The organism is Pseudoalteromonas sp. PAST1, assembly GCF_021532515.1.
GTDB lineage: Bacteria > Pseudomonadota > Gammaproteobacteria > Enterobacterales > Alteromonadaceae > Pseudoalteromonas > Pseudoalteromonas simplex.
This window is the reverse complement of record NZ_JAKGBH010000006.1, coordinates 1-56,215: the sequence shown is the minus strand read 5'-3', so window position 1 is coordinate 56,215 and position 56,215 is coordinate 1. Positions and strand designations below refer to the sequence as shown.

The window sequence follows — 56,215 nt, the reverse complement described above, 5'->3', positions numbered from 1 at the left end:
TGAAGAATTTAACGCTGCGGTTAAAAAGCACGACGAAATAATCGAATGCCATCTCGTGTCGGGTAATTTCGACTTTCTATTAAAAACACGTGTAAATGATATGTCGGAATATCGAAATGTACTGGGTGATATTCTACTAAAACTACCAAATGTCAGTGAAAGCCGAACTTATGTGGTAATGGAAGAAGTAAAAGGTGAAGAAGGGGTCATTATTCGCCCATATATTGCCTAAACTGTTAAAATATACATTGAGTAACAAAAACTTGTTCATTATCAGTCCATCAAGGCTAAGATAAAGTGCATCAAACGGCATTTCCTGCTAAGGTATTTCACTGCTAATCGATCAGTAAAGAATAATAAGGAATAGGGAGCTATGCGCCTAAATGGTGTTCAAAGACTGTTAGAAACGGGGCTAATCATCAGCACCTTTGCTGCAGTATTTATTTTATGTGCATTAATCAGTTTTGATCCTGCGGACCCTTCATGGTCGCAAACCGGTGAATTTGTTAATGTTAAGAATATTACCGGCACAGCGGGAGCTTGGGTTGCAGATATCCTATTACTCACTTTTGGCTGGCTTGCTTATTTAGTGCCTGTTGCTATTCAATTGTTCGGTTATTTATTGTTTAAACAGCCACACCGTATTTTCCAGCTTGATTACACCACGCTTGCCTTACGTGTTATTGGTTTTGCGTTGTTTATTACTTCAGCTACAGCTATCAGCAGCATTAATTTTGATGATATTTATAACTTCTCATCTGGTGGGGTAGTGGGGGATGTTATTGCGACAGCAATGATGCCTACCTTTAATTTTACCGGCACCTCAATTTTACTACTGTGTTTTTTCTTTGCTGGTTTAACCCTATTAACCGGTATTTCGTGGGTGCAATTTGTCGATTTTGTCGGCAAGTGGGTAATGAAAGCATTTTACTTTTTACGTGAGCAATTTTCTGCTTGGTTACATCGTGAAAAAGAAGCTGTTAAAAATATTGCCACGACAGAGCCAGACGCTAACTTTGTTGAGCCAGAAAACGAACCAGCAATTAGCTTTAATGACGATGATGTAGAAGCACCAAAGCCTACCAAGCCTAAGCAAAAGCCTGCTGAAAAAGCCGATGATGACTTTAAAGGCTTTGATGAGCTAGACGATATTCTTGACCAAGAAATTGGCTTTAGTGCCCTTGATGATGAATCATTCGATACCGTATCGGCACTGAATGCGCTTGATCAGAGCCCAGTTGTTGAGCCAGAAAAACCTGTTACAACGGTTGTTTCGCCTGCGCGCCCTATGCCTAAACCAAAACCTGCGTACCAGCCACCGCCAACGGCAAAAGAAAAGTTTGAAGCACTGCTTGAAGAGCAGCCGCCTGCAAACCCGTTACCATCACTTGATTTACTAGACCGCCCAGATAAAGCGAAAAACCCATTATCTCAAGAAGAGCTTGATGGAATCTCGCGTTTAGTTGAAACCAAATTACTTGATTTTAACATTCAAGCTGCGGTTGTGGGTGTGTACCCAGGTCCGGTTGTAACACGCTTTGAGCTTGATTTAGCGCCGGGTATTAAAGTAGCTAAAATCACTGGCTTAGCGAAAGATTTAGCACGTTCGCTGTCTGCTGTAAGCGTACGTGTGGTAGAAGTTATTCCGGGTAAAACTTATGTTGGTTTAGAGCTGCCTAACAAACACCGTGAAATTGTGCGCTTAAGTGAAGTTATTAACGCGCCTAAGTTCGAATCAAACCCATCACCACTGACTATGGTGTTAGGTAAAGACATTGCTGGCGAGCCGGTATGTGCTGACCTTGGCAAAATGCCACATTTACTTGTTGCGGGTACCACAGGTTCAGGTAAGTCAGTGGGCGTTAATGTAATGATATTAAGCTTACTGTACAAATCGGGCCCTGATGATGTTCGTATGATCATGATCGACCCGAAAATGCTTGAACTTTCTGTGTACGAAGGCATCCCACATTTATTATGTGAAGTTGTTACCGACATGAAAGAAGCAGCCAATGCATTGCGTTGGTGTGTAGGCGAAATGGAACGTCGTTATAAGCTGATGTCGGCACTTGGGGTGCGTAACTTAAAAGGTTACAACCAAAAAGTATTGGATGCCAAAGAAGCGGGTCAACCGATTCTAGATCCACTGTTTAAAGACACTGACGGCATGGCCGATGGCCCTGAAGAGCTAGATAAACTGCCAAGTATTGTGGTGGTTATTGACGAATTTGCCGACATGATGATGATCGTGGGTAAAAAAGTGGAAGAGCTGATTGCACGTATCGCGCAAAAAGCCCGTGCTGCAGGCATTCACTTAGTGCTAGCAACACAGCGCCCATCGGTTGACGTAATTACCGGTTTGATTAAAGCGAATATTCCAACCCGTATGGCGTTCCAAGTTTCAAGTAAAATTGACTCGCGTACCATTTTAGATCAACAAGGTGCTGAAAACTTACTTGGTATGGGTGACATGCTTTACTTACCGCCGGGTACCAGTGTACCAGTGCGTGTGCATGGCGCGTTTGTTGACGACCACGAAGTACATGCGGTTGTAGACGATTGGAAAAAACGTGGTAAACCAAATTATATTGATGAAATTTTAAGTGGCGATGCCACAGAAGAAATTTTACTACCAGGAGAAACCAGTGAAGACGGTGATGAAGAGTCAGATCCGCTTTACGATGAAGCAGTATCATTTGTAATTGAAACCGGCAAAGTGTCGGTATCGAGTGTACAGCGTAAGCTTCGTGTAGGTTATAACCGCGCAGCACGCTTAGTTGAACAAATGGAAACATCAGGCATTGTTAGCGCACCAGGACATAACGGTGCCCGCGAAGTCTTAGTGCCAAATGGTGGAGCAAATTAATGAAAAAAATTAAATACCTAGCCCTAATTATGGGTTGTTTATTAAGCGGTCAAAGTTTTGCAGACGACAGCGAAGCGTTGCAACAGCAACTGGCTGCGATTAAAAGTTTTAAAGCAGAGTTTTCACAGCAGGTTACCGATTCGCAAGGCGAAGCTATCATGCAAGGTGAGGGGAATATTGCCCTTCAGCAGCCTATGATGATCCGTTGGCAACAGCAAAGCCCAGACGATACCTTGTTTGTATCAAATGGCGATAAAACGTATTACTTCGACAGCTTTGCTGAGCAAGTAACGATTATGAATACCCACAGCCTGATTGATTCAACACCGTTTGTATTGCTGACCTCAAAAGATCCAGAGCAGTGGGCTAAATACCAAGTTGTGGCAACTGATGCAGGTTTTAGCGTCACGCCAAACAAAGGCGTTGAGAGCCAAGTTGAAAAGTTAGACATTAGCTTTAACGCTAAAGAACAAGGTCTAGCATCACTGACAGTATTAGATACCTCTGGTCAGCAGTCTTTATTTACCTTTAAAGATGCCAAAGTAAACCAAGCACTGGCAGCTAAAACCTTTGAATTTACAATTCCTGAGGGCGTTGAAGTTGACGACCAAAGCCAAGGTGATTAAGGCTTGAGTAACCTCGGATTTAATTTTGGTCCTGATGTGCGCCCACTTGCGGCGCGCATGCGACCTGAAACACTTAATGACTACATAGGTCAGCAGCACCTTTTAAGCCCCGATAAACCTCTTTACCAAGCGATTCTTGCAGGTCGATGCCACAGTCTTATTTTGTGGGGGCCGCCAGGCGTTGGTAAAACCACCTTAGCGCAGATTATTGCAAACCATGCCGATGCCAGCCTTATTCAAATGTCGGCGGTTACAGCAGGTGTTAAAGATATTCGTGAGGCTGTAAGTGAAGCAAAAGCAAACCTTGCCGGGCGAGGGCAACGCACCTTATTGTTTGTTGACGAAGTGCACCGCTTTAATAAATCTCAGCAAGATGCATTCTTACCACATATCGAAGACGGTACTTTTATTTTTGTTGGCGCGACCACCGAAAACCCATCATTTGCACTTAATAACGCGATACTGTCTCGTGCTCGTGTATATGTTTTAAAAGGACTTGAGCAAACTGATTTATTTAACGTAATTGAGCGCGCCTTACGTGAAGACGTAGAGCTTAGCCAAAAACACATAGACATTGCCGATAACGCTAAACAAGCGCTTTGCCAAGCAAGTGATGGCGATGCGCGTAAAGTGCTGAACCTTTTAGAACAAGCGGTTGATTTAACTACGGAGCAGCAGGGCAAATACTTTGTTGATCAACATGTTTTAAGCCAAGTTTTACCAACTCACTTAGCCAAGTACGACAAAGGCGGTGATGAGTTTTATGACTTGATTTCAGCGTTTCATAAGTCAGTGCGAGGTAGTTCACCTGATGGCGCTTTATATTGGTATTGCCGTATTTTAGCTGGGGGTGGCGACCCACTTTATGTGGCTCGGCGTTTATTAGCGATTGCTACAGAAGATATTGGCAATGCTGACCCGCGAGCAATGGAAGTGGCACTCAATGCGTGGGATATTTTTCAACGTGTAGGCCCAAGTGAAGGTGAGCGTGCTATTGCACAAGCCACCATATACTTAGCCAGTGCCCCGAAAAGTAACGCTGTGTATATGGCGTTTAATCAAGCAATGCAAGATGCTAAAAATGAGCCGAGCCACCCGGTGCCAGAGCATCTACGCAATGCACCAACCAGCTTAATGAAAGACTTAGGTTATGGCGCTGAATATCGTTATGCACACAATGAGGAAGGTGCATTTGCTGCAGGCGAAAAGTATTTCCCTGAGGCAATTAATGATCGCCAGTATTACTTCCCAACCGACCGCGGGCTTGAACAAAAAATAAAACAAAAGCTGGACTATTTAACTCAGCGTAACGAGCAAAGTGATATTAAACGCTATGAATAGCTTGAAACTTTACATGATGATTGCAATGGGTGGCGCTTCAGGGGCATGTTTACGCTATTTTCTTAGCGAAACCATGCTAAAACTGCTCGGTAGGGGATTCCCTTTTGGCACGTTGACAGTTAATATTCTTGGTTCATTGTTAATGGGCATTTTATACGGCTTGATTGAAAAAGAAATAATCGCTGTTAGCCCCGCTAAAACCTTAATTGGTATTGGCTTTTTAGGTGCATTGACCACCTTTTCAACATTCTCAATGGATTCGTTGTTGCTCTTGCAACAAGGTCACTTTTTTAAAATGGCCCTCAATATCACCTTAAACGTGGTGGTGTGTATATTTATGGCTTGGCTGGGCCTTCAGCTGGTAATGCAAAAAGGTTAAAAATCGAACATGTTAGATTCTAAATATTTACGTCAAGATATCGAACAAGCGGCTGCACGTTTAGCATCACGCGGTTACGAACTTGATACTGCAGCGGTAACTGCACTTGAAGAAAAACGCAAAACATTACAAGTAAAAACGCAAGAACTTCAAAGCGAGCGTAATGCAAGTTCCAAAGCTATCGGCCAAGCAAAAGCGAAAGGCGAGCACGAAAAAGCACAACAGCTGCTTGATTCAGTAAGTAATCTTGGCGATCAACTAGACAGCGTAAAAGCAGAGCAAGACGCAGTACTTGAAGAGCTTAAGCAAATTGCACTTGCTATTCCAAACTTACCTGATGAGTCTGTTCCTGTAGGTGAAGACGAAGATCAAAACGTTGAAATCTCAACCTGGGGTACGCCTAAGTCATACGACTTTGAAGTAAAAGATCACGTTGATGTTGGTCAAGACGTAAACGGCCTAGACTTTGAAATGGGCGTTAAAATCAGTGGCGCACGTTTTACTGTTATGCGCGGTCAAGTTGCACGTATGCACCGTGCTCTTACGCAGTTCATGCTTGATACGCACACAGAGCAAAACGGCTATACAGAAATGTATGTGCCTTACCTTGTTAATAGCGCAAGCTTATACGGCACAAGCCAATTACCTAAGTTTGCTGGTGACTTATTCCACACATTAGGTTTAGTGGATGACGACGGTCAGCAACAACCTGGTTTTAGCTTAATTCCTACAGCTGAAGTACCGCTTACGAACAGTGCTCGCGACGAAATTTACGACGAAAGCGACTTACCAATTCGTTTAACCGCACATACACCTTGTTTCCGCAGTGAAGCCGGTAGCTATGGCCGTGATACACGTGGTCTTATTCGTCAGCACCAATTCGACAAAGTTGAATTAGTACAACTAGTAAAACCAGAAGATTCAATGCAAGCGCTAGAAGAGCTAACAGGCCATGCTGAGCAAATCTTACAAGCATTAGAACTTCCATACCGTAAAGTGATTTTATGTACGGGTGATATGGGCTTTGGTGCAGCAAAAACTTACGATTTAGAAGTATGGTTACCTGCACAAAACACTTATCGTGAAATCTCATCATGTTCTAACATGGTTGATTTCCAAGCACGTCGTATGCAAGCGCGTTTCCGTCGTCAAGGCGAGAAAAAGCCAGAGCTACTTCATACACTAAATGGTTCAGGTTTAGCGGTTGGTCGTACACTGGTAGCAATCTTAGAGAACTACCAACAAGCAGACGGCTCGATTGTTGTACCAGAAGTATTACGCCCTTACATGGGTGGCTTAGAAGTTATTAAATAACGTTTAAGTTAATAACGTTTTAAAAACCGTATTTTGATCAGAAAATACGGTTTTTTTATGCCTAGCATTAATAATAATTGCGGTACACAGTATTTTTAGTAGACTAAAAAAAGTACTACAAGTTTAAAAACTAAACTACATAGTATTTTATTAAAATACACGAAGGACTGCTGTTATGAAAAGACTACTCGCCGTAGCATCCGCTGCTTTATATTTAGCAAGCTCTGTCGCTTTTGCTAAAGACAAACCCAATATTCTAATTATATTCCCCGATGATGTTGGCTGGCAAAATGTAAGTGCTTATGGACTTGGTACCATGGGTTATAAAACGCCAAACATCGATAAACTCGCCCACGAAGGCGCAATGTTTACCGATCATTACGCGCAACCATCGTGTACTGCAGGGCGCGCTGCACTTATTACAGGCCAATATCCAATTCGTAGTGGCATGACTACAGTGGGACGACCTGGCGCAGAGCTTGGTTTAAAAGCTGGTTCTTATACGCTTGCAGAGGTATTAAAAGAGCAGGGTTATGCAACAGGGCAATTTGGTAAAAACCACTTAGGTGATCGCAACGAGCACTTACCAACCGTGCATGGCTTTGATGAGTTTTTCGGGAATTTATATCACTTAAATACTCAAGAAGAGTTTGAGCAACGAGACTACCCGAAAGATCCTGAATTCTTCAAAAAATATGGTACGCGAGGCGTTTTACATACTTACGCCACAAATGTAGATGACAAAACAGTTGATCCACGCTTTGGTAAAGTAGGTAAGCAAAAAATTAAAGATACTGGTCAGCTTTCTCGTGAGCGTATGAAAACCGTTGATAAAGAGTTTATGGACGCAAGCATAGACTTTATTAAACGAGCGAAAAAAGCAGACAAACCTTTCTTTGTTTGGTTTAACCCAAGCCGAATGCATATGTACACGCGTTTAAGTGATGAGAGCCGTTATTTAGCAGAAGAATACACCACAGAGCATGATTTATACGGCAGTGGTCTGATTGAACATGATCAACAAGTGGGCGAGTTAATGGCTGCACTAGATGATATGGGTGTGCTTGATAACACTATTGTTGTTTATTCTACAGATAATGGCCCGGAGCACAGTGCTCGATTACATGGTGGTACAACGCCTTTCCGTGGTGAGAAAATGACAACCTATGAAGGTGGTGTACGTGTGCCTATGATTGTTCGCTGGCCAGGTAAAGTACCTGCAAATACAGTATTAAACGGTATTCAATCGCACATGGATATTTACACAACGCTAGCTGCAGCAGCAGGTGAACCAAATATCGCGAAAAAAGCACTGAAAGAGCATAAGCAACCGATTGACGGCGTAAATAACCTGAATTACTGGCTTGGCAAAACTGACCAAAGCGCCCGTGATCACTTTTTCTACTATTACGAATCAAGTATAAAAGCGATTCGCTACAAGCAATGGAAGCTGCACTTTGAAACGAGCGAAAATTATTATGCTCCTTATGAAAAGCAAAAGTTCCCAATTTTCTATAACATACGTATGGATCCGTTTGAAAGCTTTGATGGTTTAACCGACCGCTCAGACATAGTGCAAGCTAAGCAATGGCTAAATGAGCCTGTGCAACATCTACTTGGCGAACACATAAAATCGCTATCAGAGTATCCACCACTGCAAAAAGCAGCAAGCTTCGACTTTAGCCAGCTAATGGAACAGTTGATGTCTGGAAAGCAGTAACTCTCAATAAAACAATTTATTGGCTTGTTAATTAAATAAATAGCCGCATCGGGAAGCAAATAAGCTAACCATGCGGCTTTTTGCTTTTGGCTAGAAGACAAGTGATAGTAAAGCTAAAGTCGATCTAAACTCGAACAACCAACGTATTCAAAGCATTAAGTTAATAGTGTGAAGTAATATGAGTGATAAACAAAAATCTGTTCCAACATCACGCTTTGCAAGAGCGGCTCGGCTTGGCTCTTTAGCAGGCAAAGTTGCGGGTAATATGTTGTTTGAAGGCACAAAAGCATGGGCGACCGGCAAGCAAACATCACGACAAGAGTTATTGTTAAAGCCAAAAAATATTCAGCGCTTTGCAGAGCAGCTTGCAAATCTGCGTGGAGCAGCAATGAAATTGGGGCAGCTGTTATCCATGGATAGTGGCGAATTACTTACTCCTGAGCTGTCAGCAATTTTAGCAAGGCTACGTTCAGAAGCGACACCTATGCCACAAAAGCAGCTAGTTAAAGTAATGCGTGAGCATTGGGGCGATGCGTGGCTAGAAAAATTATCGCATTTTGAGCTCAGACCATTTGCTGCGGCATCAATTGGGCAAGTGCATATTGCTTACCGAGAATCGGGCGAAAAGTTAGCAGTTAAAGTGCAATACCCAGGTATTGCAAAAGGCATTGCCAGTGATGTTGATAACTTAGCTTACCTTCTGAAGCTCAGTGGCTTATTACCTAAAGAGGTAGAAATACAGCCTATTATCGAGGAAGCAAAACAGCAGCTTATAAACGAAGCTGACTACGAATTAGAAGCGAGTTTTTTAAAACGCTACAGCGAGTGTTTAAAGGGTGATGACAATTACCTTATTCCAAATGTGGTTGATTCGCTTAGTTCTTCTCAAGTTTTAGTCATGAGTTTTGTTGAAGGGCAAGAGCTAGATGAACTGGCAAGTAAAGAGCAAGCTTTACGTAATAAAGCGGTTGAACAGCTACTCAGCTTATTTTTACGCGAATTATTTAGCTTTAAACTAGTTCAAACTGATCCAAACTTTGCCAATTATCAGTATCAAATCGACAATCAACGCTTGGTGCTTTTAGACTTTGGCGCCACCCGCGAACTACCTCAGCATATTAGTGATGGCTACTTACAGTTATTATCTGCTGCGATTAATAACGATAGAGCAGGTGTGGCAACAGCAGCACAGCAAATTGGCTATTTTCAACAAGGGCTTGCTCAAGAATATATAGAAAATGTCGTTGATATATTTCTACTCGCCTGCGAGCCACTGCGCCACCAAGGAGAGTATGATTTTGCAAATAGCGACTTACCAAAACGCATAAAAGAACTCGGCCTAAAAATGAGTACCGCCTCAGAGCATTGGCATGCACCACCCGTAGATGCCTTGTTCGTTCACAGAAAACTAGCAGGCCTCTTTTTAATCGCTGCAAAGCTAGGCGCAAAAGTGAATGTGAACAGTATTTTTAAAGAGTTTGAAGTACAGAGTGATAAATAATTGAAAGGGAGTTTTGGGTAACTCATTTCTGCCCCAAGATGAGCGACGAGAGCATTTTCTTTTTCTGAATATCTTTAGTATCAATAAAAAATTAGAATTGGCAATGCATTACGTTATTTGTTAAAAATAGATTTATTAGTACATGCGCGTAACATCGGCAGAAAGATGCGCGACGAGCGCACTATAAAATTGTTATATACCAAGGGAAATATGGTTCAACATTCTAACTCTGTTCAAATAATGGCTTATATTTGTGGAGTCATACTTTTGCCTGTTTATGCGCTAGGTCCTCTATCTATGATTTACTTATCAAGCAATAGAATTGCGGATGGTGATTGGCAAACTTTAATTTTTTTATTTTTCTTATGTAGCGCTTTGGTTTATTTTTGTGGCAAATATTTCTTTCTATTGGTTCGTTTCCTTCGGAGTTTAAAGTTTAGTTTTACCTTCGATTCTAAAGGAATTGTTCTATGTAAAAACGGGCAATCATCATTCTATGCTTGGAGTGATTTAAAAAACTCGAAAGAATATGCTAATTGCCAAATGTATTGTTTAGTCGACTCAAATGGAGAGCACTTATTTTCTATTTGGGAGTATGCTGACAACTATCAAGAATTCCGAGATGCGGCTCTGGTACATATTGGTATATAACATGTAAATTATGTGTGGGACGTCTAAAGCTCGACTGGCGCCTGTTCCTTGCTAATTTTAGCCCAAGCTTAATCCGCCCATTATGTCGGCGTTCTGTGCTCTAACAGGTCAGTGATGGATATACCAATTGAAGATGAATTAAAATCTATTTGTATTGAGATAGTTAACCAAGACTACTCAACTCATCAATGGCTTGAAATAGAGTCGAGCGATATGTTTCAATCTCCATCGTTTGTTGGTGGCTTTGACGCTGATGAAGTGGAGTTTTGCTTTAGTTATTTCGATGAGAATCGCACTGAATTTTGGTTTCAGTTTACTTTAGACCAAGCAAAGTCAATTTCAAAAGGTGAAAGCGTTAAGTTGTCAGGTTTAAAACCTGAATAAAAACACATAACAAGTGCCCAAACCAAAGGACGCAAAACAGCAGGCTGCGCTCCTTCGTCGCTAATTTTAGCCTGCTAATCAAACGTTATGTTTACAGGAGGTTGAGGTGACACACGGAGGAGGTGGGGCATTATACCTACTACTTATTTTGATATTAGTATCTATACCTGTCACCTTGATTTGGCTTTTTCATGGGCAAGGTAATGCTAGAAAGAGGCGTGCTATAGGTTTCTCTCAAATAGCCATTTTCGCTATAGCAATAATATTATTCTTTTCTGGTGTTAGTTATCTTCAAAATATTGGGTTTGTAGCTGGTTTTATAGTCTTAATAGCTATGTTGATCACACCCGTAGTATTTAAAAACAGAGTGTAATATACACCTAGCAAGGCCGTTAAACCGTAGCACAAAACAGCAGGCTTGTGCTCCTTCGTCGTAAATTTTAGCCTGCTATTATGTGCCGTTAACGGCAAGCGTTATATTGCAAGGGGAGCTATGCGTAATCTAATCATTATTTTAGTCGCTTCGGCACTAATATCTTGCGTTGGAATTCCTGCTGAAATTTTAAAATCCAAATCAGCTGAGTATCAATTTCCTATTCTGCCTAGTACCGAAAGTACAATCGTGTATCTAATATCTCCTGTTGCCTACCAAGATCCGAGTGCGTACCAACAAGTAAAAGTTAACGGCATTAATAGTAAACTATACTTTGGAGCCTACAGTTCAATTACATTAGCCGAAGATGCAACTATACAATATCGCTTCAATCACAATTCAAACTTGGTTGATGCTGGTCAATGGAATCAACTTAAAGTAGCAGCTAATAAAAATGAGCTATTTTATGTATTAAAGAATGGTTTATTTACTCAAGTATATAAAGAGCAAGCTATCGCTGAAATTGTAACCATTGAATATCGGTATTGTGAATATAAACCAAAGCCTTGTGAGCCAATGGTTTACAATGCAATATAACAATCGCATTAATGCAATATAACAATCGCATTAAGGGTGGGCGCAAAAAGCTTGGCTTGCGCTCCTTCGTCGATAATTTTAGCCAAGCTTTATCCGCCCTCAATACGGCGTTAGGGTTACAATCAGACAATGAAGTGGACTGAACCTTGGGTTAAATCAATCCAAAATCAAGAAAGATATAGCCTCATTTCAAAAGGGGTGTTAATCAGCTGCCTTATTTGGACGTTGGCTTTCGTTTTTTTGGCAGTTGTAAGTCTGTTGACTAAAGATGACTTTATCAATCATCTGGTTAAAACTATTTGGATTGCGCCTGTAGGAGGTTTCATTTTAGCTTGGGGCATGTATACGATCAGGTGGCTGTCACCAGTGAAAATTGATTCGGGCCCCAAAGGTCTTATTAGAATCAAAGCAGATAATATAACTTCGATACCTTGGGAGCTGATATCTTCGTATACTTTTATTGTTGACGGCATAGTTTTTAAGTTTACAGATGATAGTGAAATTACATTTTTATTACCTAAAGATATAGATCGAGATTTAATAGCAAAAGAACTTGAAGCACACTCAATCAAAAAAAGTGCTTTATAACCTTAACAAGGTAATTAAATCGAACACAAAACATCAGGCAGTGTACGCTCTAAATTGCCGCCTGCTACTTTGTTCCGTTTATCACGGCGTTAGGCATCAAGGAAAGTATGGACGATAATATTAAGGTCGGAGATTGGGTCAGAAGCTATGGTTCAGGGATATGGAGAGTTCATCGAATTCTAGAACTCAATGATTTTGATATTCAAAGTCAAACTAACAAACCTAGAACTGTTGTTTTCTCTTCACGCTTTGTAAATGACTCTTATGAGCGTTCCTTTGTAACAGAATGCTGTGATTCAACATTTGTTTATCATTTGCAACAAGCTGAGCTCGATTCATTTATCAATCTGAATATTGATTTATATACTAAATTCAATGCTTATAAACCAAAATCCATTAACGCTATCTACAACGCAAAAATAAATATTCCAGTTTCAAAAAGTAAATCAGAGTTGGAAGATCTCTTAATTAGTTACCAATCATTATTTTTAGAGCAACTCTTTTGTCAGTTGCATTCTTCAGGTTTAGCATCAAGTGATAATAAAGGTTGGACGGCACAATTTGTAGCTAAAGATCATGAGGCTGTTGATGGTAAATTAGTGTATAGCTTTTCAACGTTATTGACGTTTTAGATTTTATAGAAACTAAGAATAGTATGTAAGTTTTTGATAGGGATAAGGAAAAATGGTCGGCATAGCAGGATTTGAACCTGCGACCCCTGACACCCCATGATTTTCTTCAAAATTAAGTTAACCTATTGAAATTGTGTAATATTACAAATAAACTACTGTTTTTTTACACAGTAAAAAGTGCATTTTTTCTCATTTTTATACTTTTGTAAAATCAAGCGGTTAGAGTGCTTATTACAAATACAATTCTCAGCTTTTTTATAAAGCCCTTCCTAAACAACATATTAGAAAATCTAATTGTGTAAGTCTAAGCTCAAGCGACTTCAAAATTCACTTTCAGACACTTAAATTTTTCACTATACTGTATGTGTGTACAGTGTTTTGGTTTTATTACTTATGTTCGTTATCCCAATTTATATCGAAGCTGGTATTACAGGCTTTGAATCTCCAGCTGCTCAATACAAAGAATTAGGCCTTTCGCTTGATCAGCTATTGATTAAGCATCCTGATGCTACCTTTATTGGAATGGCTTCAGGGCAGTCTATGCAGGGAGTAGGAATATTCGATGGTGACTTACTGTTAGTTGATAGGGCGGTGGATGCAAGTACAGGTGATATTGTTGTTGCTAGTTATAATGGTTGCTTTGTATGTAAGATTATTGATAAAGACAATCGTTTGCTGCTATCAGCCTCTGATGCGTTTAAGCCAGTGTATGTTTCACCAGAGGATGACTTTTGCTTAGAAGGTGTAGTAACAAGGAGTATTAGGCTTCATAAGCCTTGTGCAGAATTTTCATAAACTAATTAAAAGTTTAGGCTTGTAAAGAAACATAGATAGTTATATTTTTTAATAATTACAGCGAGGGGAGCGATCGTATTAAATTATGTTTTATTATTACTGATATCTCGCCGGAAATAAAAAATGCCTATGTGAGGTGTTTAGTAATTAAAAAAGGTACCTATGATTAAAGAAAATTCTGCTTCCAGAATACTCCACTTATTGAAGAAAGCTGATGAACATCCAGATAACGTCAAAGTATATAAAGTTTGGGCAGATGTCTTTGATATTGATGAAAAGAATCAAAACAGACTTAATATGGAAATATCTAGATGTTTAATGTTGTTGCAAAGTGAAATCGATATCATTATTGAAAATCTTAACTTTAAAGTTGAGGATGAGTTTGGATGCAGGTCATTACTCAACAGCATCTCAGATGTTTTAGCTATTCATGCGTTGATGACTGATTGGAAGAGTCTAAAAATAAAGCTAACTAGAGAGGTGTTTTTGAGCCTTGGTTATTGTAGAGCAATGCTTCCATCGGAAGAAGATTCTATAAATATTCAGGATATAGAAGAGATTCATCGTTTAATTGATTCTTTAAAAGAGTTGTTAGAAAACTCAAATTTACCCCCATACACAAGGTCAATCATACATGACCATATTGATGGAATAATAAAAGCTTTACATGAGTACAAGATAAAAGGAGCCTCTTCTCTTCAAACAGCGATGAATACAATTGTAGGCGATATCATTTCAAAGGAAGACGTCCTTAAAGAATCTAAGGAAAGCGAAGAAGTTAAGTTACTAGGCAAAGTTTTGAAGAAGACTAAACAGATTACTGATAATGCAGTAAATACAGAAAAATTTCTGTCGTCTGCAGGTAAATTAGCGAACTATGGTGCTAAAGCACTGGAAATAATTAACGACGTTATGTAGTTAACTATTTTATGAGCTGTTTTTTTGAACAGCTCGAACTACCAAAAATTTCTAAGGGTTATTTTTAAATCTTTGACTTAGCTTTTTTACGCTCTAATTCTTCTCACACTTCGTTTTATCTTTTCTATGTTTTCTGATAGCACCCATAGCATGCCTGCTAGGGTGTCTTTATCCATTTTATCAAAGTGATCTTCAATACATAGCGCGTTGATTGCTGCTTCTGCTTGGTAAATATTTTTATCGAGCTCATTTTTTAGTTGTAACGCCTTGTTTTGCATTTGTGATTTCCTAATATTTTCGATGAGGAAAAGATACAAGTGATTTTGTAAGTTAAAAAGTGAAAATAAGTACGTCCTATGGTACAAATTACGTCCTGAGATTCGTATTTGGCTATTACTTGATTAAAAGGACGTAGTAAATGAACCAAATAACACCAGAAAAATTAAGAGCTTTGCGTAAAAAAATAGGGTTATCAAGTCAACAAGCAGCTGATAGTGTTTATAAGAACCTAAGGTTATGGCAAAGGTATGAGGCACCAACCTCCGCAGGTAGTAGCTTAAGAATCCCTCCTGCAACACTTGAACTATTCTGCTTAAAGCATGGATTACCATATCCACCAAACAAGCAGGGGAAGTTAGGGAAACTCGTGAGTTTTTACGGCGGTCAAGGGGGGGCTGGCCAAACGTTACTAACTATTGATTTATGTACTGCGCTTATTTCTGATGGTTATGAGGTCCTTGTTGTTTCAGACTCTAGTGGATGTGCTGTATATGGAGATATGTCTGCGAAGCATAATTATCCCTTTCCTAGAACAATAAAGATTGATACACCAATAAATGATCATATCGGTTTATTTAGTTTTCCTTTTACAACTTCTGTAGAGTCTTTAGTACCGACCCTTGAAAATTATGATTTCGTTTTTCTTGATTTGAGTAAGGCATTAGCAGAGCAATATTTTGATACTTTAAAGCCTGATTTAGTAATAGCGCCAGCTAAAATAAATGAAGATAACTTTCGTAATAGAACTGCTTTCAATAATTTAAAGAGGCTATCAAGTAGATTAAAAGAGAATAAAAATGAAAAGACTAAATTTGCGCTATTAATGGTTGCTGTATCCACTGACTACTCATTTAGGCCAGGATATTATGGTTTGTTTGATGAAAATGCTGATGACTATGAAGAGGTTAAGGATTGTTTTTACAAACAACAAGAACAAGACCAATTAGAGCAAGAGGAATTATTAGAACTTTTTAATAGTTTAAATAGTGAACCTAACATGCACTTTATGAATAGCTATACCTCTGACACTTATAATAATTATATAGAGGGATATGATAAAGGGTATAGTATCTTTAACAAAGCGCCTAACTCACTTCCCGCGCATGAACTTCGCAGTGTGAAAAATGAAATATTGAGATTGCTTGGCATACCACAGAAATTAAAATAAGGATGTTAAAAATGAGTGTTCAATTTGAATTAGAAAAACCTGTTATCTACGCTGATATGAATATTTTCAGATATGTGGGAAGAGGTGATATTACAATAGTCGAACCTGAAAGGTTTATTTGGGTATATTCGCATGTACATTTAGATGAATTACATCGAAATTATCAAGAAGAAACATTGCAAGGTATATGTGACTTAAAAGCAATTGAACTTTGTGAGGTAATAGAAAATTACAAAGCAACAGGAGATTTGTTTCTCTCTTCTTTTAAAGACCCTTTCTTAAGATATGAAGAATATCTCCGTTCTATCGAAGGGTATGAAAATACTGCTGAATATTTCTTTGAGTTTATGATGAAAGCTTACGGTGCTGATAATTTTAAAAGTTTAGAAAGGACGCCTGAACAATTTAGAGCAGAAGTAACAAAGCTAATAGATGATGTTCCAGATATTAATTTACGTAATGACATGCAGAAAGAGGTCGAAGAAGTCGCAGGAAAATTAGATTGTAATATTCAAAAACATATGAAAGAACATAATCCAATTGATAAAACGCGAAATGCCTTAGGTGTCACGAGTGTTAAGCGTGAAAAATTAAAAGAGTCAGCAAGTGTAATAGATGATATTTGGAACTTAGTTGAACCCTCAATGGAAGGCTCGCTCTCAAAGAATCAATTTTTCGGTTTTGAGCCAATACCAAACATATCTGAAAGTTTAAATCATACACAGCACTCATCTATTCAAGCCGCTTACATGGTCCTGAATATTTTAGGTATAAACCCAGATAAGGGTATGGCAAAAAAAGAGAAAATTAAGAATGTTTTTTCTGATTCATGTCATGCAGGGCTAGCTTCATATTGTCAAATATTGTTATCGGCAGATCGTGGAATCATAAATAAGTCCAAACATTTATACCAATATTTAGGATGCGTAACACATGCTACACTTTTTGAATATAAAAAGGGTGTCAGCATCGATATAGTCATTGAAGATGCAAGTTAAAATTTTATAAATAGATACTAATACAGTTAACTTTAACTAAAGGGATATTTATGTCTGATTCTAACGGTAACAAATCACCTATATTTTTTTTAACAATACTTATAGCTCTTGCTCTTTTATGTGTTGTGGGGACTTACTGTATATGGTCAAAAAATTTGGGCATCGGGTATGGCGGTACAACAGAAACATGGGCTCACTTTGGTAGCTTTTTTGGGGGTGTTTTGGGCCCCATTCTTTCCTTTTTCTCTTTTGTGGGCGTCATCTACACTATTTATTTACAATCTAAAAGTAACAAACAACAGGCTCAAGCTAATAGGCAAACTGCAGTAGCCGCAGAGTCATCAGAGAAATTGGCTGAGAAAAACATAAAAGAACAAGAAAAATTACATTTAAATCAGATTAGTTATGATAAACAGAAACGTCTTTTAGATATTCTTCTACGCTCAATAGATAGGGTAGAAACAGCGGGGGAAAATGCTGTATTAGACTTAACTACAAAAGATGATAACAATGATTCAAAACTAGGGCCTTATTTCAATACTTATAATTGGAGGGCTCAAGTATTTGCTATTGAGCTTAATTCTTTAAAAGATAAAATAGATAAAGAAAGTGCTGAAATTATAATTTCTTATCTCGAAAAAATATCAGGACAATTAAATAACTTTTGCACGAACGGCCTAAAAAATATAGATGTTACGTTTTCACAGCCTCAGAAACAAATAGAAGCAGCTATCAATAACTTAGAAAGCCATAAGACTAAAATTGATACGATTAAAGAGTATTTAGGGGACAAATACAGTTTTAAATAATGAATTGCTTATTTAAAACCCGCTTTATTGGCGGGTTTTTTGTTGCTTAGCTTAGGCTTACAGTCAAATTAGGCACTTGAACCCATTCAATCTGCTTCCCGAATTCGGTGTAGACCTTGGTTGATTTACTGTCTGAGTGACCCATACGAGTTTGTGGGTCCCAGCCTTGGGCTTTTATTAGTCTTGCTGATAAACCACGTATTTCGTGGTAAGTAGGGCGCTCTTCAGGTTTTAGGTGGTTGCATACACCAAGCTGGTCTCTTACTTTTGAAAACTCTGTGCTTATGTTTTTGCTAACTATTTGAGTTATGTGATTTACTAAAGCGCTTGTAGGGTTGGAGTTTTTCTTAGGTAGTCTGTGAACAACATAAGGCGATACAATTCTATCGCGGCTGTTGTCGATGATTGTTTTAATGGTTTCGTTGATTGGGATGATCACATGCGACGCTTCGCTTTTATGTGTTTTCTGGCGGTGAATAGCTAACTCACCATATATGGTACCAAATTGGTCTTGTTGTGGTTGTTTATACCAAATACAACCACAGCGCCCAGGCTCTGCTTTTCTTAATTTATATTCAATACGTGATATTTCTAAAACTGCATGTGTAGTTTGCATGGTTAAATCCATTGCAGTTCTTAGCCATAGTGGGGCAGCTGCACGTATTTTTTCGAATGCATCAACATCTAACGCTTTACGTTTTTTACGTTCGCTGGGTTTTTTGATCTTAAGAGCGGCAGGGTTGGTTGTCATATGGCCGCTGTCTTTTGCATAATCGAAAATCAGTTCTAAAAAGCTGAGTTTTCGGTTATACACGTTGTTACTTGCACCTTTATGATAGTGCTCCATGTATTCAGTTACATCACTAAGCGTGATATCTTCGCCTGGCATCGTGAAATAACTTTTAATGCGTTCGGCATCATTAGACCACGTAGATAGCAAATTTTTACCTGGGGATTTGTCGGCAGTCATTCGTTCAATAATAGAGTCAACTATTAAGTTCAAACCACTTTGAGAATCAGTGCCTGTAAGCAGTTCATCCAGCTTAGAGTTACTACGCTTAATGCGGTTGTACTCATTGGCTATAATGATAGCCTCAGTTCTATTTTGACTGACGATTTTACGCTTACCATTAACAAGTTTAAGTTGATAGCCGGCGTTTTTAACAAAATATAAAAACGGCGGCAGGTCACGGTTTTTGTTCAGACGTTTTCTTGGTGCCATGTTAGCTATTCGCTGCTAGTTTTAATGCTATTTCTTTTGCTTTAGCGTTAGTGCCAGGTTGCTGATCATCATAAATATACACTTGTTGACCAGGGCCTACTAACTCTCCTTGAACATATCCAGTTGCTACCCAATCTCGCAGAGAGTTATAGCTAGGTAATGAATCTTCATGGAAATACATTTTAGCCCAGCAACGGGCTTTCATTAATTTAGGCTTCTTCATTTGGCACCTCTTGCAGTTCGTCTAAGTGGGGAAGTATTTCTAGTGCTTCGTCTAGGTCTTCACATTCATAACTTACGCGACGGCCATTGGTGCGAATTTCAATAATGACGCCATCGGCCTCTTCTAAAATAGTGATTACTTTCTTAGCCATGACTACCTCCTAAAAGTTAGATATTTTAAGGCTTTCTTCGCCTTCGATTTGGCGTTCAAGACTCACTTTGTTACCTGCTTCTTCACCTTTTAGGTATGAGTGCATTTCTTGAAATGATGGTTTGCGTAATGGCTTAGATTTCATTGGTTTTAATTCACCAAAATGTGCCACGATCATTGATTCTTTGAGCGGTACTAAAGCCGTACCAGATGAACTTACGAATGTCTGCTCTCGTTCTGACTTGATATCCATCGCTCGGCGGTGAATTGCTTCAGCAAACCCGATTCGGAAAAAGTTTTTTTCTGAAGCTCCTTTAACTTGTGATTTTTCACACTGCCAATTGCAAGCCTCAATCAAGTAGTCAAATGTTAGCTTAGCTACGACTGCATCAGATTTGAAACCTCTAAATAAATACTTAACTACAGGAGCGTGGGTTACAACCCCAACACAGTCATTTAAACTGGCCGCAGATCTTTGCAATATCAAAACCCAGCGCAAACGTTTAGATGTAATATTGTCACCTTGTGATTCTAAGAATTGATCGCCTGTTTGTTTCTCAATATCCAGCTTTGTAAGTTGGTATTTATCCATGAGGCTTCTAGCTCTTTTAGCTGCTATTAATGCTTCATTGGGACTGGATGTATCAGCGGCCATCGCCAATAACTTTTTGATTTTATCAATCACTTTATCTAGGTCATTCATAAGTCACCTACAGTTAAAACAATAAACATTCTTGCCTTGGCTGTTTTGCCTCAGGCCTATTATCAGCATCAACCACTTCTATAAATGGCTCTTGCTGATATTGGTTACAAAGCTCTGTGATGAACACTTGGGTTTTGTGTACTTGGCATTGGCCATAGCGAGTTTTAGTTTGCTGCTGGCCGTATCTATCTATGTGAGGGCAGTGTTTATCATCTGCCTTACCAATGTGCTTATAGGCCTGACAGCTAATACAGGCCTTTGGCATGGTGATTAAATTACCCATTATGCAGCCCAAAGTTCACTGAGTTCCCGCTCAAGTCGGTAATCATCTAAACGTTCTTCTAACTTTTCTCGTGCTGATTTTTGACGCTCGCTATAAGGAACTGCTCGCGGAGCGTCTTTCTTAGGTGAAGTTTGCTTTGCGATACTCACCGTGATTGGTTTGTTTTTGGTTTTAGGTGTAGCGCTTCGTTTTTTATAAGGCTTACGAACACAGCCACAACCAAGTACTCTGCCTAAGTTACCTTTTTTAACTGAACGCTCAGTGCCACAAATACAGCGACATAAAAAGTATTGGCCACATGCTTGCTCAGTTAGCACTGTCCAATTGTTGAATACATCGCCGGCTGTTATTTGTGTTTTGCTTTTGGCCATGATGCCTCCTTTTGTTTCTCAGCCTGTTTTTTACGTTGATAGTATTGACGTATACGGGCCCGTTGTTGGGCCACGCAGTTGCGTTTAAATTTGTGCATAACTTACTGTTTCAAATAGATTGAATGGCAGTGTGATATCTGTTTGTAGATATCGCTAATGTATTTAGCCTGGTGTTTTGCATCATCTAATGCGTTGTGTGGGTTACCTTTAAATGCATTTGATTTTTTAGGGTCAATACCAAGTACTCGACGGCCAACATCAACCATGGTGCGAACGTCACGATCATTTCTAAAATGCCATGGTTTTGTCATATTGGTGGCTTTGTAGGCGTTGGTTAGAATGGTGTTGTCGAATGTGGCGCCATTACCCCAAACAACACGATTTCTAAACCCTTCGATTTGGTACATCCATTCGTTGAATTCGAGAAGGGCATCTTTTAGCGGCATAGTGTCGTGTACATTGAACACAGAACGGGCTTCATCGCTTTTTTTCATCCACCATTTAAGTGTTGAGCCATCTACCTCGCCGTATTTCATGGCATCTTCTATGTCGATGACTTGGTAAAATTCTGCACCAATATTGCCTGTAAGTGGGTTAAAGAATACGGCACCTATTGATACGATCACCGCATTCGAATGTTGGCCAATAGTTTCTAGGTCGAGCATGACATCGTTGAGTTCTGTATTCATGGTGTTTCCTGTTATGTCCAAGGGACTAAGCCCAATTGTTGACGTTTATCGTTCCATTTTTTAACCAGTTGGCAGGCTTCTTTTTGAAGCTTTTTGCTAGTTAGTAAGCGGCTGATCTCTTTTTGGTCCTTAGCTTTAAAGCTGACCAGGGTTTCAAGCGTGGCTTGCTCAAAGCTGTTCATCTTCATTGCTTAAAGTAAGTAAGTCTGTAGCTGTTAGTTCCCAGTTATTGGCTTTAACACGGCGTAACCAGTTACCACAGAGCTCTAAGGTATCTTTTTTCGGGCGTAAGCCACCTTTAGGGGCTTCGACTAATTCGGCTTCATTATCTTTGTTGAGGATGATTAAACCACCACGACCACTTTGGTGTAGGTAGAGTAGTGGGGTTTGCCTTGCATCATGGCCCTCAACCATGCCACCAATGTGATACGGGTAAGTTTGTATAATGTCGGTATCGCCACGGTAGATTTGCACTATATCAGCGGCTGCTAAACGATTTTTAAGTTCGCTTATTTCGGTTTTAAGCTGGGCCGTTGTTTTACGTTCGCTCTGATAAAGGCGCTTTTGTTGCTCAGTCGCTAAGCGCTGGCTTTCTAGCTTGTCTTTATAGCTTTTTATTTTGTCGCGTAGCTTTTTAGGTGTGCCGGCTATTTCTTTATAAGCAGATAACGTAATTGTTAAGTCTTTTACTTTAGCTAATGCTTGATCGCATTCTCTTTGTGCTTGCGCCAGCTGTTGATCGGCATTTTTAGCATTTTTAAGAACAACTGCAGCACCTTGCTCATAGTCTTTTACCAAAGCAGTAAGCTTGTCATTTTGTATTTGTAGCTGTTGTTCGTTTTCAACCATTTGGTCAAATTCAGCAACTTCTTGGTTATAAGCCGCAACTAAGTGATCGATTGCATCTACGACTGATAAAGGGTGATTACTCATGGTGTTTATCCTGGTGTTAAACCCAGCTTTCTAGGTTCTGTTCAAAAATCAGCAATGCGATTAATAACGTGATGAATAGCATTGCTGATAGGACTTTCTTAAGCGGTTTCATGCTGCCAAAACTGCTTTTGGGATGCGTGTGTTTTCAATCAGGCTTAAAAAGGCTTTAGTCATGCATAAATCACGGCGGGCGCTAGCATTTAACGCGATTGAGCCAAGCACTACTTGGTTGTTGATATCAAATAAAATGATTAAGCAGTATTTGGTACCTGACTCGTAAATGCGTAGCTCTTCACCATGCATGCGTTGGTTCATGAAGTTAATGCGTTGTTTAAGCTGGTTGATCACCAGTGATGTGAATACGTTTAACATAGCTTTTTCCTTTTCCTGTTGTGTTGTTTTAGTTGCTTACGGCAACCACTCGGCTGGTTTGGTTGGGCAAGTGCGTACCAGCGAACTGTGAAAACTTGCTTTAGGCCGCTTGTGGCGGTGGCTCTGGTGTAGGGTTGTTAGCTGCTTTTAAATTTGGGATCACTAATTCAAAAGGGCTGGCCTTTTGAGCTTGTTTTAGCTTGTGTAATAACGGGGCTGTTGCTGCGTTATTGCGTGCTGTTGGGAATATAAATACTTTGGTCATATTCACTCTCCTTGGCCTTAGGCTGCTAGTAAGTCGTTTTGCAGTTCACGCAGTCGGCGTAAACGGGTGGTGCGAACAGTTCGGGTAACTCGAATGGTTCGATAACTGCGCTCAACGTCACTGTTAGTTGCACTTAACAACACAAGCACTAGGCACATGGTGTAACGCAACACACCTTGCTTAATTGCTTGGTGTACCGTTTGGCGCATTGAATGGGTGTTAAACTTGAAGCTGAGCTCATTACAGGCTTGGCGAACTGTGGTGGGCTTTACACCCAATGATTCAGCAATAGACTTTTGTGTTAGCCCCTTTGCTACGAGCAGCAGCGTACGTGCTTGCTGTGCAGGTAAGCGAGAATGGGGCTTTGCACTTACGTGCATATCGTCAAGCTGGTATCCAGTTTCTGTGCGTAATGGGTTCATGGCTTTAAATAACAATTAAATTTGTCATTTAAAGATACAAGAAAAATTGTTGCTGTCAACAAAAATACAATTTTTATTGTATTTTTGTTTTTGATGGGCGTAAAAAAACCGCCAATAGGCGGTTGAGAATAGTCTTGAATGAGGGGTTATAATTTATCAAGATTCTCCTTTTCCCTCTGTTTTTCTATATCCTTGCCAAGTTTCTTAGCTGAAAACTCAATAGCATGGGAGACTTTGAAATTTTCACCTGTTACAGTGTGATAAATTTCAGTTTTATCTAGATCCCATTTACTGTATTTCATCAAAGAACCTGTTGCGAGTGCTGTGCCATAGTGTTGAGGGTCATTTTTATATAAATCATTAGCCCATAACTCTCTGGATTCTATTGGCTGACCATACTTCTTTGTTAGTAAAGAGTTAATAGATTTGAAGTCTGTAATGTAACCATTGTTATTAACTCTTTTGTTATCAAATTTAATTACACCCTTACCGAGCTTTCCGCTTGTGAAATAATAGACAAGCAAAATTTCGTCACCATTAAGTTTATCGGTGTAACCAATCATGTTGTCTTTTTCTAATATAAATTTTGCTGTCTCAGCTTTTTTTACTTCATCTACAGTCATGCCCCATTCGACATTTCTCATTTCAGCACTTTGAGCCATTGTTGTAATAATGCATAACGCTAAAGCTATAACTTTTCTCATATTCACATCCTTTATGTTGATTAAATTCTTTTTCTGTAACTACCAATTACAACACCGCAGACTGTTGCGTCCGGTAGCATCTCAATTATAGGTTTAGGCCAATTTGGATTTAGTGCTTTAAGGTATTTTTGGCTTCCATCAATAATGAGCTGTTTAAAGGTAGCTTCTAAGTTACCGTTTTGTCTAACAACGACACAGGAACCATTTCTTGCTTCAACCTCTGGATCCACAAAAATAATTTCTCCATTAACGAAATCAGGTGACATAGATTCGCCTACGACTTGTAAAGCAAAGGTGCGACTACTATGTTTCTCCGGGCATGGATAAAATTCATCGACTTCTGACAGTTGGAGCGCCTCACATATCTCACTCCAAGCGCCCGCTTGAACCCAGCTAATGAGAGGAACATCAGATTTATGCTGAGAAATAGTTAATGTATTACTTTCCGAAAGGCTCATTAAACCATCGCCTGATTCTAACCAATCAGCAGATACGTTTAAAAATCGAGCAATAGCGAGAAGGTTTCTTGGTTTTAAGGTTTTCCCTGCACAAATTCCCTGAATCGATTGCTGGCTAGAACCTACAGCTGTAGCAACTTGTTCTTGTGTTAGTCCTTTTTCCTTTAAAACGTAGTTTAAACGTTGAGCTAAAGTGTTCATAAGTATTGGCTATGTTCTTTTTAGCTAGTTTACAAAATAATTTGTACAATAAAAAACAATATAAATTGTTGTAAAATACAATTTAAGTTGTATGCTATGCGAAGGTTATACAAAAATAGGTATTAAAATGAGCACTCATCCAGCATTACAAAAAGCCATTGCCGCGCTAGGTGGTCAAGTGAAACTTGCAAATGCAATTAATACTTCCCAGCAAAATATTTCTAATTGGCTAAGAACCGGCAAAGTGGCCCCAGATAAAGTTATTTTGATTGAGAGAGTGACGGGCGTTTCTCGTCATGAGTTGAGACCTGACATTTATCCGCCAGAGGATACAAAACAAGCTGCTTGATTGGATTGTTTTCATGGTTTGGTTCCTGTGTTGTTGAGCTTTTAGATTAGCCATTCAGCATTAAGGAATTTAGCTAAACGAATATATGTTTTTTTATACAGGTGATTTATGGCTGTTGGCGGAATTGGGCTTAGTTTTACTGTTGATACTTCTGCAGTAACCCCACTCTTTGATCGTTTACGCTCTGCACTAAAAAAATTAGACCCGCATGTGGCTAATCTAGTGCGCAATAATATTGATGAGCTGTTGCGTAAGGATAATTTGGTTGTTCTGGTAACTCATTTCAATAAAGACGATATGAATAGCGAGATTTGTCTTTATCCAAGTGAGGGGTTGTTAGGCATTACGCAAGCTGTGTTTTCGAAACGTTATGAGGATTTACTGCCTTCAACTCTGACAGAGCTTGTTGTGGCGAATGAAAACCATAAGGCCTCAAAATGACTGAAATTGAGCTATTAGAAAAATTACGCAATATCAATCCAGTTGTGTTGGCTAATTTGTTGAACCCTAACCCTGGCAAGCTACACGAACTTAAAACTGTTGTGCCAAAGCCGACATTAGAACAAAAGGTTAGGGCTGCTGTTTGGGTAAGTAGTATGGGAATTCATCAGGCTGGTGTTGATACACAAGCAAGACTTATGTGGCCGCTGACAAAATTTAGTGAATTAGAAGTCTCGAAAGAGGCTGCTAGAACTTTAGGGGGTGTTCTAGTTGCTCTCTTAGAAGTTCTGCCTCATCAGCAGATTGAGCAGATTTGGACAGATCAAGGCGAACGCCTGTCTTTTGTTGAAGAACCTGAGTTACTTGATGATAAAAACCATTTTCAAGTTCAATCACATCACCCACTTGCACAGGGTTAGTTGATGCATATGTTTTTGGGGTCATGTCTCCCTCTCCACACAAGTAGTAAAGACGGTATTTATACATATTCAGCTTCCTTATTTTAGTTTGTTGGTTTGGTCGCTAAACATACTAATTTAGGGAAGCGTTTTTTAACAGGAATTTTGATTATGCAGCAGGCAACGCTACAAGATGTACAAGACGCTTTGCAGTATCTTGACCCAAATTTAGATCGCGATAGCTGGGTTAGGATTGCCATGGGCATTAAAAATGAGTTTGCCGATGCAGGCTTTGATATTTTTGATTCGTGGAGCGCTGGCGGTAAACGGTATAAGCCAAGTGATGTTAAAAGCATGTGGCGCAGCGTAAAAGCGGGTGGCGGTGTTACGATTGGTACTGTAATCGGCATGGCTAAAGATAAGGGCTTTACATTTAGCCGAGAACCTATGACGGCTGAGCAACAAGCCAAACTCAACGCTGATTACGCTAAACGAGCAAAAGAGCGCGAAGCGAAAGAAGCAGAAGAAGAAGCAGCGCGCCAGCGTTGGCATGGGGTAATTAGCGACTTTTCCAAATATATCATTGAAAACTTCACTATACCGATAAAATCAAATAAGTACTTAAGCGATAAAAAAGTAAATGCCTATGGGGTGTTAGGTTTTAAAAAGTCGTTTATTTTGATTATTCGCGATAACTTTACTACTGAGTTAGTTGAAGGTGGTAAAGAGATAAAAGCCTTCTTTGATACTTTACCTAGCGAAGATGAAGGTCGGGACTTTTCGTTTTTACATATCAAGCGTGGCAGTCTGGCCATTCCCCTGATTGATATTAATAAGCAGATTTGGAACATCCAAGTAATCAACAATACTGGTACCAAGTTATTTTTAAAGCATGGCCGTAAATCAGGGCTGTTTCATTTTATTGGTAAAGCAAGTAGCTGTAATATTTTGGCTGTTTGTGAAGGGTATGCAACGGGCGCGAGCATTCATATGGCTACTGGCTGGCCGTGTGCGGTGGCCCTTGATGCGGGTAATTTGTTACCTGTGGCTTTGGCATTTTCTGAAAAGCTAAAAGATAAGACCTTTTTGTTTTGTGCAGATAACGACGTTAATACAAAAGGTAACCCAGGCATCACTAAAGCGAATGAAGCAGCAGCTGCGGTTAATGGCCTTGTTGCTGCACCAGATTTTTCTGGTATTTTAAATAAGGAGGCTGCTTGATGGCCTCGCGTTCTTTAACAGATTGGAATGACTTACATGTAAGTGCAGGTTTAGCTGAGGTTAAAAAGCAGCTATCTGCTGTTGTTGATAAGCCTAGCGCTAATGATGGTGATAACCCTCCGCCGAAAAACGCTGACGCGCGGGAGCGTTCACTGGGGGATGAGCCGTGGCAACGGCTTTTCCAAAGAACGAATGCTGGCAATCCGCAAGCGAATATCAGTAATACAAAGTTGGTTTTAGAACATGATCCTGCTTTTGATGGGGTTTTAGGTTATTGCAATTTTAGCTATCGGATCATTAAGCGTAAGTTACCGCCGTTTAAAATGGCAAAGCTTGGTGAATGGACAGATGCCGATACAGAGCGCTTACGTATTTACTTATCTGAAAGCTATGGTTTTACACCCAAACCCAGTGATGTACTTGGTGCTATTTTGGTTCATTCAGAAGAGCATGCCTTTCATCCTGTTCAGGACTATTTAACGTCAATAACGTGGGATGGTCAGCCGCGAGTGGCTATGTGGTTGCATGATTATTTAGGTGTAGAAGACTCTGATTACGCGGCTATGGTTGGCACATTCTTTTTGGTTTCTGCTGTAGTTCGGGTAATGCGGCCACCTGTAAAAGTTGACTCGGTGTTGATTTTAGAGGGCTTACAGGGGTTGGGTAAATCGACAATGTGTCACAACCTATTTGGTGACTGGTTTACTGATACCCCGATGGCTTTAGGTGAAAAAGATACGTTTCAACAAATGCAGGGGATGTGGGGAATTGAACTTGCAGAACTTGATGCCTTTAATAAGGCTGAAAACACCAAAGCTAAACAGTTCTTTGGTTCGCAGGTTGATAGGTATCGCCCTAGTTATGGGCGCATGGTTCAAGAATTCCCGCGCCAGTGTGTTTTTATTGGTACCACAAACCAAGATAGGTATTTAAAAGACTCAACGGGTAACCGGCGCTATTGGCCTGTGATGTGTACGAAGATATGCCAAGAGGCCATAAAGCGAGATAGAGATCAGTTATGGGCCGAGGCTGTTCACTTATTAAATGAGGGGACACCTTGGTGGCCTACTGATGAATACAAACACCTGTTTGAAGAGCAGCAAGAGGATAGATTCGACTCCGATGTATGGGAGGAGCTTATCTACAAATGGCTTATTAAAAATATGCGTTCGGATTATTCCTGTGCCGAAATTATGGAAGAAGCTCTAGGTATGGATGCTCACGCCATGCGCCCACCTGAACAAAAACGTGTTGGCCAAATTATGCATCGACTTGGTTTTGAGAAAAAGAAAAAGCTTATAAAAGGTAAGCGGCCTGCGTTTTATTTTCCGCCAAAGGGGTTTTGGGATGCTAGATAATTATTTTAGTGTGACAGTGACATTTACCATGACCACTTGCAGCCCTTGCCATATAAGGCTTTGTCATAGTGTCACAGTGTGTCACGGTGTTTTCACGCACACATACGCGCGCGCGTGCGAGCGGACACATCTGATATCTATATTCTATTTAATAATGTTACTTACTAATGTATGTAAAAACACTATGACACAGTATGACAGTATGACAATACCAGTAAATACAGGGGCTGTAGCTGTCATGGTTGTGTGTCACGGTAAAAGTGAGTATGACACCAATGTTTTAAACTATTTTGCGGCGGGGATGTAAGATGCAATTAGAACTAAGAGAACAGGCTGAAAACGATTTAGCACAATGGGGCCTGTGGGCGAGAGAGAAGAACTTACCAACGCTTAAGTCTCAAAACCTCGTTACATCGCGTTCTGTGAAGCTAGACATTAACGGTTGCCCTTTAGTGATTAAAGATGACTATGCGCAGGTGCTTGATGCCAGTATTGCGAGAATGCGGCATTTAGATCCTACTTACCCGCTTATTGCCCGCCAGTACTTTAGCTTGGGTTTGAGCTGTAGAGTGATTGCACAGAGCACTAAAATTAATAAGGATAAGGTATCTTCGATAGTGGGTGAGATAGTTAGCTGGGTAGCTTGCGATCTTATTAAAGCGGCTTAGATCTTTTTTTCAAAAACTATTGCTTTTGTCTAGACAGAAACTATACTGATCCAGGTAAGCTTAGCAAAGCTACAACATAAAGCCCGAGGTTAACGCCTTGGGCTTTTTTGTTTCTGCTTTTTAGCTCACGTTCCTGTTGTTGACCCGCTTTGGTTTTGCCTGAGCGGGTTTTTTCGTTTGAGGCCCTTATGAAAGTAAACAAGCTATTAGCAGCTGGTGTTACCGGTGTACTTGCGCTTGCAGGCGTTACGATTGCACAGTTTGAAGGTGAGGTAAGAACGGGCTATGTCGATCCTGTTGGTGTGGTTACCGCTTGCTTTGGTCACACAGCGACAGCTGAGCTTGGCAAGAACTACACAGAGAACGAATGTTTAAGTTTGTTTGCTAAAGACTTAGGCGAACATAACAAGCAACTGCTAAGAGCTGTTAGCGTATCGATGTCTGCAAGCGAACATGCTGCTTACTTGTCATTTCATTACAACGTGGGTGCTGGGAACTTTCGTAGTAGCACGTTATTAAAACTTTTGAACAAGGACCAACGAGTGAAAGCGTGTAATGAGTTATCGCGTTGGGTTTACGCTGATGGCCAGAAGTTACCGGGCTTAATTAAGCGTCGTGAAGCAGAGCGCCAGTTATGCTTAAGCGAGCTTAGCAATGTTTAGTTTAAACAAAGTATTGTTTTCAGGCTTGGGAGTGATGCTTGCGATATCAGTGTTTCGATATGTGGGCGTTAGCGCTGAGCTTGATGAAGCGCGTGATAGTAACGAACAGCTACTCGGCACTATTCAAAGCTATAAGAATCAGGTTGAGATGCTTGCTAACAACTTAGTGAATGCTGAGAAGCAAAATAAGCGATTACTAAAAGAGCGCACTTTACTAGAACAAATTCGTGCAAAGCACCAAGCACAACTTACCTCTATCGAAATTAAGCTTCAAACAACTAACTCACAACTTGATGCATTAAGGCTATCGACTAATGAAACAACTAAGAACTGGGCTAATGACTGTGTGCCTAGCGCTGTTATCAGCGTGTTCAAGTACGCCAACGCTAGAGCCTGTAATCAAAACAGTCGTACAAACTGAGTATGAGTTTGTACAGATGCCTAATGAATTCATTAAACCCTGTGAGGTTAGTATTCAAGCTGTTGGAGACAATACATCCCACAGTCAGTACACAGTGTATTTAGAGACCGTTATTGATACCTGCAATGAGCAGCTATTAAGAGCGCGAGAGTGGAACAATGCGAATAGAAACAAGTGATATAGCTATGCAAAAGGCCGTCAGTGTAACGACCTACAGCGCAAGCTTAGGCACTGCAGCTGGAGGGATATTTAGCTTGAATGAGTGGGCTATATTACTGGGGATTATATTCGCAGCATTAACATTCTTAGTTAATGCGTGGTTTCAACATAAGCGTGATGAACGTGAAGCGCGCAAGCATGAAGATGATAGAGAGTTCCATCGTGCAAGAATGGAAGCGCTACAACAAAGCGACCATGCACAGCTGTTATGCCAGGCTGATTCAGATGGTCATTAATTTCTTTGCTCACTTGAAAAATATATTCACGGGTCCTTTGAGCAATACCCTGTATACGAAGCTAAACTCGCGAATTTTTAACAGCTAGAACTTCCTATAAGGGGGTTCCGGTTTTTCATTGATATTAGATAGTTAGGTTTCAAATTGAATCAAGTTGAAATTGCAGAACATCTGGATATTTCAGAGCGACAACTTCGTGATGTGCTCTCACGCTTGAAGCTAGACCACAAAGTAAATTCATTGGAAGAAATTCGTTTGGCATATATTCGCGATTTGCGCGAAAAAGCCGCTGGGCGCACGCCAACGACTCATCGTCAAAAGCTTGATGAAGCAAAAACGCGCGAAGCAATCGCTAGCGCGCAAATGAAAGAACTCGAACTTTTCAAAGAACACAAACTTGTTTTAGACCGAACTCAAGTTCGCGATGCAATGGACCAGTGGACCATTATTGCTAAGTCTGAATATGAAAACTCAGTGGATAAAATCATTGCACTTATTGAAGATCAGTATGAGGTATCGATAGACCGTGAATCTATTAATGGAATCGTTGAGTCTACCTGCCGAGTTATTGGAGATTTCCAGTTCCAATCTTGACGATCTTATCAAAGAGGTAGCTGATGGGTGGTTGCCAGTAGAGCGCTTACCAACCAAAGAGTGGTTAGAAACTTACTTTAGGCTACCAGCTGAAGATTCAGACTTTTCAGGTTTATATAACGCTGACTTTGTTCCTTACTTTTGGGGCGTAATGCATGCTTTAGATAATGAGCATGTTGAGTTCATTGGGTTAACTAAAGCCGCTCAAATTGGCTGGACCATGCTGTTATGTGGGTGGTTATCTAAAAATATATGTGTAGAACCAAGCCGCATGTTGGGTCTGTTCCCTAAAGACTCTAAAGCGACTGACTTCATGGAAGAGAAATTTACACCTTGCGTCGAGGCGACGCCTGAGCTAGCAAAGCGTGTTGATGTATCAACAAGCCGTAAGTCGGGTAATCGAAACAATAAAAAGAACTTTCCTGGTGGTTCACTTAAGGTATTTGGTTCTAACTCTGTTTCTAACGTTAAGTCGACACCTTCGCCAGTTGTTGTCGTTGAAGAACCCGATGACACAAATGACAGCGTAGGTGATCAAGGTGATGCTATTCGCTTGGCAAGAGAACGGAACAAGCGCTTTAGAAAACGTAAGTTTGTGTTAGGTGGAACCCCAAGTGTTGCTGGCCTATCAAAAGTTGAGCACTACGTTAACTTAGGTTCGCAAAGAGTATTACCGATCATATGTCATGAATGTGGCGAGTCACACATTCTTGATTGGGAAAATGTGAGCTGGATCGAAAAAGAAGATGGCCCGGTTCATCCCATCTTTGGGCGCCACATACCAGAGTCAGCTTTATATGCGTGTCCTCATTGTGGGTCGGCCTGGTCTGATTGGCAGCGTCAGCAGAATATATTTAACACCTGCAAAAATGCAAAAGAGGCGGGTGATGAGTTTTGTGGCTGGGTAGCCACTGTTGAAAATGATGGTGTAGTTGAAACCTTTAAGGATTTGTCTGAGCTGTACGTATGTATTCCAGGCTCATCAATAGCCAGTATTGTTCGTGATTACTTAGAAGCTGAGTACGAAGCGAGGTTAGGGGATGAGAATGGGCGTATTGTTTTTCAAAACTCAAAGCTTGGTAAGCCTTATGAGTACAAGGATAAAGACTCACTTAACCATGAGGAGTTGCAAGAAAAGGCGGAAGACTACCCTGAGTTAGTTTGCCCAAGAGGTGGGCTGATTGTTACTGCTGGTATCGATGTTCAGCATGACAGACTTGCTATTATCATCAGGGCATTTGGCAGGAATGAAGAAAGCTGGCTAATGCTTTGGCGAGAAATAGCCGGCGATACTGCAGATAAAAATGACCCTGTTTGGAAAGAATTGGACGGAATCTTATTTAGTGGTTTTCAGCATGAGTCATTTGCAAACTTACATTTAAGCGCAGTAACTATTGATTCATCAGACGGCTCTACGAACCACTCTGTCTATCATTGGGTAAGAACCCGTAGCGCTAAACATCGCCGTATCTTAATTATGGCAGGCAAGGGCGATAGCCATGATAACGGCAAGCGAGAAATATTTCGTTTGCCACAAAAGCTAGACCATAACAATGCGCGTAAGGCTACTAAAGCTGATAAACATGGCGTGCAGGTTTATATGGTTGGGACGCACAAAGCAAAAGACCTGATCTCTAAACGGCTAAATGGGACAAGTGCTTATATGCATAGCTATTCAGATGCCCGAGTCGATTATTGGGAGCAGGTTACATCGGAAATAAAAGCGCCATCAAGAAACTTACGTGGTGCTCGAATTTGGCAAGTTAAATCAGGCCGTCGAAATGAAGCGTTAGACTGCGAAGTTTATGCATTGCATGCGGCAATGGCCACAAAAGTTCACACTAAAAAACCTAAAGATTGGGACTTGCTAGAGCAACGCTTGTCTCAGATAGATTTATTTGCACCTCAGCAAGAAGAAACAGAATTAGTTAAGAAACCAACGAAGCCCAAGCGTTCTAGTCAGCGCGCTGGGCGTGGTTCAGGATTCATTTCAGGTCATTAATTATGTCAGAACCAAAGAGCATCATTGCTGGTACCAAAGTTGTTTGGACAGCTCAATTTACTGGCGATGAAGGCGATGTGTCTCAATTTCAGTATGTTCTCTTATCAGAACAAAACCGAGTATCAATTGATGCAACCTTTGCCGCAGGCGAAGTAATTGTAAGCATGAGCTCAGCTGATAGCGCAGCTATTCAAGCAGGGCATTACACCTGGCATTTAATCCAAACGTTACATGGTGAGAACTATCAGTTAAATGAAGGACGCATAGAAGTTAAAGCTGATCCAACAGCAGCTCAGACAAGCACTGTATTAACTCATAACGAAAAAATGTTAGTTGCAATACGTAAGCGCTTAGAAGGGCGGGTTTTAACTGATCATGAAAACTACAGTATTGACGGTCGTAGCTTGTCGCGCATTCCATTTGAGAGTCTAAAGAAGTTTGAAAATGACTACGCCTGGAAAGTTCATAACGAAAAAGTAGCACGCGGTGAAATCACTCGCCGACGTTCAATTAGGTTTCGGTAAAGATTATGGGTTTATTGGATAAGATACTGGGGCGTGGTGATAACAATCAGCAACAAACGCCTGAAGTTCGTGATTACGAACAACCAGAGCAAGCTGCACGTAAGTTATCACCTCAACAAATTGCGGCACAAAAACGCTATGCTGCATCTAAATCTGATCGTTTGTTTAAAAACCCTATCGGTTATGGTTTAAGTGTTGATGAAACCTTGCGAAGAGATGTGGAGCGCTTACGAGCTGCAAGTCGATCTGCAGGTGAGGATGTTGGGTATATCAAAAAGTACTTTGGCATGGTGCAAACGCATATTGTCGGGGATAAGGGCTTTCGTCTTCAATCGCAGATACGAAATGCGCAAGGAGAGCTTGATAAGGATGCGAATAAATCTGTCGAGTTAGCTTATAAAGAGTTTTGTCGTAAAGGCTTTTGCGAAATATCTGGTCGTATGAATATGACCGAAGCTGACCAATTGATAGCGAAGACCGTTAGCCAAGATGGTGATATGTTGATCAGGCATATAGACAACGCACCTAATAAGTTTGGTTATGCTTTTCAGCTTATAGAAGCTGACTTGCTCGATGTTAATCTCTATAAAGTCCTGTCTAATGGCCATGTAATTAAAATGGGGGTTGAGCAGGACGGCTTTGGTCGTCACCTTGCGTACCATATTCTTACCAATCATCCAGGTGAATATACGTGGTCTACGGGCGGTAGACGATATATTCGGGTGCCTGCAGATGAGATTGTATTGCCATTCCCTATGTGGCGCCCAGGTCAAACTCGAGGCGTGCCCTGGGCCCATGCGTCGCTACTAGATATGCATGACATTCGTGGTTTTCGTGAAGCAACACTTGTTAGTGCACGAGTCGGTGCAAGCAATATGCTTATATATGAGCGGGACCCGGATCAGCCGCCTCCTGAAGATGACGAAAATTGGGAGAATGGCGAGTTTATTCAGGAACTCGAACCAGGTAAAAGTAATGTGGTACCAGATGGTTTTAAAGCTAGAGAAAGCCGCTTTGACATGCCTGATGATTCAACAGGTGATTTTCAAAAAGCAATCTTGCGTGGTGCAGCAAGTGGGGTAGATGCAAATTACAATGTTCTAGCAAACGACTTTGAAGGTGTTAGTTGGTCAACCTTAAGGCAAGCTGTCATTGAAGACCGTGAACATTGGAAACGCTTGCAAGGTTGGTATATCAGCCAAATCAAGAATGTTATTTATGAGCGCTGGCTTCGTAACGCACTCATTAGAAATCAAATTAAAGGTTTGTATGCTTATGATCTAGAGCGTGCAAATCATTATCAATTTTATGGCCGTCGGTGGCAGTGGGTTGACCCACTCAAAGACGAACAAGCAATTTCAGAAAGCTATAAAAACTTCACTGTTAACCCTATGGAAGTTCTTCAAGACAAAGGCCTTGATCCACAAGAACTCGCTGAGGGTTGGCAAAACTTCTTAGAGCTAATGGGCGACAACATTCAATTAGCTCAATCTATCGGCCTGATCAAAGGCTCATCGGTTAAGGCCAACGAACCCCCTCCAAAAGAAGACGAGGAATAATATGAAAGTTAATCAAATTACCCGTGACATGTTGGTCGGCGGTAAGTGTCCTATTGCCTATCGCTTTGCAGAAGTTGAGCAAGACAGCATCAATGTTGAAGAGCGCACAGTCACAATTTCATTTTCAAGTGAGTACGAAGTTGAACGCTGGGGCTGGTTTGAAACATTGGGTCATGAGGTAGATGAAGTTGATTTATCACGAATAGAACAAAATGGTCCATTTTTATGTGATCACAATTGGCAAGACCAACGAGGCGTAATCACTAAGGCTTGGGTAGAAAATGGCCGAGGCTACGCTGAAATAAAATTATCGCGAAATCCTTTAGGTGAGCAATTACTGATAGATATGCAAGACAGCATACGCACCAATATCAGTGTTGGTTACCGCATTTTAGAAGCCACGCTAACCAAGCGAGAAGGTGATAACGAGCATTATCGGATCACCAAGTGGCAACCTATGGAAATATCTTCCGTTTCTGTACCAGCCGACCCCACTGTCGGGGTGGGTCGTTCAGATGAAAATAGCAATAATGTCAATATCAGAGAGGCAATCAAAATGGATGAGAACGAAATCCTAGATGACATCACCCCGGCAGAAGATGAAACTCGTCAAACTCCGGCTCCTAATCAACAAACACAGCCGCGCTCACAGCAACAAGCACCATTTAGTGCCCCAGTAAATGATGCTCAGCGTATAGCGCAGACCGGTTCTCAATATGGTGCTGAAACACTTGCGAACGAATGTATCCGTGATGGTAAATCGTTTGAAGAGTTTAATTCGGCCTTATTGCGTGAGCTACAAAACAAGCGTAATGCACCTGATGCACAGTCAACAGTGTTTGACTTGGGGGTTGAGCAAAAGGACCTGCAGCGTTATAGCGTTCTTAAGTTATTTCGTGCGGTTGCAACTGGGAACTTTAAGCAAGCAGGCCTAGAGCGTGAACTATCAAATGCCATTGCTGAGCGCACTGGTAAAGATCCAGATGGTTGTTATGTAAGCCCGGAAGCATTGGGTTTTGGTATTCGTCAGCAGTTAGAACGTCAGATGCTAATGCGCCAACAGGCTGCAGGAACTACAGGTAAGGGGGCCGAGTTAATTGCTACTGAGCTACACAGTGAACTGTTTATTGAAGCTTTACGGGCAAAAGCAATGCTGGGTGGTTTAGGTGCTCGATATATGAGTGGTTTAGTAGGTAATTTAGATATTCCTAAGCATGCTGGCTCAGCGACATTTTATTGGGTGGGTGAAGATGGTGAAGCTACTGATTCAGATCTTAGCTTTACAACGGTTCAAATGTCACCGCATACAGTTGCTACTGCAGTGCCAATGACCCGCCGTATGATGATCCAATCTACCCCTGATATCGAAGCGTTGGTTCGTAACGATATTATGGAAGGTTTAGCGCTTGCATTAGATAGCGCTGGTATTAAAGGTACAGGTGCTGCGAATCAGCCAACAGGTATTATCAACACTGCAGGCATTGGCGCAGTTGATTTAACAGGTGGTGTTAACTGGGCAAAAATTGTTGAGTTTGAAACTGATGTAGCAGAAGCAAATGCAGATTCAGAAAGCATGGCTTACTTAATGCGCCCAAGTATGCGTGGCACTTTAAAAACCACAGAAAAGGCAGCAGGCACGGCTAAGTTCTTGTGGGGTGATGATAACCGTGTAAATGGTTATCAAGGTGTCGTTGGTACTCAAATGGATGCAGGTTCTATCTTATTTGGTGACTTCTCACAGCTTATGTTTGGTATGTGGGGGGCGCTTGATGTGGTACCTGACCGCGCCACTAAAGTTAAATCTGGTGGTTTAGTAATGCGTCTTTTCCAAGACGTTGATGTTGCGGTTCGCCACGCCCAAGCATTCAGCTACGGCTCTTAATCTCCCTGTAATATGGCGCCAATTGGCGCCTTTTACTTTTTAAAAAGGTATAAATCATGGCAAAGCAAACAGTTAAAAAAGTTAATTTCCGCGTTGACCGCGGTATTCGTATCAATGGTGAAAGTATTTATCCTGGCAAAGATAAAAAGAAACCAACGATTATCTCGATTCGTGAAACTCTGGCCAAGGAACTTGTGAATGCAAGTAAAGGCGAAATTGTAAATGATAAAGTCACCACTCAGGTGAAAGAGCCTTCGTCGGAAGATGCAGATCTTGATGCTGCATTTGGTCCAGAGAGTGAAGAGTAAATGAACTTTTCCGATGACCTTAATGCAGATCTGACCAATGTATTTTTTGCTGATTTTACTGATGTTAGTGTAATTGATGGCATTGAGGTTATCGGGTTTTTAGATATCAATGCATATCAATGGGCTGATATTGACTCAAATCAGCATATTTTTATCACTCCCCAGAGTGCCGGTTTTAATCTGCAGCGTCACGATACACTGACCATTTCAGGGAAGTTATACAAGTATGTTACTAAGCGCCAGCATGGCAACGTTACTCACCTAATAGTGGTACCAGGGTAATTATGACCATTATTAATATAAACCATAAACAGCTTACTTATGGGATGAACGAGTTAAGCAGAGATTTAAAGCGCATCACCAAAGAAGGCGATCGTGCTGTCCAATCTGTTCTGAATCGTGGACTAACCTCAATTAGAAAAGAAGCTGTTAAAGAGTCTGCTATTGCCTTAGCTGTGCCTCAGAAGGTGCTGCGAAAGCGTACATCAACACGCCGTGCAAGCCCTAAAAAATTGCGGATTATCATTACTGCAAGGACCCGCGCTATTAACGCTGTCGTTGCCGGCGCAAAAGAAACCGATACCGGTTTGAGCTTAGGGCCCTATGAATGGGATGGTGGATTTATTGTCACAAGCAAATACGGTAAGAGGGTGGGAGTTAAACGTTATGGTAAGAAAAGGTACCCACTTCAACCCACTGAAATTGGTAAAAGCTTTGTACACCGAGAAGTGAAAAGAGGGCTTGAAAATGCGCGAGCGCGCTTTGAACGTCGATATAGCCGTGAGTTGGCTAAAGAAATAAATAAACGTTACACGCGAATATTAAGAAAATAGTTATGGCAACCAGACAACAAATTAGGGCCAGCATCAAGCAATTGATAGCTGGCTTTTTTACAGCAACGTTTGATTTTAGACCAGCCCAATTTTACAAAGAAGAGCTGCCATGCAGTGCGGTGTTTTTTGATAGCGGTGAGTCTGTAAGGGATTTTGATGATGATACTGACACCAATGCGCAGTTATCACTTGAAATAATTATAGATAGCAATGGTAAACAGGATACAGAGTTAGATGTGTTTGCTAGCCAAGTTGAAGCTGTCATTCGAGCTGATAACACCTTAAATGGCTTGGTCGATGCTATTTACAGAGTCGGTTTTCAGTACGACCGAGACCCAGAATCATTAACTGCATCACTTACCTTATTTTTTAAAGTTCAATATGAAGACGAGGACTAAACAATGCTAGGCAATAAAGTAACTTTACATCGTTCAACTGATAACGGTACAGCATATGGCGAAAAGATTGCCAATATTGTTGACCTTCAGCCAGGTGCAAAAACAGCTGAGACTCATGAAAACACCACATATGGTGCTGAGCATGATTACAAAGAATATGATTATGGCTTAAAGGATGGTGGTGAATACACGTTTGTTTTTAAATATGAGCCAGGTAACAGTGATATGGAAGCGATTGCTGATGCATTAGATAACGGCACGAAAGAGTATTTACAGCTTCAGTTTCCTTCGCCAATTAGTAAGTCAAAGTCATTCCGATGCCTGGTTACTGAAGTCGGCGACCAAACACCTGTTGGTGAGCATGTAAAACGCTCAATTAAGGTGAAAGTTGACGGCCCTATCGATGAATCGGCATTGGCATAATTATGATTGCATGGCTTAAAAGGTGGCTTGCAGAACGAGCAATGCCAGTTGACCCGAACTTTAAACATCGACTAGTGGCCAAGCAAAAGCTTGGTCATTTTTTTATCGTGGAGTTAGGCGCGAGTGATTATGTGATCATTCATGACATGTTAGGCCGTATCCAAGCAGAAGATACTGATGATGTAACTAAGTCTCGTGAATTAATGGGGCTTCGGTATATGGCGCTTGCCATGTCATTGAGAACGGGCAATGGACGTATGCCTTTTGATTGGCAAAATGATGTTGACCTTATGTATTTGGCAACACTACCTCACTCAAAAGTCATACCTGCTTTGGACGAAATAGCGGCTATTTCAGGTATCGATTGGATAACGCCTAGTTTTATTCCAAAAGAAACTGACACCCAGCTAGAAGAAGTTGAGCAACCAACTCAAGAAGACTTAGACGCAAACCCCTCTTAGGCCAACCGAACCGTAGATTTGCCCTGCGGTTGGCACAAAAGAACGGGGCAACCAATGTTGATGACATGCTTTTAAATATGTCATCAACTCAATTTATAGAGTGGCAGCAATTTGCTCAGCTTGAGCCTTTTGGTGCACAAGTCGATGAATTTCAGTTAGCGGCGCTTAGAGCGCTAGTCACAAACTATCTCAGCTCCAATAAACAAAATATAAAATCCGTAAATGATTTCATGCTTAGCGCTGTTGAACGGCCAAAAGAGCGTGAGAAAACGGTGGAAGAAATTTACCAATTGTTTGGATAAATATCATGGCCAATGAACACAAAGTCATTTTAAGTGCTGATACTCGATCGCACCGTACAGAGTTTAATAAGTCAGTAGAAGCAAATAAAAAGTTTACGCTCTCTATTCAAAATGTATCTGACCAAACAAAGCTATTTGCAGCTAAGACTCGCACCTATTCAAATATGGCAGGTAAAGCGATTGCCGGATTTGCAACAGTAAGTATTGCTGCATATGCGGCGATTTATAAGAAACAAGCTGAGTTTATTGATCAACAAGCAAAAACGGCAGACCGCTTAGGTATATCAACAGAAGCCTTAATTGGTTTGCAGCATGCAGCTAATCAAACCGGTGCGAGCACAGAAAGCCTCAATATGGGGTTACAGCGAATGACCAGACGTATAGGGCAAGTTGCAGCAACGGGAAGTGGTGAAGCGACTGTCGCGCTTGAGCAATTGGGGATCTCAATTGATGAGATAAAGGATAAAAGCCCTGATCAACAATTTGCCCTCATTGCAGAAAAAATGAAAGGCGTACACGAGCAAGGCCAAAAAGTATTTTTAACTCAAAAGCTATTTGATTCTGAGGGTGTGAAATTACTGAATACTCTTAACTTAGGGGCTGATGGTATTGCTGCCATGATCACTGAAGCAGAAGAATTAGGTATTACATTTAGTCGAATCGATGCCTCAAAAGTTGAAATGGCCAATGACTCATTTGACCGAGCAGAAAAGCTTTTATCATCGTTTGGTACAAAACTAGCCACTGAAACTGCACCTCTTGTTGGTGCCTTATCAGACCTTTTCGTTGAAACAGCAAAAGAAGCCGGTGGCTTCGGTAAACTCGCCCAGCAGGTCATAGGAAAAGTATCAACTGGTATTGGTGTAATGGCTGACGGTGTTCATGGTTTAAACGTTCTTTTTAATGGTGCGAAAGTCGTTGCTATGGGTTTTTCGACAGCGCTATGGCAAGGGCTGGCTTTTGTAATAAACAAAGGGATTGTACCTTTTGCTAATAGGGTGACTAATGGCATTTTATTTCCGCTCAGAAAAGTATTAGAGCTTGCTCAGCATATTCCTGGTGTAGGTGATTCTGCGAAAAAGGCACTGGCAGAGTTAAATAAACTCGGAAATGCTGAGGGTTTTAAAACACTGGATGAAATAGGTGAAACTGCATTCGATAGCCTTATGCAAGCGAAAGAAGATCTTCATAACTCTATGATGGAACCGCTACCCTCAGAGCGTATAAAGGGGTGGATTGAGGATGTTCAAGCAAAATTTCAAGCAGCTGCAGCAGAACAAACGAGTAAAGGCGGAAAAACAGGCTTATCCAATTTAATTTCTTCAGACCAACAAGCTCTAGTTGATGCGGCTAAAAAACAATATGAAAAGATTTATGAAGCTCAATTGGCCCTGGAAGGTAAAGAAATTGAACTTGAGAATCGTCGCTTTGAACGTCAACAGCAGCAAATGGAAAAAGAGTTCCAGTTGCTGCGTGATAAGAACCTACTAACCGCTGAAATTGAAGCATCTTATAAGCTGGCTAAGGAGCAGGCCGAAGCACAGCACCAACAAAACATAACTAACATTCAAAAAGAGCAGCAAGAAGCTAGAGAAAAGAAAGAAAAAGAACATAAAGAAAAGTTAGACAAAGAAGAAAAGACTCGTATCGATACTATGCAGCAATCATACGACAGTTTGTTTAACGTGATGAGCGGTTACTTTGATGGCATGGACAGTAAAAAAGCGAGCTATGCGAAATCAGCTATGAGTATTGGTGCTGCCATGCTTGATGATGAAAAGAGTAATTCAATACAAAGTATTTGGACGAATACCTATGATACTGCGATGAAAGCATATAACGCGCTTGCTGATATTCCTTACGTTGGGCCTGTACTTGGTGCTGCAGCTGCAGGTGTTGTTATTGCTGCAGGTGGTATGTATGCGGGTAAAGTGAGTGGCTTAGCTTCTTTCGATGGTGGTGGTTATACAGGTAACTTACCACGTTATGGTGGTGTTGATGGTAAAGGTGGTTTCCATGCCATTTTACATGGTAATGAAACAGTTGTTGACCACAGTAAGGGGCAGTCACTAGGTGCAAATGTAACTGTGAACTTGTTTGAAGATGCGAGTAGAGCAGGTTCGACAACACGTAGTTCAGGGCCATCAGGTGAAGAAGTTATCAATATATTTGTGACGAGTATACGCCAAGGTGGTGAAGCTTCATCCGTTCTTGAAAATACCTATGGCTTACAAAGGCAGGGTTTCTAAGTATGTTAGTTCGATACCCCAAAGACCTAAAACTTCCCCTTGTTTCAACTCACCGACTATCCCAAAACCCTAATTTATTAAGAACTGAAATGGCAAGCGGTCGAGCTCGGCAGCGCAAGCGCTTTCAATCAGTGCCAACGACAATGGCTGCAACGTGGAAACTGAAGGCTGACCAGGCCGTTATTTTAGAAGGGTTTGTGAAACACGGTACCAACGATGCGGTTAACTGGTTTGTTATGCCAATTCGCACACCCCAAGGCTTAATTGATCACGATGTACGTTTTAAACAAAGCCCGCTGGAGTCATGCAGTTTCAATGGCGGGTTTTGGAGTTACAGCGCGAATATAGAAATTAAAGAGCGGCTGGTAGTGGGTGAGGAAGCCACAGCTAACAGCTTATTAGAACCAAATACCTTCGATGAATTTGTTAATGGCGTTTCTGACGCATTAGATACTTACCAGGAGAATTAGAAATGTCATTTTTTAGTTTAGTTACAGAGCTTGAGACCTTACTTGGTCAATTGAATACTATTTTAGCAGGTGCCGATGATGAAACAGTGCAAGTAAACGGTGTCACAAAAGATAGTATTTCTAAAGCTATAAAAGATAAGTTTACAGAACTTCTAACAGGTCAAAGAAGTGGTGTTATTGCATTCAAAACATATGCAGAGCTTGATGCTTACACACCTACCACAGAACAAAGAACGGCATCATTTAAGGTTGCTAACGACTCAGATAGTACGAAGAATGGTTATTATCACTGGATTAGCGGAACAACCTATGAAAAAGATGCAGAGCTAGTTGCAAATATAATTAGTAAATTGAATACGAGCGACCCTGTTTCAGGAAAAGCTGTGCATGATGAAGTTTTAACTTCATTAAAGTCTGTTTTCTTAACGGGTGGAACTTTAAAAAGTGGCAAAGCACTATCTTATGGAAGTATTGAGGGTAAATATATTCGGTCAGATGGCACTGAAGCTTCAGTTTCAAGTTTTTCATGTACGACTTTTATACCTGTAATGCCCAGTAAAAGTTATTTGATAGAGACAAGCATACAAGATAGTGCAGGTATTGCTTACTATGATCAGCTAGGAAATTTTATATCATTTGTTGATGCTGATTTACTTGCAGAAAATAACAATGTTCTAACCACCCCTAGCAATGGTTATTTTTTAAGAGCGTCCTTTTTAACAGCAAATAAAATGTCTCTATTTGCTAACGAGGACATAACCTATAGAAATACATTATTAGAGCTATTAAAGAGAGATGCTGAAGCTGAAAAGTCACTTTTTAGCAAAGAGCTGATATTTGGCGGCGCAGTAAAAAGTGGTAACAAATTAACGGTCAGCACAACATCAGGCGCTTATATAGATAGCAATGGCGAAGTTAAATCATTTTCATCATCAACATCGTACACAATGTTTATACCGGTTGTTCCGGCTAAAAGTTATCGTATTGAAGCAGTCATACAAGATAATATGAGGCTCGCTTATTACAATAAAGACTTTGAACTTATTTCAGTTCTTAGTGGTGATGACTTAGCAGCAAGCAATAATTTGCTCTTAACACCAGACCATTGTGCATATGTTCGCTCATCGTTTCATACACCATATGGTTTTAGTTTTTATGCAAATGAAAGCATTTCTTATCCTAGCTTATTACTTGATATTCAAAGAGATGCGAAGCGAAACATTGAATTTATAGATTATGTGCCCCAAGTCGGAAAGCTGCTTACATCAACGGGTAATGTCTCTAATAATAATGATTTCGACTACACGTCTTTAGAAGTTAAAGCCGGAGATATTTTATATATAGAAGGTTATGTAACAGGAAATGCTCGCCTGCATAATGCTAATGGTGAGTTGTTCCCGGGTAATGATTCGACTGAACCAACACTTTGCTCTGACTGGGTGCTAATTGAATCAGATGGAAACTTGGAGATTAGTTACATACGTAGCAAAGGACTGATTCTATATAAACAACGCAGTTATACAGCATTGAAAAAGGAGCTTAATAGAATTGAGTCTTTAACTAAATCAGTGCAAGAAGATGTTGATAGAATTTTTGTTCCATTTGATGCTAGTCCATTTGCTCAAGATGGATACTACCTAAGAAGCAATGGAGATAAAGGCTCATCAGCTCCATTCACCTACATTAGTTTACCTGTTGAAGCCGGTGACGCTTTTCATATTTCTGGTTATGTTCAAGACCTAGCTCGTTTGCATGATGCGAATGGGGTTGTGTATCCAGAAAGTGAGGTTGTAGGTGGTGTACGTTCGGATGATACTGTTTACATTAAAGAAACTGGCGTATTGCATATTAGTTATCTAAAGTCAAAGCCGTTTGAGATAAGAAAAATAGCTATCTTAGAAGGAATTGCTGAAACCATAGACAAAAAAATACAAAGACATAACTTTAATGTAGATGTTTCTTTTTGCAAAGCCTTTCATCGTAATGTCTTATGTCTTGGGGACAGTTTAACTAGTGGCGCAAATTATGATGTGGGCGGTTCAATCGAAGAGTGTTATCCATACTACCTGAACTTAATTTCAGGTTGGGTGACAACTAATGCTGGTTACTCTGGTTATGCACCTATCCAAATTTGGGATAAGCACATTAACAGTTATGATGCTGCCAACTATGATGCGTGTATATTGTGGTTAGGTACAAATAACGGCTTAACAGACACCATTTATGATGACACATCAAGTGGCGATTATTTGACATATGCAAATACTGAAACAGGGCGTTACTGCTCAATTATCGAGAAGTTATTAGCAGATAACCCTAATATCAAATTGTATTTTGTCACGGTGTTTGCAACGGAAGGCAGTCTTTCTACAACGAACAATGTGATTAGCCAGCTAGCTGAGAAATACAATGGTTATTTAATTGATTGCAATCCTGACGGCATTATTTTTCCAGCACCAGAAATACACAAGTATAACGGTGTACATTTCGACAAGATTGGTAACGCCATTGTTGCAAATACGTTTTATAACTCGATGTTAAATTCTATAAATGACAACATACAAGATTTTGATGTTGTCTTGCTAGGAAATAGAACGTCTAGCGTCTTTGATAATTAGTTTAAATTATGAGCGAAGTACTCCAACGCATCTACGCAAGCGCCCCAGTTAATGATATACCTATTCACACACTAGAACTTAAGGCTGCCGATTTATGGGAGCTTAGGATTTGTGATGGCTTTGATGACCAAGTCGCTGGTATTGAAAATGGCTATATGGTTACATTTAAAGCCAGTGGTATGGGTGTGTCGTTACCGCAGCGAGGTGTTAAAGGGCGCCAGGACTTACAATTTCAAATTGATAATGTATCTGGTGAAGCACTTGCACTGATTGATCAGGCAATTGATGCGGGCGTAAAAATTGATGTAATTTACCGTGTCTATGTATCGAGTGACCTAAGCGAACCTGCAGAACCGGCTGTTACAATGAAAGCAGCTGACGTTCAAGCTACTTCACAGAGCATTAATGTAGTTGCATCATTTAATGATCTTGTAAATAAAGCTTGGCCTAACAAGCGCTATACACCTTCCATTGCCCCTGGGCTCAAATACTTCAGTTAATAATGTCATACACAATTAACGATTATTTAAGTGTTCCTTATGTGAATGAGGGGCGAGATATGTCTGGTTTTGACTGCTGGGGTCAAACTCGGCATCGCCTCCATCACTATTATGGTCAACCATTGTTCGAATCGTTTGGCCATATTCACCCTGACGACAAAAACCTGCTTACTGAAGCGTATCAACAAATTGTTTCCAACTTTAGAGCTTGCGAACCATCACCCGGTGTTGTGGCGTGCGGTTTTAAGTTTGGTAGCTTAATTCACATCGGCACAGTTGAAATAATCGACGGTAAGCTTGAAATACTTCATACATCCCGCCGTAAAGGACCATCAATTGACAGCATCGCTGACTTCAAGCGGTTATTTAAAGAGGTTAAATTTTATGAATATGTGGGTTGATATTAAAGTTTACCCAAACAAATTAGACCCGTCTTTAATGGAACCTTGCAAATGCAAGGTTGGTTCGACACTTCATGAATGGCTGACTGAAAATGTCCCTGCTTATTATGAAAGTGAAGAACCACTTTTTACTGTGCTTATCAATAAGCAAATCTTATTACCTACAAATTGGAAGACTTATCAATTTAAGGCGTCGGATGATGTGAGTATCATTGTTGAGCCAAAAGAGCCTGCAACTATCGCTTATGCAGTTATTGCCGTAATAGCTGTAGGTTATGCCGTATATACCGCAAATCAAATCCCCGATAACTATAACTCTACAACTCCCGATGGTAGCAGTATTTATGATGTAAATACCCAAGGAAATAAGCCCAGGCTTATGGGCATTATCCCTGAAGGAGCAGGGCGCCATAAAATTTACCCTGACTATTTAACAATGCCACGACGAGAATATATTGATAATGAGCAATGGCTTTATTTGATGTTAAGTGTAGGTGTTGGGCGATATGAAATATTATCGAATGAAATGTTCATCGGTAATACTCCAACAACAAGTTATGCCGGCGATATTGATATACAGGTGTTTGAGCCTGGCGAAAACGTAACAGGCCATGAAGCTCACAGAAATGTTTATACCTCAAGTGAAGTAGGTTCAACATCAGGAAGTACTGGTATTGAATTAAAAGGGCGGGTTACTTCAACAGGGGGAGATAATGGCTCCTATGAGTACTCTTTCGCTGGTGATGAGCTAATAGTTCATTATGTTGAGTGGGATGGTGAATTTGGAGGTCAAACACGACTTAAATCAGTGCCACCATTTGATGTTGGCGAAGTTCTTTCAATAACAGGCTCTTTAAATGGCCAAAACGATGGGTATTTTGAGCTGCTAAACAAAGGCTCAGGTGGTAGCCAGGTGAATAAGGTTGATGGGCAGTCCCAAGATGACCCAACATGGACAAGTTTTGTAACTGAAAGCACATCGAATGCAACGGTTATTGTTGAAGATGGTGGCGGCGACGGTCAATTTAATGGGCCGTTTTTCGCATGCCCAGCAGGAGAAGTGACTGACAAACTTTGGTTCGATTTTCGTTTACCACAAGGTTTAGGTGAGCTTGATGATGATGGTAATTTTTTAAGTTGCACAGTAACCGTTCAAATAGAGTACCGTGCTGAAGGTGCTCAAGACTGGACTGCAGTTGATGACGAAGTATTTACAAATTCTACAAATGATGAACTAGGGCGAACGGTACCAGTTACATTACCATCTAAAATAAGGCCTGAGGTACGAGTAAAAAGGGCCACAGCAGCAACTGACGATACGCGTATTTATGACGATATATTTTGGACTGCCCTTAAGGCCGAATTAAATAGCGCGACTAGCTATGATGGTTTAACCACAATAGCAATTAAGATCCGTGGCACAAATGCTTTAGCCGGCACAGCTGAAAATAAATTTAATGTTATTGGTACCCGCATTTTGCCAGTGTATGAAAATGGCGCTTGGAGTGCACCAAGGCCAACAACTGATATAGCCCCATTTTTTGCACATGTATTAAAAAGTGCAGGGCATAGCGATGACAAAATAGGCCTAGAAGCATTAAATACATTACATCCTATTTGGCATGGTCGAGCAGATGAATTTAATGCTGTGTTTGATAGTGAGAGTACTGTTTTTGAAGTTCTAAAACGTATTCTTGCAGTCGGTTTTGCTGAGCCTACGATTGATTATGGAAAAATTACACCTGTACGTGATCAAAAGCGAATTAACTATCGTCACATGTATCAACCAGATAACTATATTGGCATGCTTAAGCGCTCTATTAAGCTGATGGATGATGATGAACCTGACGGTATCGAAGTCGAGTACTTCGACCCTGTTACATGGAAGTCAGAAACAATACTTTGTTTGTTACCGGGTGACGAAGGTGCTAACCCAGAAAAAGTCAGAGCCTTTGGGATAACAAACCGCGATAAGGCTTATCAGTTTGGTATGCGAAAACGCCGTATTAGGCGTTATCGACGCACTCGGTTTGATTTTAAAACTGAAATGGATGCACTGAATTCAAAGTACCTAGACTTTTGCGCAGTCGCTGATGATATACCAGGCTATGAACAAACAGGTACTGTAATAGGGCATGTTGGTCGCTCTATCTACCTTGATAACCCTGAACTGCAATGGCAAACAGGGCAAACACATATTCTAGCGTTAAGAAAACCAGACGGCACCCTATCAGGCCCTTACAATGCATCACCTGGCAGTGACTCCACTGAAGTAATCATCGATGCTGATTTAGACTTTACACCGGTACTTGATGGTTCAATTGAACCACCTCTTTATATGTTTGGTATCACTACACGGTGGTGTAATGGGGTGCTTATAAAAGATATAAAGCCGTCATCAACAGATCAGGTTTCAGTAACCGCTGAGCTTGATGACGAACGAGTTTACCTAGATGATGATAGTCCAGCGCCAACAACAACTAGTATCACAATTCCAAATATTTATTTCTGATAAATCTTAATCTAAGTGAACTTAATGCTATGTATAGTGTCTAAAATTTTGCTAACAAGGAGTTGGCTTCACTTTTTTACTTTCCATCTCATCGTAATTAGAAATTACAATTGTAAGATTTCATTTTAATAAAAGGATTTAACTATGTTAACTTTCGCAACTATCGATTCATGCCAATTAATTTCATCTATCTTCGCAAGCTTTATTGCAGCTTGGTTATATAATCAATTTTTCAATGCCCCAGGACCTCAGCCGGGAAACGAAAAAAAGATTGTGCTTTTACAAGCTAATAGTCAGTTGGTTGAGCCGGTTACATTCAATCGTATAGTTATGAGAATTATAATTCGAAAAACTATTTGAAAGACCCAGTATTAGATATCATAGACTGGTATGGATTTTACCTGCCAGTCTTTTCATTAAACCTTTTGAACATTCCATTCAATACTATGGCCATTCCGACACCAATCAAAAAGCCTATAATGTTTCCGTAGATAGTAAGAACTGCTATTAAAGCAATTAATAGGAACGCAACAATAACTTTTAAAATCCCTTTCATACTTTCTCCTTAAAAATTGTTTAGAGAAAATAACGATCGCAAAAAGACTATAGATTAGCAAGCAGATTTGGAAGTAAGGAAAGATGTTTCATCAAAATAAGTAATGCATCCATCCTAATTATAAACGCATGTTTGAAAAGAATAATACAAATATAATACAAAAATAATACAAATTAGCAGTTGCTAATATATAAGTTTCATTGACTTATCTTTATGATAAATAAGGGGAAAAGATGGTCGGCATAGCAGGATTTGAACCTGCGACCCCTGACACCCCATGACAGTGCGCTACCAAGCTGCGCTATATGCCGACGTTGCAAGCCATAGTACGGCTTTTTTTATAAAAATCAATATCCCCGCAGTTCGATTGCCTGTTTATTGTTCAGGTAATCCACATTAAATCAATGGGCTAGAGGTTAGTCTAGCCAATCGTTGATCGTTTTGTACATAAAGTCGCGTATTAATGGTTGAGCATCGGCATTAGGGTGCAAGTTATCGTTTTGCATAAGTTCAGGGCGGCCTGCAATGCTAAGCATGAAAAAGGGCATGAGCTCAGAATCTGTTTCATCGGCAATGGTTTTAAAGCTATCGGTGAAAAGTTTGGTATAACGTGGGCCATAGTTTGGTGGAATTTGTACTTCCATTACGGCGGTTTTCGCCCCAATTTTTTGGCTTTTTGCAATTAAATCACGTAAGTTAGCTTGCAGGCGTTTAATAGGGAAACCTCGTAAACCATCGTTTCCGCCAAGCTCAATGAGTACATGAGTGGGTTCAAATTCGCTCAGTAACGCGTCGAGTCGCCTTAGAGCACCGCCTGTGGTTTCACCGCTAATACTGGCGTTTACTAGGTATACAGATTGGTCTTTTTCATCGTACTTATCTTGTAACAATTTAACCCAGCCTTGCTCTTGTTTAAGACCGTAAGCGGCGCTTAAACTGTCACCTAGAATTAAAATTGTGTTGTCAGCTGCTGCCGTAAGTGGTTTGATTACTAACAGTAAAACGAATATAAAACGTAGGATTGGATGCATCATATGTCAGCGCTTTCTCAATTAAACATCATTCAAGTTAAAGGACTTTCTAAAACGGTCACCACGGTTGAGGGCGACCTGACCATCCTCAGTGACATCAGCTTTAATGTCAAGTCGGGTGACTCAGTTGCCGTGGTGGGCACCTCTGGTTCGGGTAAGTCTACTTTATTAAGTTTATTGGCGGGCCTTGACCAATCAACGGGCGGCAGTATTCATTTAGACGGAGCTGCATTACACGAATTAGATGAAGAAGCACGCGCAGCACTTCGCGCTGAAAAAGTAGGTTTTGTATTTCAGTCTTTTATGCTTGTACAAAGCTTAACAGCCCTTGAAAACGTAATGCTTCCCGCTGAACTTGCAGGAAGCAAAGACGCTAAACAACAAGCCCTAGAGCTACTTGAAAAAGTAGGCTTAAGCCATCGTGTGGGTCATTACCCATCGCAATTATCTGGTGGTGAGCAGCAACGTGTAGCAATTGCTCGTGCATTTATAGGCACACCGAAAATCTTATTTGCCGATGAACCATCAGCAAACCTTGATAGCAAAAACGGTAAATTAATTGAGTCTCTATTATTTGAGCTAAATAAAGAGCACGGCACGACACTTATTTTAGTAACCCATGATGAGCAGCTTGCACAAAAGTGCCAGCAAATTTTACATATTGAAGCAGGGCAGTTAGTAACTGTAAAAGAAAGCGAAGGAGTGCAAGCGAATGTGGGCTAAATTAGCACTAAAACTGTTTTCACGTGAGTTTAAGCGTGGCGAATTAACAGTGATCAGTGCAGCAATAGCCTTAGCTGTTCTCACTGTTTTAACACTGTCTATGGTTACCGACCGCATTGGTCAAAGTATTGAAGAAAAAAGCAGCGCCTTTATTGCCGCTGACCGCGTTTTAGCGAGTAACCATGCTTTGCCTGCTGAGTTTTTAGATAAAGCCAACCAAGAAAACTTACGCACCGCTAAAATAACTTACTTCGATACCATGTTATTTGCCGGTGACGAAATGCAACTTGGCTCGGTTAAAGCGGTATCAAACACCTATCCGTTAAAAGGCGAGTTAAAAGTAAAAACTAGCCTGACTGGTCAACCACAAGTAACAAACGATATCCCAAGTCGTGGTGAAGTGTGGTTAAGTGAATCTGTGTTTTATGCGCTAAACATTAAAGTGGGCGATAAAGTAGAGCTTGGTGCTGCTACGTTTACGGCTAGTCATGTTGTAGCCGAAGAGCCTGATGCACCGTTTAATGTGTTCTCGAGCAGCCAGCGAATCTTAATCAATGAAGCAGACATTGCTGTTACAGAGGTAATTCAGCCGGGCAGCCGGGTGTTTTACCGCCAACTTTATGCTGGCGACAAAGACAACTTAGATACCTTTTATGCGTGGTTAAAACCACAGATGAAAGAAAACCAGCGTTGGTATGGCGTTAAAGACCGCCAGTCACCTATTTCTAATAGTTTAAATCGTGCCGAAAGCTATTTATTGCTAGCTGGTTTACTTGGCATTATTTTAGCTGCCGTTGCTATTGCGGTATCGGCAAAACGTTATTGTGAGCGTCAGTACGACCCAGTTGCTATGATGAAAACGCTTGGCGGTAGCCGCGCTATGATCCGTAAAATCTATTTATTACATTTGAGCCTTGTATGTTCAATGTCGGTGATAGTCGGTTTACTGATTGGTTATGGTTTACAAGCGATTGCCACTGATTATTTAGCACAAACCATGGGTTCAGCACTGCCAAGTGCATCGGCAAAACCTTGGATCATTGCGATTAGCACGGGTGTGATTTGTGCGGTTATGTTTTCAATTAAACCGCTACTCGATTTATTTGATATTCCGCCGCTGCGTGTGCTTCGCCGTAACTTAGGCGACCGTTTATTAGTAAGTAAAGTGCACCTTACTATGTCGGCGCTTACTGTGTTTTTACTGATGTGGTTATTTAGTAACAACATCAAAATTAGTGCAATTTTGTTCCTTTCTACGGCATTTTTAATTGCGGTGTTATTTGCTTTATCAAAGGTTATTTTTGGTGGTGGCCGCAAACTTGGCTTGAGTCCGGGCAACAGTTGGTCATTGGCGATTGCGTCAATTCAAAAGCGTGCCAATGTGAATGCGGTACAATTAATTAGCTTTGCTTTGGCTATCAAGCTATTACTGTTTTTAATTGTACTTAAGAACGACATGATTTCGGATTGGCAGTCGCAGCTTCCCGAAAATGCCCCTAATTCATTTTTAGTGAACATTACTGAGCAAGAGTTAGAGCCTATTACTAGCTTCTTAGCGCAAAAGGATATGCCAACGTCTGATTTCTATCCGGTTGTTCGTGGCCGTGTAAATGCCGTAAATGGTGAGTTGATTGCCCGCGAAGTATCACAAGAAGACAACGAAAAGAAAGATGAAGAAGCCCGCTCTGGTATTGGCCGTGAGTTAAACCTAACTTGGCGTAAAGACTTGCCTAATCAAAACGAGCTTATCGACGGTGCATGGTTTAGTGAAGACTCAGTAGCTGAGGCATCGGTCGAAGAGTCGATGCTTGAACGCCTTGATGTAAAAATAGGCGATACGCTTACTTTCTTAATTGGCGCGCAATCATTCGATGCAAAAATTACCAGTGTACGTAAGGTTAATTGGACCACGCTTAGACCTAACTTCTTTATTATTTTAAGCCCTGATGTGCTAGCGAGTTTCCCGGCTACTTATATTTCTTCAGTGAATGTAAAAGCAGAGAAAAAACGTGAGTTTAATGAGCTAATGCGCCAATACCCAACGGTTAACGTGATAGATGTTGAAAGCTTCATTAAACAAATTCGCTCAACCATAGAGCAAGTATCGTTAGCGATTGGCTTTGTACTAGCGATTGTGGTTGCCTGTGGCGCTTTAGTACTTATTTCACAAGTACAAGCAAGTTTGGGTGAGCGAATGCAAGAGATTGTTATTTTGCGAACTTTAGGTGCGAAAGGGCGCTTAATTAAAAATGCCACCTTGTATGAGTTTTTATTATTAGGCGTTACTGCAGGTTTAGTCGCTGCCATTGTCAGTGACATCGCTCTGTTAATAGTGCAAAAACAAATGTTCGATTTAGCAGGTAAGTTCCACCCTCATATTTGGGTTATTGGCCCAGCAGTCGGGGGCTTATTTGTGGCATGTTTAGGTTATTTGATGATAGCCCGCACAATGCGAAAAAATACCCAAGGCTTATTACGCTCGCTCGCGTAAATGTCTTAATTAAAGGTTGACTATAAAATGCTCGCAATTGCGGGCATTTTTTATGAATTGCAATTGGTTACTGGTAATTTATACAGTGCTCTGGCATTATTAAGCGCAGATAATAATGATAATAGACGAGTCAGTTAGTTGGCGATTATTTTAGGGATTGATCCTGGTTCAAGATTAACAGGGTACGGCGTGATTGCTCACCAAGGTGCTAAGTTCACTTATTTAGGCAGTGGCTGCATTAAATTGGCCGATCACGATTTTCCGATACGCTTAAAAATGATTTACCAAGGGATCAGTCAATTGGTAGAGCAATTCTCACCAGACAGTTTTGCTATCGAAAAAGTGTTTATGGCACACAACCCAGACTCAGCGCTTAAACTCGGTCAAGCACGTGGCGCTGCTATCGTTGGTGCTTCAATGGCAGAGCTGCCAGTTTATGAATATTCGGCTAGGCAAATTAAGCAGGCCGTTGTAGGTAATGGCGGAGCCGATAAGTCTCAAGTACAGCATATGGTTAAAAACATTTTAAAGCTGCCAGGTACCCCTCAAGCCGATGCCGCAGATGCCTTAGCAATTGCTATTTGTCATGCTCACTCAGAACAAAATTTAATAAAACTTGCGGGCAGTGCGAGCAAAACCGTAAGAGGACGATTAAGGAAGTAATATGATTGGTCGATTAAATGGCTTACTAGTAGAAAAGCAGCCACCAGAAATTCTTATCGAAGTAAGTGGTGTAGGCTACGAAGTACAAATGCCGATGACTTGCTTTTATGATTTACCGGCAGTGGGTGAGCAAGCGATTATTTATACCCATTTTGTGGTACGTGAAGATGCCCAGCTATTATTTGGCTTTAACAACAAAACCGAACGCGCTTTATTTAGAGAGCTTTTAAAAGCCAATGGTGTAGGGCCAAAGCTTGGTCTAGCTATTTTATCGGGTATGTCGGCGCAGCAATTTGTAAGTTGTGTTAATAATGAAGATGCGACCACACTGGTTAAACTACCGGGCGTTGGTAAAAAAACGGCTGAGCGTTTAGTGCTCGAAATGAAAGACCGGCTTAAAAATTGGGGTAATGACTTATTTACACCATTTAGCGATAATGCCGTCATTGAGCCATCAAGTGATGATACCCTAGTGGCAAATAATGCTGCTGATGATGCTGTATCAGCACTTGTGGCATTAGGCTATAAGCTACCGCAAGCACAAAAAGCGGTTAAAACAGTGAACAAACCAGATATGACGACCGAGGTTCTAATTAAAGAAGCTCTAAAATCAATGTTGTGAGTAAACCATGATTGAAGCAGATCGCTTAATAGATGCGAGTGAACAAAGTAACGAAGACAGTGTTGATCGTGCCATACGACCAAAACTGTTAACCGATTACACCGGCCAGCCGCATGTTAAGCAGCAAATGGAAATTTTTATTGAGGCTGCTCGCCATCGTGGCGAAGCGCTGGATCACTTATTAATATTTGGTCCACCGGGTCTTGGTAAAACCACACTTGCAAACATTGTTGCCAACGAGCTTAACGTTAATATTAAAACAACGTCGGGGCCAGTGCTTGAAAAAGCAGGGGATTTAGCCGCACTTTTAACGAACCTTGAAGAAGGTGACGTACTGTTTATTGACGAAATTCACCGTTTGAGCCCGCAAGTCGAAGAGATTTTGTATCCAGCAATGGAAGATTATCAGCTGGATATCATGATAGGTGAAGGCCCTGCAGCACGTTCAATCAAGCTTGATTTACCGCCATTTACTTTAATTGGCGCAACAACTCGTGTAGGCTCACTCACCTCACCACTTAGAGACCGTTTTGGCATCGTACAGCGATTAGAGTTTTATTCAGTTGAAGACCTCTCAAAAATTGTTGCCCGTTCAGCAAGCTTTTTAGACTTAACCATGTGTGATGAAGGCGCTACAGAAATCGCCAAGCGCTCACGTGGTACACCTCGCATAGCTAATCGTTTATTACGCCGCGTTCGTGATTACACCCAAGTGAAATCAGACGGTAAAGTGAATGCTACAGTTGCCGAGCAAGCCCTCGATATGATTGATGTCGATAAAAGCGGTTTTGACTACATGGATAGAAAATACTTGCTAGCTATTATCGAAAAATTTATGGGCGGCCCCGTTGGCCTTGATAACCTAGCGGCTGCAATTGGCGAAGAAAAAGAAACCATTGAAGATGTGATAGAGCCGTTTTTAATTCAACAAGGCTTTATACAACGCACCCCACGCGGACGACTTGTTTCAGACATTGCCTACCTGCACTTTGGATTAACGCCAGAAAAATAACTAAAAACCCCGCGAAGCGGGGTTTTTAGTAGTTAGATTTCAGAAGTTAGATATTAGTTGATCGAGAGGGTGGTTTTATTTTTGTGTAATTAACAAAAAGCTTGCTATAGATGATATTAGTTTTACTTTGTCCTAACCACTAACCACTAACCACTAACCACTAACCACTATCC

Annotated in this window: 69 protein-coding genes and 1 tRNA gene (1 of these 70 cut by a window edge); 52 read left to right on the top strand and 18 right to left on the bottom strand. The window is 40.7% G+C overall.

The window, feature by feature from the left end; all coding sequences use genetic code 11:
- The 16 genes from lrp to L1272_RS04195 all read left to right on the top strand — a co-directional run.
- Positions 1-232: the 3' end of a leucine-responsive transcriptional regulator Lrp gene (gene lrp / locus L1272_RS04270; protein WP_054552971.1), read on the top strand. 248 nt of this gene lie to the left of the window's left edge; only the last 232 of its 480 coding nucleotides appear in the window; its start codon lies beyond the left edge, outside the window; its stop codon occupies positions 230-232.
- Between the two features lie 141 nt (positions 233-373).
- Entirely contained in the window at positions 374-2,866 is a 2,493-nt protein-coding gene (locus L1272_RS04265; protein ID WP_235372839.1) for a DNA translocase FtsK, read from the top strand.
- On the top strand, positions 2,866-3,492 hold the full coding sequence (gene lolA, locus L1272_RS04260; protein ID WP_235372838.1) for an outer membrane lipoprotein chaperone LolA: 627 nt from the start codon (positions 2,866-2,868) through the stop codon (positions 3,490-3,492). Before L1272_RS04265 ends, lolA begins: the two co-directional genes overlap by 1 nt.
- Before the next feature lie 3 nt (positions 3,493-3,495).
- Positions 3,496-4,833 (top strand): replication-associated recombination protein A, encoded by a 1,338-nt coding sequence (locus L1272_RS04255; protein ID WP_235372837.1) that lies wholly within the window; start codon positions 3,496-3,498, stop codon positions 4,831-4,833.
- Positions 4,826-5,212, top strand: a complete 387-nt coding sequence (gene crcB / locus L1272_RS04250) for a fluoride efflux transporter CrcB (RefSeq protein WP_082389253.1) — start codon at positions 4,826-4,828, stop codon at positions 5,210-5,212. The genes L1272_RS04255 and crcB overlap by 8 nt, the downstream gene beginning before the upstream one ends.
- A gap of 9 nt (positions 5,213-5,221) precedes the next feature.
- Entirely contained in the window at positions 5,222-6,526 is a 1,305-nt protein-coding gene (serS, locus tag L1272_RS04245; RefSeq protein ID WP_054552975.1) for a serine--tRNA ligase, read from the top strand.
- A 175-nt stretch (positions 6,527-6,701) separates the two neighbouring features.
- Entirely contained in the window at positions 6,702-8,246 is a 1,545-nt protein-coding gene (locus L1272_RS04240; protein WP_138600078.1) for an arylsulfatase, read from the top strand.
- A gap of 178 nt (positions 8,247-8,424) precedes the next feature.
- Entirely contained in the window at positions 8,425-9,747 is a 1,323-nt protein-coding gene (locus tag L1272_RS04235) for an ABC1 kinase family protein (RefSeq protein ID WP_235372836.1), read from the top strand.
- A gap of 210 nt (positions 9,748-9,957) precedes the next feature.
- The gene (locus L1272_RS04230) at positions 9,958-10,398 is read left to right on the top strand and encodes a hypothetical protein (RefSeq protein WP_054552977.1); all 441 of its coding nucleotides are present in this window, start codon (positions 9,958-9,960) and stop codon (positions 10,396-10,398) included.
- Between the two features lie 114 nt (positions 10,399-10,512).
- On the top strand, positions 10,513-10,782 hold the full coding sequence (locus tag L1272_RS04225; RefSeq protein WP_054552978.1) for a hypothetical protein: 270 nt from the start codon (positions 10,513-10,515) through the stop codon (positions 10,780-10,782).
- Between the two features lie 106 nt (positions 10,783-10,888).
- Positions 10,889-11,155 carry a hypothetical protein gene (locus L1272_RS04220; RefSeq protein WP_054552979.1) on the top strand — a complete coding sequence of 89 codons (267 nt, stop codon included), beginning with the start codon at positions 10,889-10,891 and terminating at the stop codon, positions 11,153-11,155.
- A gap of 120 nt (positions 11,156-11,275) precedes the next feature.
- Positions 11,276-11,752 carry a hypothetical protein gene (locus tag L1272_RS04215; protein WP_054552980.1) on the top strand — a complete coding sequence of 159 codons (477 nt, stop codon included), beginning with the start codon at positions 11,276-11,278 and terminating at the stop codon, positions 11,750-11,752.
- 129 nt (positions 11,753-11,881) lie between these two features.
- Positions 11,882-12,340: a hypothetical protein gene (locus tag L1272_RS04210; RefSeq protein ID WP_235372835.1), complete on the top strand. Its 459-nt coding sequence runs from the start codon at positions 11,882-11,884 to the stop codon at positions 12,338-12,340.
- A 107-nt stretch (positions 12,341-12,447) separates the two neighbouring features.
- Positions 12,448-12,972 carry a hypothetical protein gene (locus tag L1272_RS04205; RefSeq protein ID WP_235372834.1) on the top strand — a complete coding sequence of 175 codons (525 nt, stop codon included), beginning with the start codon at positions 12,448-12,450 and terminating at the stop codon, positions 12,970-12,972.
- A gap of 393 nt (positions 12,973-13,365) precedes the next feature.
- Entirely contained in the window at positions 13,366-13,767 is a 402-nt protein-coding gene (locus L1272_RS04200; RefSeq protein ID WP_235372833.1) for a LexA family protein, read from the top strand.
- Between the two features lie 162 nt (positions 13,768-13,929).
- Positions 13,930-14,685 carry a hypothetical protein gene (locus tag L1272_RS04195; protein ID WP_235372832.1) on the top strand — a complete coding sequence of 252 codons (756 nt, stop codon included), beginning with the start codon at positions 13,930-13,932 and terminating at the stop codon, positions 14,683-14,685.
- 86 nt (positions 14,686-14,771) lie between these two features.
- On the opposite strand, the gene L1272_RS04190 is transcribed toward L1272_RS04195, so the two are convergent.
- The gene (locus tag L1272_RS04190) at positions 14,772-14,963 is read right to left on the bottom strand and encodes a hypothetical protein (RefSeq protein ID WP_235372831.1); all 192 of its coding nucleotides are present in this window, start codon (positions 14,961-14,963) and stop codon (positions 14,772-14,774) included.
- A 140-nt stretch (positions 14,964-15,103) separates the two neighbouring features.
- Here L1272_RS04190 and L1272_RS04185 point away from each other — a divergent pair, with 140 nt between their 5' ends.
- From L1272_RS04185 to L1272_RS04175, 3 genes are read left to right on the top strand one after another with little or no spacing between them, the layout of a single operon-like run.
- Complete coding sequence (locus tag L1272_RS04185) at positions 15,104-16,132, top strand: hypothetical protein (RefSeq protein ID WP_235372830.1); 1,029 nt, start codon at positions 15,104-15,106, stop codon at positions 16,130-16,132.
- An 11-nt stretch (positions 16,133-16,143) separates the two neighbouring features.
- A complete protein-coding gene (locus tag L1272_RS04180; protein ID WP_235372829.1) occupies positions 16,144-17,130 on the top strand; it encodes a hypothetical protein in 987 nt (328 codons plus the stop codon).
- A 50-nt stretch (positions 17,131-17,180) separates the two neighbouring features.
- A complete protein-coding gene (locus L1272_RS04175; RefSeq protein ID WP_235372828.1) occupies positions 17,181-17,939 on the top strand; it encodes a hypothetical protein in 759 nt (252 codons plus the stop codon).
- A 46-nt stretch (positions 17,940-17,985) separates the two neighbouring features.
- On the opposite strand, the gene L1272_RS04170 is transcribed toward L1272_RS04175, so the two are convergent.
- From L1272_RS04170 to L1272_RS04105, 14 genes are all read right to left on the bottom strand, one after another.
- Complete coding sequence (locus tag L1272_RS04170) at positions 17,986-19,161, bottom strand: recombinase (protein ID WP_235372827.1); 1,176 nt, start codon at positions 19,159-19,161, stop codon at positions 17,986-17,988.
- A gap of 1 nt (position 19,162) precedes the next feature.
- Positions 19,163-19,384, bottom strand: coding sequence for a hypothetical protein (locus tag L1272_RS04165; protein WP_105182039.1), 222 nt, complete (start codon positions 19,382-19,384; stop codon positions 19,163-19,165).
- Positions 19,371-19,535, bottom strand: a complete 165-nt coding sequence (locus tag L1272_RS04160; RefSeq protein WP_235372826.1) for a hypothetical protein — start codon at positions 19,533-19,535, stop codon at positions 19,371-19,373. Before L1272_RS04160 ends, L1272_RS04165 begins: the two co-directional genes overlap by 14 nt.
- A gap of 9 nt (positions 19,536-19,544) precedes the next feature.
- Positions 19,545-20,237, bottom strand: coding sequence for a DUF2786 domain-containing protein (locus tag L1272_RS04155; RefSeq protein ID WP_235372825.1), 693 nt, complete (start codon positions 20,235-20,237; stop codon positions 19,545-19,547).
- Positions 20,238-20,250: 13 nt separating this feature from the next.
- Entirely contained in the window at positions 20,251-20,520 is a 270-nt protein-coding gene (locus L1272_RS04150) for a hypothetical protein (protein ID WP_235372824.1), read from the bottom strand.
- Entirely contained in the window at positions 20,520-20,891 is a 372-nt protein-coding gene (locus L1272_RS04145) for a hypothetical protein (RefSeq protein ID WP_235372823.1), read from the bottom strand. Before L1272_RS04145 ends, L1272_RS04150 begins: the two co-directional genes overlap by 1 nt.
- 101 nt (positions 20,892-20,992) lie before the next feature.
- Positions 20,993-21,580: a 3'-5' exonuclease gene (locus L1272_RS04140; protein WP_235372822.1), complete on the bottom strand. Its 588-nt coding sequence runs from the start codon at positions 21,578-21,580 to the stop codon at positions 20,993-20,995.
- 11 nt (positions 21,581-21,591) lie between these two features.
- On the bottom strand, positions 21,592-21,762 hold the full coding sequence (locus tag L1272_RS04135) for a hypothetical protein (protein WP_194442378.1): 171 nt from the start codon (positions 21,760-21,762) through the stop codon (positions 21,592-21,594).
- Complete coding sequence (locus L1272_RS04130) at positions 21,749-22,513, bottom strand: hypothetical protein (RefSeq protein WP_235372821.1); 765 nt, start codon at positions 22,511-22,513, stop codon at positions 21,749-21,751. The genes L1272_RS04135 and L1272_RS04130 overlap by 14 nt, the downstream gene beginning before the upstream one ends.
- A gap of 108 nt (positions 22,514-22,621) precedes the next feature.
- Complete coding sequence (locus tag L1272_RS04125; RefSeq protein WP_105182034.1) at positions 22,622-22,885, bottom strand: hypothetical protein; 264 nt, start codon at positions 22,883-22,885, stop codon at positions 22,622-22,624.
- A gap of 100 nt (positions 22,886-22,985) precedes the next feature.
- Positions 22,986-23,150, bottom strand: a complete 165-nt coding sequence (locus tag L1272_RS04120; RefSeq protein WP_235372820.1) for a hypothetical protein — start codon at positions 23,148-23,150, stop codon at positions 22,986-22,988.
- Positions 23,151-23,167: 17 nt separating this feature from the next.
- Positions 23,168-23,587: a helix-turn-helix transcriptional regulator gene (locus L1272_RS04115; protein WP_235372819.1), complete on the bottom strand. Its 420-nt coding sequence runs from the start codon at positions 23,585-23,587 to the stop codon at positions 23,168-23,170.
- A 131-nt stretch (positions 23,588-23,718) separates the two neighbouring features.
- The gene (locus L1272_RS04110) at positions 23,719-24,276 is read right to left on the bottom strand and encodes a hypothetical protein (RefSeq protein WP_235372818.1); all 558 of its coding nucleotides are present in this window, start codon (positions 24,274-24,276) and stop codon (positions 23,719-23,721) included.
- Between the two features lie 20 nt (positions 24,277-24,296).
- On the bottom strand, positions 24,297-24,935 hold the full coding sequence (locus L1272_RS04105) for a LexA family protein (protein WP_230235354.1): 639 nt from the start codon (positions 24,933-24,935) through the stop codon (positions 24,297-24,299).
- 127 nt (positions 24,936-25,062) lie between these two features.
- Here L1272_RS04105 and L1272_RS04100 point away from each other — a divergent pair, with 127 nt between their 5' ends.
- From L1272_RS04100 to L1272_RS03970, 28 genes are all read left to right on the top strand, one after another.
- Entirely contained in the window at positions 25,063-25,284 is a 222-nt protein-coding gene (locus tag L1272_RS04100; protein ID WP_230235353.1) for a transcriptional regulator, read from the top strand.
- Positions 25,285-25,392: 108 nt separating this feature from the next.
- Positions 25,393-25,725: a hypothetical protein gene (locus tag L1272_RS04095; RefSeq protein ID WP_235372817.1), complete on the top strand. Its 333-nt coding sequence runs from the start codon at positions 25,393-25,395 to the stop codon at positions 25,723-25,725.
- Positions 25,722-26,144, top strand: coding sequence for a hypothetical protein (locus tag L1272_RS04090; RefSeq protein ID WP_235372816.1), 423 nt, complete (start codon positions 25,722-25,724; stop codon positions 26,142-26,144). The genes L1272_RS04095 and L1272_RS04090 overlap by 4 nt, the downstream gene beginning before the upstream one ends.
- 150 nt (positions 26,145-26,294) lie before the next feature.
- Complete coding sequence (locus tag L1272_RS04085; protein WP_235372815.1) at positions 26,295-27,344, top strand: PriCT-2 domain-containing protein; 1,050 nt, start codon at positions 26,295-26,297, stop codon at positions 27,342-27,344.
- The gene (locus L1272_RS04080; RefSeq protein WP_235372814.1) at positions 27,344-28,702 is read left to right on the top strand and encodes a virulence-associated E family protein; all 1,359 of its coding nucleotides are present in this window, start codon (positions 27,344-27,346) and stop codon (positions 28,700-28,702) included. The genes L1272_RS04085 and L1272_RS04080 overlap by 1 nt, the downstream gene beginning before the upstream one ends.
- Before the next feature lie 308 nt (positions 28,703-29,010).
- Positions 29,011-29,370, top strand: coding sequence for an antiterminator Q family protein (locus L1272_RS04075; RefSeq protein ID WP_235372813.1), 360 nt, complete (start codon positions 29,011-29,013; stop codon positions 29,368-29,370).
- Between the two features lie 188 nt (positions 29,371-29,558).
- Positions 29,559-30,032 (top strand): lysozyme, encoded by a 474-nt coding sequence (locus L1272_RS04070; protein ID WP_235372812.1) that lies wholly within the window; start codon positions 29,559-29,561, stop codon positions 30,030-30,032.
- Positions 30,025-30,453 (top strand): hypothetical protein, encoded by a 429-nt coding sequence (locus tag L1272_RS04065; RefSeq protein WP_235372811.1) that lies wholly within the window; start codon positions 30,025-30,027, stop codon positions 30,451-30,453. Before L1272_RS04070 ends, L1272_RS04065 begins: the two co-directional genes overlap by 8 nt.
- Positions 30,347-30,631 carry an Rz1-like lysis system protein LysC gene (gene lysC, locus L1272_RS23260; protein ID WP_442961813.1) on the top strand — a complete coding sequence of 95 codons (285 nt, stop codon included), beginning with the start codon at positions 30,347-30,349 and terminating at the stop codon, positions 30,629-30,631. Before L1272_RS04065 ends, lysC begins: the two co-directional genes overlap by 107 nt.
- Positions 30,612-30,908 (top strand): HP1 family phage holin, encoded by a 297-nt coding sequence (locus L1272_RS04060; protein WP_235372810.1) that lies wholly within the window; start codon positions 30,612-30,614, stop codon positions 30,906-30,908. The genes lysC and L1272_RS04060 overlap by 20 nt, the downstream gene beginning before the upstream one ends.
- Positions 30,909-31,052: 144 nt before the next feature.
- A complete protein-coding gene (locus L1272_RS04055; RefSeq protein ID WP_062570609.1) occupies positions 31,053-31,502 on the top strand; it encodes a hypothetical protein in 450 nt (149 codons plus the stop codon).
- Positions 31,447-33,504 carry a phage terminase large subunit family protein gene (locus L1272_RS04050; protein WP_235372809.1) on the top strand — a complete coding sequence of 686 codons (2,058 nt, stop codon included), beginning with the start codon at positions 31,447-31,449 and terminating at the stop codon, positions 33,502-33,504. Before L1272_RS04055 ends, L1272_RS04050 begins: the two co-directional genes overlap by 56 nt.
- 2 nt (positions 33,505-33,506) lie before the next feature.
- A complete protein-coding gene (locus L1272_RS04045; protein ID WP_062570611.1) occupies positions 33,507-34,028 on the top strand; it encodes a hypothetical protein in 522 nt (173 codons plus the stop codon).
- Between the two features lie 5 nt (positions 34,029-34,033).
- Positions 34,034-35,587, top strand: coding sequence for a phage portal protein (locus tag L1272_RS04040; protein WP_235372808.1), 1,554 nt, complete (start codon positions 34,034-34,036; stop codon positions 35,585-35,587).
- Position 35,588: 1 nt separating this feature from the next.
- Positions 35,589-37,469: a phage major capsid protein gene (locus tag L1272_RS04035; protein ID WP_235372807.1), complete on the top strand. Its 1,881-nt coding sequence runs from the start codon at positions 35,589-35,591 to the stop codon at positions 37,467-37,469.
- A 56-nt stretch (positions 37,470-37,525) separates the two neighbouring features.
- On the top strand, positions 37,526-37,777 hold the full coding sequence (locus tag L1272_RS04030; RefSeq protein WP_105182018.1) for a hypothetical protein: 252 nt from the start codon (positions 37,526-37,528) through the stop codon (positions 37,775-37,777).
- Positions 37,778-38,059 carry a hypothetical protein gene (locus L1272_RS04025; RefSeq protein WP_235372806.1) on the top strand — a complete coding sequence of 94 codons (282 nt, stop codon included), beginning with the start codon at positions 37,778-37,780 and terminating at the stop codon, positions 38,057-38,059. It abuts the gene before it with no gap.
- Between the two features lie 2 nt (positions 38,060-38,061).
- On the top strand, positions 38,062-38,610 hold the full coding sequence (locus tag L1272_RS04020; protein ID WP_235372805.1) for a phage tail protein: 549 nt from the start codon (positions 38,062-38,064) through the stop codon (positions 38,608-38,610).
- Positions 38,611-38,612: 2 nt separating this feature from the next.
- Positions 38,613-39,008, top strand: coding sequence for a phage minor tail U family protein (gene gpU / locus L1272_RS04015; protein ID WP_235372804.1), 396 nt, complete (start codon positions 38,613-38,615; stop codon positions 39,006-39,008).
- A gap of 3 nt (positions 39,009-39,011) precedes the next feature.
- The gene (locus L1272_RS04010) at positions 39,012-39,431 is read left to right on the top strand and encodes a phage tail tube protein (protein WP_235372803.1); all 420 of its coding nucleotides are present in this window, start codon (positions 39,012-39,014) and stop codon (positions 39,429-39,431) included.
- A gap of 2 nt (positions 39,432-39,433) precedes the next feature.
- On the top strand, positions 39,434-39,892 hold the full coding sequence (locus tag L1272_RS04005) for a hypothetical protein (RefSeq protein ID WP_235372802.1): 459 nt from the start codon (positions 39,434-39,436) through the stop codon (positions 39,890-39,892).
- Positions 39,893-39,957: 65 nt separating this feature from the next.
- The gene (locus L1272_RS04000; RefSeq protein ID WP_235372801.1) at positions 39,958-40,194 is read left to right on the top strand and encodes a phage tail assembly protein T; all 237 of its coding nucleotides are present in this window, start codon (positions 39,958-39,960) and stop codon (positions 40,192-40,194) included.
- 5 nt (positions 40,195-40,199) lie between these two features.
- The gene (locus L1272_RS03995; RefSeq protein WP_235372800.1) at positions 40,200-42,443 is read left to right on the top strand and encodes a hypothetical protein; all 2,244 of its coding nucleotides are present in this window, start codon (positions 40,200-40,202) and stop codon (positions 42,441-42,443) included.
- 89 nt (positions 42,444-42,532) lie between these two features.
- Entirely contained in the window at positions 42,533-42,913 is a 381-nt protein-coding gene (locus L1272_RS03990) for a hypothetical protein (RefSeq protein WP_235372799.1), read from the top strand.
- A gap of 2 nt (positions 42,914-42,915) precedes the next feature.
- Positions 42,916-45,531 (top strand): SGNH/GDSL hydrolase family protein, encoded by a 2,616-nt coding sequence (locus L1272_RS03985; protein WP_235372798.1) that lies wholly within the window; start codon positions 42,916-42,918, stop codon positions 45,529-45,531.
- Between the two features lie 8 nt (positions 45,532-45,539).
- Positions 45,540-46,031 carry a DUF1833 family protein gene (locus L1272_RS03980; RefSeq protein WP_235372797.1) on the top strand — a complete coding sequence of 164 codons (492 nt, stop codon included), beginning with the start codon at positions 45,540-45,542 and terminating at the stop codon, positions 46,029-46,031.
- A gap of 59 nt (positions 46,032-46,090) precedes the next feature.
- Positions 46,091-46,432: a hypothetical protein gene (locus L1272_RS03975; RefSeq protein ID WP_235372796.1), complete on the top strand. Its 342-nt coding sequence runs from the start codon at positions 46,091-46,093 to the stop codon at positions 46,430-46,432.
- The gene (locus tag L1272_RS03970) at positions 46,416-48,944 is read left to right on the top strand and encodes a host specificity factor TipJ family phage tail protein (protein WP_235372795.1); all 2,529 of its coding nucleotides are present in this window, start codon (positions 46,416-46,418) and stop codon (positions 48,942-48,944) included. The genes L1272_RS03975 and L1272_RS03970 overlap by 17 nt, the downstream gene beginning before the upstream one ends.
- A gap of 397 nt (positions 48,945-49,341) precedes the next feature.
- On the opposite strand, the gene L1272_RS03965 is transcribed toward L1272_RS03970, so the two are convergent.
- The 3 genes from L1272_RS03965 to L1272_RS03955 all read right to left on the bottom strand — a co-directional run bounded on the left by L1272_RS03965 (position 49,342) and on the right by L1272_RS03955 (position 50,534).
- A complete protein-coding gene (locus L1272_RS03965; protein ID WP_235372794.1) occupies positions 49,342-49,500 on the bottom strand; it encodes a hypothetical protein in 159 nt (52 codons plus the stop codon).
- A 234-nt stretch (positions 49,501-49,734) separates the two neighbouring features.
- Positions 49,735-49,811: transfer RNA gene (locus L1272_RS03960), tRNA-Pro, on the bottom strand.
- Positions 49,812-49,916: 105 nt separating this feature from the next.
- The gene (locus L1272_RS03955) at positions 49,917-50,534 is read right to left on the bottom strand and encodes an arylesterase (RefSeq protein ID WP_054553006.1); all 618 of its coding nucleotides are present in this window, start codon (positions 50,532-50,534) and stop codon (positions 49,917-49,919) included.
- Here L1272_RS03955 and L1272_RS03950 point away from each other — a divergent pair, their 5' ends adjacent.
- The 5 genes from L1272_RS03950 to ruvB all read left to right on the top strand — a co-directional run bounded on the left by L1272_RS03950 (position 50,535) and on the right by ruvB (position 56,042).
- Positions 50,535-51,254, top strand: coding sequence for an ABC transporter ATP-binding protein (locus L1272_RS03950; protein WP_054561283.1), 720 nt, complete (start codon positions 50,535-50,537; stop codon positions 51,252-51,254).
- The gene (locus L1272_RS03945) at positions 51,244-53,745 is read left to right on the top strand and encodes an ABC transporter permease (protein ID WP_235372793.1); all 2,502 of its coding nucleotides are present in this window, start codon (positions 51,244-51,246) and stop codon (positions 53,743-53,745) included. The genes L1272_RS03950 and L1272_RS03945 overlap by 11 nt, the downstream gene beginning before the upstream one ends.
- Positions 53,746-53,883: 138 nt before the next feature.
- Positions 53,884-54,408, top strand: a complete 525-nt coding sequence (gene ruvC / locus L1272_RS03940) for a crossover junction endodeoxyribonuclease RuvC (protein ID WP_054553009.1) — start codon at positions 53,884-53,886, stop codon at positions 54,406-54,408.
- Position 54,409: 1 nt separating this feature from the next.
- Positions 54,410-55,030 carry a Holliday junction branch migration protein RuvA gene (gene ruvA, locus L1272_RS03935; RefSeq protein WP_054553010.1) on the top strand — a complete coding sequence of 207 codons (621 nt, stop codon included), beginning with the start codon at positions 54,410-54,412 and terminating at the stop codon, positions 55,028-55,030.
- 7 nt (positions 55,031-55,037) lie between these two features.
- Positions 55,038-56,042 carry a Holliday junction branch migration DNA helicase RuvB gene (gene ruvB / locus L1272_RS03930; protein ID WP_235372792.1) on the top strand — a complete coding sequence of 335 codons (1,005 nt, stop codon included), beginning with the start codon at positions 55,038-55,040 and terminating at the stop codon, positions 56,040-56,042.
- Positions 56,043-56,215: the final 173 nt, after the last annotated feature.

Bases quoted from the DNA above. Each gene is read 5' to 3' on its own strand.
- L1272_RS04265 (WP_235372839.1), top strand. From the start codon at position 374: ATGCGCCTAAATGGTGTTCAAAGACTGTTAGAAACGGGGCTAATCATC.
- lolA (WP_235372838.1), top strand. From the start codon at position 2,866: ATGAAAAAAATTAAATACCTAGCCCTAATTATGGGTTGTTTATTAAGC.
- crcB (WP_082389253.1), top strand. From the start codon at position 4,826: ATGAATAGCTTGAAACTTTACATGATGATTGCAATGGGTGGCGCTTCA.
- serS (WP_054552975.1), top strand. From the start codon at position 5,222: ATGTTAGATTCTAAATATTTACGTCAAGATATCGAACAAGCGGCTGCA.
- L1272_RS04240 (WP_138600078.1), top strand. From the start codon at position 6,702: ATGAAAAGACTACTCGCCGTAGCATCCGCTGCTTTATATTTAGCAAGC.
- L1272_RS04235 (WP_235372836.1), top strand. From the start codon at position 8,425: ATGAGTGATAAACAAAAATCTGTTCCAACATCACGCTTTGCAAGAGCG.
- L1272_RS04230 (WP_054552977.1), top strand. From the start codon at position 9,958: ATGGTTCAACATTCTAACTCTGTTCAAATAATGGCTTATATTTGTGGA.
- L1272_RS04225 (WP_054552978.1), top strand. From the start codon at position 10,513: ATGGATATACCAATTGAAGATGAATTAAAATCTATTTGTATTGAGATA.
- L1272_RS04215 (WP_054552980.1), top strand. From the start codon at position 11,276: ATGCGTAATCTAATCATTATTTTAGTCGCTTCGGCACTAATATCTTGC.
- L1272_RS04210 (WP_235372835.1), top strand. From the start codon at position 11,882: ATGAAGTGGACTGAACCTTGGGTTAAATCAATCCAAAATCAAGAAAGA.
- L1272_RS04205 (WP_235372834.1), top strand. From the start codon at position 12,448: ATGGACGATAATATTAAGGTCGGAGATTGGGTCAGAAGCTATGGTTCA.
- L1272_RS04200 (WP_235372833.1), top strand. From the start codon at position 13,366: ATGTTCGTTATCCCAATTTATATCGAAGCTGGTATTACAGGCTTTGAA.
- L1272_RS04195 (WP_235372832.1), top strand. From the start codon at position 13,930: ATGATTAAAGAAAATTCTGCTTCCAGAATACTCCACTTATTGAAGAAA.
- L1272_RS04190 (WP_235372831.1), bottom strand. From the start codon at position 14,963: ATGCAAAACAAGGCGTTACAACTAAAAAATGAGCTCGATAAAAATATT.
- L1272_RS04185 (WP_235372830.1), top strand. From the start codon at position 15,104: ATGAACCAAATAACACCAGAAAAATTAAGAGCTTTGCGTAAAAAAATA.
- L1272_RS04180 (WP_235372829.1), top strand. From the start codon at position 16,144: ATGAGTGTTCAATTTGAATTAGAAAAACCTGTTATCTACGCTGATATG.
- L1272_RS04175 (WP_235372828.1), top strand. From the start codon at position 17,181: ATGTCTGATTCTAACGGTAACAAATCACCTATATTTTTTTTAACAATA.
- L1272_RS04170 (WP_235372827.1), bottom strand. From the start codon at position 19,161: ATGGCACCAAGAAAACGTCTGAACAAAAACCGTGACCTGCCGCCGTTT.
- L1272_RS04165 (WP_105182039.1), bottom strand. From the start codon at position 19,384: ATGAAGAAGCCTAAATTAATGAAAGCCCGTTGCTGGGCTAAAATGTAT.
- L1272_RS04160 (WP_235372826.1), bottom strand. From the start codon at position 19,535: ATGGCTAAGAAAGTAATCACTATTTTAGAAGAGGCCGATGGCGTCATT.
- L1272_RS04155 (WP_235372825.1), bottom strand. From the start codon at position 20,237: ATGAATGACCTAGATAAAGTGATTGATAAAATCAAAAAGTTATTGGCG.
- L1272_RS04150 (WP_235372824.1), bottom strand. From the start codon at position 20,520: ATGGGTAATTTAATCACCATGCCAAAGGCCTGTATTAGCTGTCAGGCC.
- L1272_RS04145 (WP_235372823.1), bottom strand. From the start codon at position 20,891: ATGGCCAAAAGCAAAACACAAATAACAGCCGGCGATGTATTCAACAAT.
- L1272_RS04140 (WP_235372822.1), bottom strand. From the start codon at position 21,580: ATGAATACAGAACTCAACGATGTCATGCTCGACCTAGAAACTATTGGC.
- L1272_RS04135 (WP_194442378.1), bottom strand. From the start codon at position 21,762: ATGAACAGCTTTGAGCAAGCCACGCTTGAAACCCTGGTCAGCTTTAAA.
- L1272_RS04130 (WP_235372821.1), bottom strand. From the start codon at position 22,513: ATGAGTAATCACCCTTTATCAGTCGTAGATGCAATCGATCACTTAGTT.
- L1272_RS04125 (WP_105182034.1), bottom strand. From the start codon at position 22,885: ATGTTAAACGTATTCACATCACTGGTGATCAACCAGCTTAAACAACGC.
- L1272_RS04120 (WP_235372820.1), bottom strand. From the start codon at position 23,150: ATGACCAAAGTATTTATATTCCCAACAGCACGCAATAACGCAGCAACA.
- L1272_RS04110 (WP_235372818.1), bottom strand. From the start codon at position 24,276: ATGAGAAAAGTTATAGCTTTAGCGTTATGCATTATTACAACAATGGCT.
- L1272_RS04105 (WP_230235354.1), bottom strand. From the start codon at position 24,935: ATGAACACTTTAGCTCAACGTTTAAACTACGTTTTAAAGGAAAAAGGA.
- L1272_RS04100 (WP_230235353.1), top strand. From the start codon at position 25,063: ATGAGCACTCATCCAGCATTACAAAAAGCCATTGCCGCGCTAGGTGGT.
- L1272_RS04095 (WP_235372817.1), top strand. From the start codon at position 25,393: ATGGCTGTTGGCGGAATTGGGCTTAGTTTTACTGTTGATACTTCTGCA.
- L1272_RS04090 (WP_235372816.1), top strand. From the start codon at position 25,722: ATGACTGAAATTGAGCTATTAGAAAAATTACGCAATATCAATCCAGTT.
- L1272_RS04085 (WP_235372815.1), top strand. From the start codon at position 26,295: ATGCAGCAGGCAACGCTACAAGATGTACAAGACGCTTTGCAGTATCTT.
- L1272_RS04080 (WP_235372814.1), top strand. From the start codon at position 27,344: ATGGCCTCGCGTTCTTTAACAGATTGGAATGACTTACATGTAAGTGCA.
- L1272_RS04075 (WP_235372813.1), top strand. From the start codon at position 29,011: ATGCAATTAGAACTAAGAGAACAGGCTGAAAACGATTTAGCACAATGG.
- L1272_RS04070 (WP_235372812.1), top strand. From the start codon at position 29,559: ATGAAAGTAAACAAGCTATTAGCAGCTGGTGTTACCGGTGTACTTGCG.
- L1272_RS04065 (WP_235372811.1), top strand. From the start codon at position 30,025: ATGTTTAGTTTAAACAAAGTATTGTTTTCAGGCTTGGGAGTGATGCTT.
- lysC (WP_442961813.1), top strand. From the start codon at position 30,347: ATGAAACAACTAAGAACTGGGCTAATGACTGTGTGCCTAGCGCTGTTA.
- L1272_RS04060 (WP_235372810.1), top strand. From the start codon at position 30,612: ATGCGAATAGAAACAAGTGATATAGCTATGCAAAAGGCCGTCAGTGTA.
- L1272_RS04050 (WP_235372809.1), top strand. From the start codon at position 31,447: ATGGAATCGTTGAGTCTACCTGCCGAGTTATTGGAGATTTCCAGTTCC.
- L1272_RS04045 (WP_062570611.1), top strand. From the start codon at position 33,507: ATGTCAGAACCAAAGAGCATCATTGCTGGTACCAAAGTTGTTTGGACA.
- L1272_RS04040 (WP_235372808.1), top strand. From the start codon at position 34,034: ATGGGTTTATTGGATAAGATACTGGGGCGTGGTGATAACAATCAGCAA.
- L1272_RS04035 (WP_235372807.1), top strand. From the start codon at position 35,589: ATGAAAGTTAATCAAATTACCCGTGACATGTTGGTCGGCGGTAAGTGT.
- L1272_RS04030 (WP_105182018.1), top strand. From the start codon at position 37,526: ATGGCAAAGCAAACAGTTAAAAAAGTTAATTTCCGCGTTGACCGCGGT.
- L1272_RS04025 (WP_235372806.1), top strand. From the start codon at position 37,778: ATGAACTTTTCCGATGACCTTAATGCAGATCTGACCAATGTATTTTTT.
- L1272_RS04020 (WP_235372805.1), top strand. From the start codon at position 38,062: ATGACCATTATTAATATAAACCATAAACAGCTTACTTATGGGATGAAC.
- gpU (WP_235372804.1), top strand. From the start codon at position 38,613: ATGGCAACCAGACAACAAATTAGGGCCAGCATCAAGCAATTGATAGCT.
- L1272_RS04010 (WP_235372803.1), top strand. From the start codon at position 39,012: ATGCTAGGCAATAAAGTAACTTTACATCGTTCAACTGATAACGGTACA.
- L1272_RS04005 (WP_235372802.1), top strand. From the start codon at position 39,434: ATGATTGCATGGCTTAAAAGGTGGCTTGCAGAACGAGCAATGCCAGTT.
- L1272_RS04000 (WP_235372801.1), top strand. From the start codon at position 39,958: ATGCTTTTAAATATGTCATCAACTCAATTTATAGAGTGGCAGCAATTT.
- L1272_RS03995 (WP_235372800.1), top strand. From the start codon at position 40,200: ATGGCCAATGAACACAAAGTCATTTTAAGTGCTGATACTCGATCGCAC.
- L1272_RS03990 (WP_235372799.1), top strand. From the start codon at position 42,533: ATGGCAAGCGGTCGAGCTCGGCAGCGCAAGCGCTTTCAATCAGTGCCA.
- L1272_RS03985 (WP_235372798.1), top strand. From the start codon at position 42,916: ATGTCATTTTTTAGTTTAGTTACAGAGCTTGAGACCTTACTTGGTCAA.
- L1272_RS03980 (WP_235372797.1), top strand. From the start codon at position 45,540: ATGAGCGAAGTACTCCAACGCATCTACGCAAGCGCCCCAGTTAATGAT.
- L1272_RS03975 (WP_235372796.1), top strand. From the start codon at position 46,091: ATGTCTGGTTTTGACTGCTGGGGTCAAACTCGGCATCGCCTCCATCAC.
- L1272_RS03970 (WP_235372795.1), top strand. From the start codon at position 46,416: ATGAATATGTGGGTTGATATTAAAGTTTACCCAAACAAATTAGACCCG.
- L1272_RS03965 (WP_235372794.1), bottom strand. From the start codon at position 49,500: ATGAAAGGGATTTTAAAAGTTATTGTTGCGTTCCTATTAATTGCTTTA.
- L1272_RS03955 (WP_054553006.1), bottom strand. From the start codon at position 50,534: ATGATGCATCCAATCCTACGTTTTATATTCGTTTTACTGTTAGTAATC.
- L1272_RS03950 (WP_054561283.1), top strand. From the start codon at position 50,535: ATGTCAGCGCTTTCTCAATTAAACATCATTCAAGTTAAAGGACTTTCT.
- L1272_RS03945 (WP_235372793.1), top strand. From the start codon at position 51,244: ATGTGGGCTAAATTAGCACTAAAACTGTTTTCACGTGAGTTTAAGCGT.
- ruvA (WP_054553010.1), top strand. From the start codon at position 54,410: ATGATTGGTCGATTAAATGGCTTACTAGTAGAAAAGCAGCCACCAGAA.
- ruvB (WP_235372792.1), top strand. From the start codon at position 55,038: ATGATTGAAGCAGATCGCTTAATAGATGCGAGTGAACAAAGTAACGAA.